Raw genomic sequence first — 57,422 nt, 5'->3', positions numbered from 1 at the left:
AAAAAATGAAAAGAAAATTAGGGTGTTGTTTTAATTGGTGTTTTGGCAAAGTGCTATAGACGTTTGATAGGTGGAAGTAGGGCATAAAAAATAACAATGGGTTAAGCAATGACTATCTATTTTCACAAGGGTTAGCGTCACTGAGATATGTTTGGACTAATATTTGCTATGGAAGGTGAACCGCTCATTGCACTTCCTGCTAATAAAAAGTGCATGATGGGCGGTGTGGGGGCTGGAGGTTAGAGACCTCCGGCTACCCGATTAGTTGTTTTTTGCCAACATGGTGATAGCATTTGAGAAATCATCCCCAAAGCCAACCCTTGATATTTCAATTCGTTCATTTAATCCTGTATCGCTTGTGAAGTTTAGGTCTTCATATAAGGCTATTGGCAATTCACGATTGTCTTTGAAACGTTTATCGGGGCCGCCTCGCTTATTGACATACTTCCAAGTTTTATCAACAACCTTTGCATCTCTTGGAACGCTTCCATTTTCAATGAATCTTGTGCTTTCCACTGATATTCTAAGATTCGGATAGCTCACAGCACCAACACCATTTTTTTCAAAGATAAAAACCTTATCAGGAAAGAAATATAGAGTTTGCTTTCCAACTGGAATGGAAGGAACTGTAACATTAGTTTTTACATACGGGGGATTTCCTATGCCCAGCGATATTAAGGTTCGTTTGATTACACTTGTGGCACCGGCATTACGCTTTCGGTCTTTGACAGCACCTTCAGCCTCTACATGCCATTTGCTCGAGGATGACGAAAGCTGTCCGAATGAGTCATGTAATTTCTGGTAGAGGGCTTCTATTTCTGGGTCTAGTTCGAAAAACAGAACTGTTGTTTTCCTTAAGCCATCCTTTATGGATGCAAGAACAGCGAGGGCGACAGTAAGGACTGCTATAACAAGTGCAATGGTTGGTGTTTCAGAGTTCTTAAAAGCGATGAACGTTAAAATAGCTCCAAGCACTGCAATAAATGGCCATATTCTGAACTTTTTCCTTTTGTCATTCATTTCAGTGACAAGATCAGCTGATGATGAATCAACCATCCACGTGATATGGGCGCTTTCTATTTCTTTTAATGGCTCGTGTTCAATCTCGGTGTTGCTTTGCTGAAATTCAGGACTATTTGGTGCCTGACTTCTCCCACCGGTACCAGAGGGTAAAGTTTTCCTGTAATACAAACCTCCCCTTCCCATGTGGACGTAATTACCTCGCGGCCCTGTACCAAAACGAAGCCCTTTAACTCCTGCGGATACGCCTACGACGGATTTAGATAAATTGAACCTGAACGGTCCAACCCTAATGGCTTTGCGAATGTAAAACCCCATCTATGGAACTCCCCTTTTTTGCATCTAACATTTTATAGTGTGCGAAGGGCGGAGCTTTCTACTCCGACCATACTCATATTTATACTTTACACAGTTTTAACAAATTGCCTAAGATATTACTATCACAAAGTTTTCTAATATCTTCAAGTAGAGCTAAATTGGACAATATACGCGCGTCGCTCATATCCTTGAATATGTGAGCACACAACAGTTTGACTAAGCGATTAACTATTATATTTAGCCAATCTCAATGACTATAATTCGATCAAATAACTTAGTTAGCAGAAAGCTAAATAACTTAGGTGTGTATGAGGTTAAGTACTATATTTATCTGCGAGCTTACAGGCACAACTTATCTTTTTATTCACCACAGAGAACACAAAGGCGCTTAGCGCTGCACAGAGTAAAAATTTTTGGACTTTTATTTACTTCTCGGTGAACTCGGTGTGCTCTGTGGTTAATTTCTTTAGTAACTAGCAACCTAACAAACCGCGTTTCAATAATGTAGTCAGGATAGTCAAAATGATGCCAACATGAGATTAAATTAGGTATTTGTCTGGCTCTAACTAGCACAACTTATCTTTTTATTCACCACAGAGAACACCGAGGCGCTTGCGCTGCACAGAGTAAGAATCTTTGAACTCTTATTCACTTCTCGGTGAACTCTGTGGTTAAACTTTTATAGCACCTAGCACCTAGCACCTAGCACCTAGCACCTTGAACCTAGCACCTTGAACCTAGCACCTAGCACCTTGAACCTAGCACCTCAGTCGCGATGTAAAATCGCTGCTACGATTTCTTCAATATCTTGTCTTTAAAGTCGAGTACTTTACCAATACCTGAGCCTAGCTTCATTAAGCTTTGTAGCTGTTCAGGGCTTAAGCGCTGTAGTTCTGAAGACCACTTGGTGACGGTTTCGAGTAGATCATGAATTTCATGCATTTGTTGCTGGGCAAACTTTTCATCATCGTTGGTTGCAGGCTCTAGCAAATTATCTCTGAGTAAACTGAGAGTAGGGTCAATCTCACGCTTTTTACGCTCTTCAAATACGCGGTTTGCCATATCCCAAATACTGCCAGCGGGTGCGTAGTATTCTTTTCTGTCACCTGGAATATGCTGCACTTTAATTAAGCGCCAAGATTGTAATTCTTTGATACCCATACTGACATTACCGCGAGATATACTCAGGGCGTCGGCGATTTCGTTCGCTGTCATTGGCTCTTTGGTTATGATCAATAAACCACACATTTGGCCAATGGTGCGATTAAAACCCCAACGACTGCCCATTTCGCCACAGTGCATTACAAAGGCAAAGTTCTTATCTGATAACGTCATTGCTTCTCAAGTTTCAATAAATAATGAAATTAATGCTAGCACGCTGAATATGTTTAGCAAGATTTACTGAGCAATACGCTGAATTTTCCTTGGCTGAATCAAGCATAGGGGATGACAGTCGTTCAGAACAAGTTATATCACTAAAGTTTGATTTAGATTAATTTTTGCTCATCTAGAGTCGCGTAAGGTGTACACTAATTTACGACAACTAATTTCTTAACAACTACTCAATAAACAACTTCGCAACAACAAGGAACGAGTAATGAAAGCAGCCGTTAATAGTACTTACAAAGGCAAATTAGAAATTTCAGACTTACCCATTCCAACCGTTGGAGTCAATGATGTGTTAGTTAAAATAGCCGCATGTGGTGTGTGTCATACTGATTTACATGCCTGTCATGGTGATTGGCCAGTCAAGCCTAAAATGCCGTTAGTTCCAGGGCATGAAGGTGTTGGAGTGATCGAACAGCTGGGTAGCAATATTACTCATTTAGAAATTGGTGATCGTGTTGGCATTCCTTGGCTATACAGTGCATGTGGTCATTGTGAATTTTGTTTAGAAGGTAAAGAGAGCTTATGTCTTTCACAGCATAATACGGGTTACTCAGTTGATGGTAGTTACGCTGAATATTGCTTAGCCGATGGAAACTATGTTGTAAAGATCCCTGAAAGCTTAGGTTTTTCAGAAGCTGCGCCATTATTTTGTGCCGGTGTGACAACCTATAAAGCGTTAAAAGTGTCAGGTGCAAAGCCTGGAGAATGGGTCGCTATTGTTGGTGTAGGTGGGCTTGGGCATCTTGCGGTGCAATATGCAAAGGCAATGGGCTTTAATGTAATTGCAGTGGATACTGGTGTTGAAAAACTGGCTTTAGCAAAAGAGTTAGGTGCAGATATCACCTTGGACTTTAAAGAATGTGTGCCTAGTGAGGCTATATTTGAGCAGGTAAGGGGCGCACATGCTGTGGTATGTACCGCTGTATCCAAGCCGGGCTTTGAGCAAGCTTATAAGAGTGTTCGCCGTGGTGGAAAATGCGTGTTAGTTGGTCTGCCTCCTGAGGAGATGCCGTTGCCTATTTTTGACACTGTACTCAATGGTGTTTCTGTTGTTGGCTCAATTGTTGGCACACGTAGAGATTTACAAGAATGTTTAGAGTTTGCTGCACAGGGCAAAGTTAAAGCAATTATTGAAGAAAAACGTCTTGAAGATATCAATGACATATTTGACGATATGCTCAAAGGTGAAATTAATGGCCGTATAGTCGTTACTATGTAAAGGTAAAAAAGCGCACAAGCATTTTGTGCGCTTTTACAGCTTATAACTTAAAGCTTATAGCTCAAAGTTAGTTTCGCATTGCGTTCTTCGCCTGGCATACCACCTAAAAACATTGCCTTTGAATAATACACTTTATTAAACAGGTTGTTTAAGTTTAGCTGTAAGCCCCATTTATCAGTGTTATAACTCAGCGCAGCATCATAAATAGTATAGCTTGGTACATAACCATCAGGAATGCCAAATGATGATGCATTGGTACTACGGTCATCCACGTACTTAACACCTGCACTTAGTTTTAGTGGCTGGGCTAGTTCAAACCACTGAGCACTGTATGTTAACCATGTGCTTGCTGTTACATAAGGCACACCTTTTTGACGCGCAGCAAATGTGCTCACATTAGGGTTTTTCTGTTCACGCGCATCTTGATAAACACCATTGATATTCACTTTCCATTGCTCATTTAAATAGGCATTTAAATCAAGCTCAACACCACGGGTTTTTTCTTCACCATCAAAGTAATTTTTTGGGACCGATGGATCTGGCTTTGTATCATCATAGGCAGGGTTTGCATATTCTAAGTTAGTACGTGCGGTATCAAATACCACGAATGAGGCGAGTACCTGATCATCAAAAGCTTTTACTCTTATACCTAAATCAGTACTAAGAGACTGCGCATCATCACGGTCAGCTTCATTGCCTGCAACAGAGCCTAAAACGCTATACGCAGTGCGACCCTTCGAATGGTTTATAAATATAGACAGGTCATCAGTCGGTTTGTATGTCGCACCTAAATTATAGGTTAAACCATTATCAGAGGTACTTGCTTCTGGCGTCGCAGCAGCGGCACTGGCGCGGTAACGTGCATCAACACCTAAATGTTCATATTTTTGAGTAATTTCGTTGTATGCAACACCAATACGGGTTGTGAAGCTGTCATTGATATAAGCAACATGTTGCAGTCCTAAGCCCCATGCTTGCACTTTTTTACTATAATTACTGGTTTTTAGCGGATCATAGTCGCTAAATTGCCCGTCTGACCAAACCGGTGTACGAATATCTAGAATATAGGGTAAAGAGCCTTGATAGGTTATATCGCCATTTTTATCTTTGAGAATATAGTCTTTATCCCAAATAGAATACTGCGTGAAGCGTATATCGCGGTCTTCATAATTTGCATTGACTAAAAATTCGTTTTCTATATCACCTAAACTAAAGTCATAGCGTAAGTCTGCAAAGTATTGCCATGACTTTTCATCGGCTTGTACTTGACGGTATTGTTGACGACGTGCAGCAAATGGGTAGAGCACATCATCTATAACGAGTGGAGCACGAGGGTCTGCATTAATTACTCCTTTACGGTTCCAATATACATAGTTATAGGCACCCGTTTGACGAGAGAAGCTTGACTCATAGTTACGGTATTGTAACTGTTGATTTAAAAATAAATCATCAGTTATGTAGTAATTATGAGTGAGTTTAAAACGCAGTTCTTCACCTTCATTATCTTTTGCCATGGGTGAGATAATACCGCGATGACCAAATTTATACGGGGTTAAACCATCAGACTCCGCAAGTGAATTCGCTAATTGTTGGCGCTGTGCATCAGATAATTGCAGCCCAGCAGTAGTTGGATCATTGACTAAATCATTCGCAGTCACTTGGCCGGCGGTTTTGCCATTTACCGACTGCGCATTATAAATACGGATAGGGTGGCCAACGGAGTCAACAGCAATGGCATCTTTAATATAAGCGGCTGAGATCATAATATTTTGGCGGTCATTAAACACATATTTTAATGCGCCGTAGATTTCATCGCGGTCATCTTTTAAATCACGGTAGCCATCACTACGTGCTGTTTTTGCATTAACTCTGTATGCTAGATTTTCGGTAATTGCATTGGTGCTATCAAAAGAGAGTGAATAGGTGTTCCACTGCCCAACTTCGGCTTGCACTGAGTTTAGAGCTTCAAACTGCGGTTTTTTTTCAATTAAATTTATAACACCGCCAGCGCTGCCCATGCCATATAAACCTGTAGCAGGACCTTTAAGCACTTCAACAGCTTCAACATTGGTTAGCGAGCGTGTAGGGTTAAAGGTATTGCCTAAGCCCGCACCGCCATACATACCATCATAAGTATAATTTGCACCTAATCCACGCACTACTAAATTGTCGCCAATTCCGTAGTTATTACCCGCTTGAGTTACGCCACTAATATTACGCGCTAAATCTTGTAAGTTATCAACGCCTTGCGAGTTGATAAGCTCTTGATCGACGATAACGATAGGGGCCGGAGTTTCCATTAACGACATGTCAGACTTGGTGGCAAGGCCTGAGTTTAATACCACATGGTTTTGTTTTTGATATACCGTTATATGCTCAAGATCCGACTCTTGTGCAGAAACTGCATTAAACGATGCTATGCAGGCGAGCGTAATTAAAGAAAGTTTATGTGATGTCATAAGTTGCTATCATTGAAAATTTTCGCAATGATAATGTGTTGCATTTGTATTTCAAGTGTTAATTACCTAAAAAGAGCAATTATCTAAACTTTATACCTTTGATTTACCCCTTGCTTCCAATGCGTTAGCATCGGCAATATTTTGTTTTCAACTAGCTAGTTGAACCCTTACTTAATAGCGGAGTTCGCGTATCGTATTTTCTTTATTTAGCTATTTGAAATCTGCATACTTGTGCTTACTACTTATACTCAGGGATCATTATGAAAAAATTTAAGTTAACCTTGCTTGTCGCGGGTGTACTCAGCGCTTTGTCGGCGTGTTCAAATACGGCTAATAATAATTTAAACAAGCCACAATCAGCATTAACAAATGAAACTGCCAGCGTAACAACACAACAATTAAATAGCTTGGTTGAGCAGTACTTTGTGGATTCGTTGCAATTTAGCCCTCTTGATGCCACTTACATTGGCTATAACCAATACAACAACCAATTTACAGCACCGATTACCGAGCAAAACCGAGCTCAGCAGCTTGCTTTTTATAAAGATTATCAGCAACGTTTAGCGGCGATTGACCAGCAGCAGTTAACTGGTCAAGCCTTATTAAGTTATGAAATACTGGCACGGGATTTAGCATTAACAATCGAAGGTTTTCAATTCCCGAGTTACTTATTACCAATTGACCAAATGTCTGGCGCTCACAATACGTTTGCAGGCTTTGGATCGGCGCAAAGTGCGCAGCCATTTGCAAGCTATCAAGATTATGAAAATTTCGTCGCGCGTGCTGAAGGTTTTGTAACTTGGTTAAGCAGTGTGCAAGATGCTATGCAGCAAGGGGTAAATGAAGGCATTGTGTTACCAAAGCCATTAGCTGAAAAGTTATTACCGCAATTTCAAGCGCATATAGTTACCAGTGCAGAACAATCTTTATTTTATAGTCCGATAAAACAGCTTCCAGAGCAATTCACAGCAGCGCAAAAGCAACAACTCACTGACCAATATAGTGCACTTATTATGGATAAGTTGGTCCCAGCGTATACAAAAATGAGCGAGTTTTTAGCGACCACTTATATACCAAATAGCCGTGCAACAGTAGGGTATAGCGATTTACCAAATGGTAAAGCATGGTATGAATACCAAATAAAGAAAAACACCACCTTGAGTTTATCTGCAGATGAAATTCATGAAATTGGTTTAAAAGAAGTATCGCGTATCCTTAATGAGATGAAAACAGTAAAGGAAACCGTTGGTTTTAAAGGCAGTTTAAGTGAGTTTTTTACTCATTTACGAGATTCTGAAGAGTTTTATTTTGATACGCCAGAGCAATTAATTGCGGCCTATGAAGCCGTAAAGTTAAAAATTGACGCGCGTGTACCTAAATTATTTAACATTACCCCCAAAGCTGATTACGTTGTAAAAGCGGTTGAGGATTTTCGTGCTGAGTCTGCTGCGGGAGCATCTTATCAATCACCAGCACCGGATGGCTCTCGTCCAGGAATTTTTTATATTAATACCTTTAATTTAAAAGCGCAGCCTAAGTTTCTACTCGAAACATTGTCAATCCATGAAGCAGCCCCAGGACACCATTTTCAAATCGCCTTACAGCAAGAAGTTCAGTCATTACCTGAGTTTCGAAAATTTGGTGGTTACACAGTGTTCGCCGAAGGTTGGGCATTATATGCTGAAAGCCTAGGTAAAGAATTGGGTTTATTTATCGACCCATATATGTGGTATGGCCGTTTATCTGATGAGCAATTACGCGCTATGCGATTAGTGCTCGATACAGGTTTTCATGCTAAAGGCTGGACTCGTCAACAAGGTATTGATTACATGCTGGCTAATTCCTCAATGGCTTTGAGTGATGTTACCGCAGAAGTTGAGCGCTATATAGCTTGGCCAGGACAAGCATTGTCGTATAAATTAGGTCAATTTAAAATTCAAGAACTGCGAGATTATTGTAAACAAGCATTAGGTGATAAATTTGATATTAAAGAGTTTCATACGCAAATTTTAATTGATGGTGCTTTGCCGATGCCAATACTAGAAGCGAAAATTAAACGTTGGGTTGATACGCAGCGCTAACTTTTAAACTGAAATAGCGCAAAGCTGAATGTGGCTTTGCGCGCGGTGCTCAATTAAGCTAAAATGCGCGTTATTAGGGGCACCGAGTTATACCATGTTTGAAAACCAATTTTGGCTTGAGAAATCACTTGAGCAAATGTCACAAAATGAGTGGGAAGCCATTTGCGATGGCTGTGGAAAATGCTGTTTAAATACTTTTATAGACAGCGAAGATGAAGATGAGTTTACCGCCACAGATCAACTTCGCGATGGGGAAGAGCTCATTTTTACTAATATTGTTTGCCAATACTTAGATAATAATACGTGTGGTTGTAGTGAGTATGAAAATCGACAAACATTAGTCCCGTCATGTGTAAAATTAACCAAAGAAAACCTCGACAGCATTTTTTTCATGCCGCAAAGTTGTAGTTACCGTCGTTTGCACGAAGGCCGTGGTTTAGCGTCTTGGCATCCATTAAATAACGGTGGCAGCAAAGAACTAATGCATACCTTGGGTATTTCGGTAAAAGACAAAACAGTAAAAGATTGTGATGTAGCATTAGATGACTTTGATCTGTATGAAGCAGATTGGCCAACGAGGGATTGTGATTAATGGCTGCGAAGATTGGTTTGATCAATCCTAAAAGTCCCTCTAACGTTGGCGCAGTGTTAAGAGCTGCGGGTTGCTATGGGGCTGAACAAGTATTTTTTACTGGCACGCGTTATTTAAATGCTAAAAAGTTTCATACCGACACAAAAAATGTTGTTGAACGCATCCCACTGACTTGCGTTGACGATTTAGCAACAGCAAAGCCCGTAGGTGCGACTGTGGTGGTGATTGAACTAATAGAAGGTGCAACCCCATTGCCTGAGTTTGTTCATCCTGAAAACGCACTTTATATTTTTGGCCCTGAAGATGGCTCAATTAGCAAAGATGTACTGAACTGGTGCGATGAAGTGGTGTATATCCCCACAATCGGTTGTATGAATTTAGCAGCTACCTGTAATGTGGTTCTTTACGATCGACAAGCTAAACTTGGTGGAGTAGAAAGCTCTGATCAAACGATTATTCAAAGCCGCGACACCAATAATAAAATGATATGGCATAAATAGTAAAAACTGAATTGAATAATTGACAAAGGGGCAATTAATGCCCCTTTTTTGTTTATTTCTAAATCTAAAAAAGTTATTACTTTTTAGTAATTTTGATCTCTGAATTAATAGCAATCCCTTCATCTTTTATATCTGTCGCAAAATACACAGACATTGTTTGATTTTTTAATTGTTCAAGTTCTTCTGGGATCACTTGTCCTGTCATTTTAAATACTTCGATGACAGGAGTCATTAATGAGCTGAGGTCAACTGCGGTAGTTAAAAACCCATTCTTTTCAATCACTTGTTCTGATAATTGATTTGCAATAGCCGCTGACTTTTCACCCGTGAATAAAACAATATGCTTTCCTTTTTTTGCTAATCTTATATCAAGGCCAGCAGGTAAAGGATAAGGAATTGCGGCATTGACACTAATTGCATCGCCGTTTTCTGGTATTTCAAGCTCCGCTAATGCGGGTAAAAATCCTTTAGCAGTAAAAAGTAAATTATCAGGATCTGTCGCAGAAAGTGTGACTAGTGCATCTAAAGCTTTTAATTGTGGCATTTGATTAGCATCGGGTTCTAAAACAAGATCTTGAATACTTACACTGACACCTTGAATACCATTAGCCATAGCGGTCATCATTGATAGTGCAGTGAAATCTGCCTCTTGAGTTTGTTGCTGTAATTCAACAAGTGGGGCACACTCAAATTCAGCCTTTTTAAATGTACTAGAAAGTATATTTAAAAGTGGCGGAATTTTTGAAATATCCGCGCCATAAGCAAAGCTTAGCATTTGCCCGTCAAGTTTAGTCGTATGTTCAGGAACAAAACCACGCACAGATTTTAATGTGTTAATAATATCTGTAGCAGTGCTTTGGAAAATAGCATCTGCTTTAAAGTGAGCATCAGAGTTTGTTACTTCTATGTATGTACTACCAGTTACTAATGCAGGCCAATAACTAACAAGATTGGTGATGTCATTTTGGCACTGTGGTGTTCTAGCTACATTAAAAGCATTTGGATCACCCAATTCTTTTAATAGTTCATCAAGCATTTCACCTAGGCGTGATGGTGTTTTGGCGGTAATAGCATTAGCAATCTCAACATGGTCTACATACGCAATAGAGTGGCCATCAAATGAATAATTGGTAATATAGTTTTCAAGTTTAGCGGTTTGCGTTAATGATTTTGTTGGTTTATCAATTGCTAAAGCAAGACGTAAATCTTTAATTGTATTAAGTTTTGTATCAAACGTGATGGTAGCCCAGTTATCTTTTACAGACACAATTAGGTTTAATGTAATATCATTTTCAAGTACCAAAGGATACGTGTTGTAGTCAACACCTTCGATAGTTTGTGTTGTGAAGTTAATTCCCGCTTTATCAGCTGAGCGATTAATTGTATTAAATAAAGCTGTTTCATCTTCCAGTTGATAGCGTAATACTGGCATTAGACCAATTGTATAGGCTAGAGCTTTATAATCATCGGCGAGTCCCCAAGTTACTTTTAGTGCTTCATAAGATGCCAATGATGTTTGATATTGATCTAATAGAGACGCTAAAAACTGTGCATTGTTATCGTTACTTGTCGCTAAACTTTCGATCAATGGCGTAAAATCATCTGCACCTTTCATTTGATCTGGAATCAAATTGAAATATTTACTATAGGGAAATGGTTTTAGCTGGCCATAAAATAAAGCAGTATCAGCAGGGACGTAATCAAGTTGAGCAAGTTCTAATGAAGCCGATGAACTGTCAGTTTGTGTATAGATTATTGCACCCGCAGCAACAGCAATTGCGCAACCAGCAAGTAGTTTGATGTTCATTTGGAAATTCCTTTTTTGTACCAAGCAGTACGTTCTGAGTATGTTTTATAAATAACGATATCATAAATGTGCGTATCCTAGCTAGGAGAAACTCTATGAGTATTGGCTTTAGTGAGGGCGCGGTTTTATATTTAATTATTAACTTTTACTGCGATAAATCAGCAACGTTGGTAAAGATGCAAATGTATAGTTAAATAAAATAGCTGGAACGATCCAGGCATTAGTTTGTGATCTTTTTATTGGAGTGTGTAGAATCACGTTCAACTTGTTAATGGAGTGAAAATTACGTGAGTGAAATAAATACAAATAAAACGTTTGTCACTGAGCTGTCGCAGCAAAATAATAATTACCTGTTACCTTTGACTGCAATGACAGCTCTATTCTTTTTATGGGGCTTTATTACAGTACTAAATGATGTACTGATCCCGCGTTTAAAAGGGGTGTTTGATCTTAGTTATACTGAAGCGATGTTAGTGCAGTTCTGCTTCTTTGGTGCTTACTTTATTGTTTCTTTACCGGCGGGGCTATTGGTTAAGAAATTTGGTTATAAAAATGGTGTGCTTAGCGGTCTTATTGTGGCTTCTATCGGCTGTATGTTATTTTATCCTGCTGTGGTCGTACATGAATATTGGTTATTTTTAACCGCATTATTTGTACTAGCCAGTGGTATTACCATTTTACAAGTATCTGCTAACCCTTACGTTGTGGCACTTGGGCCTGAAAAAACAGCTTCGTCACGATTAAATTTAGCACAAGCGCTTAATTCATTAGGAACGACTATAGGGCCGTATGTTGGTGGCATTTTGTTCTTTGGTGCAGCAGGCACATTGACTGCATCTGCGGCGACAGCAGAGTCAGTAAAAATCCCGTATTTAATGCTTGCTGCTGCACTGCTTACGATTGCTGCCGTGTTTGCATTTTTAAAACTACCAGAAATCAAATCACACAAAGAAGAACTCGATTGCAAAGCAAAAGATCACTCTTTAACGCAAGCTCCTCATTTAGTTATGGGGGTATTAGGTATCTTTTGTTATGTTGGTGGTGAAGTGGCAATAGGCAGCTTTTTAGTTAACTTTTTTGGTGAAGCTCATATTGCGGGGCTCGAAGAGCATGCTGCTGCCGCATTAATTGCCTATTACTGGGGCGGGGCGATGGTAGGGCGTTTTATTGGCTTTGCAGCATTACAAAAAATTGCGGCTTCAAAAGCAATTGCTTTTAACGCATTTGCGGTGATCGCGTTACTTTTAATTACTGTATTTACTGATGGTAACGTTGCTCTGTATGCTGTGCTGTCGATTGGTTTATTTAATTCTATTTTGTTTCCGACAATTTTCTCAGTCGCTATTCAAGGGCTAGGTTCATTAACCAGTAAAGGATCTGGTTGGCTTTGTTTAGCGATTGTTGGTGGTGCATTAGTACCGTTAATTCAAGGCGTTGTTGCTGATGCAATGAATATTCAAGTTAGTTTTATTATCCCAGCACTTTGCTATTGTTTTATCGCTTGGTACGGGTTGAATGTTGTAAAACTTGCGAGCAAGTGGCAACAAAAAATAAACTAATCTAATAGAAAAGCTCTTTATTCAGATAAATGCATTTGCAATACTGTAAATGCATTCACCTCCTTATTATTCCCGCTGAATACGTATTCAATAGACATTGCTTATAAATGTAATTGGAATGTTCCAATTTGAGTTTGTTACTTCTTTGATGCAATTATGAACTTGTTTGTCTTTAAGTTGATATTATTTATAAAGTTGCTGGTCTTGCTGCTGATGAGTTTTTAGCTATATTGCAAAGTGAGCAACTTGAACAGGCAGAGCTAGCGTATGTTCAGCAGTTACCTGTGCAGGGTTTTCCATCGTTAGTTCTTTGTCATATACAGCAGTACTTTGCTATTGCCGTAAACTATACCAACAGAAAATGCTCCGATCAGCACCATTCATCGCATACTTGCTGATTAATTTATTTAATCGCACTTCACTCATCATCAAAGCGTACACGCTTGTTAAATATTAAAAACTATTGCTTTATCTAACGTAAAAAGCTGTATTTATGGCAGTTGTCATAAAAAGGACTTTTTAGCGCAACACCTCTGTCATTTTTCACCTATAGAATCTCGTTCATTGATATTAAGCAACTAGCAAATCCGCTAATTTAACGAGTAAAGGTGTATGCGATGAAAGGCGTTAAACCATTGATATTAGCTAGTATTGTAGCCATGAGTGCAACAGTGCAAGCCAATGATTTAAATAAGGTTATCGATAAAAGCAGTGAAATTAACCAATCAGCTGCGCAATCACAAACAAAAATAGACAAGATTGCAGACTCAATGCAGGGGCGTTTACAACAGTTTAAAACCCTCAATAAAGAAATTGATGGTTTAACGGTTTATAACGCACAACTAAGCAAACAGCTTAGTAACCAAATGAGTGAAATGGAAGCCATTAATTTATCAATGGATCAAGTGTCTATTATTGAACGTCAAATTACCCCATTAATGCTACGCATGATCACCGGCCTTGAGCAATTTGTTGCGCTTGATGTGCCATTTTTAACCGATGAACGTGAAAAGCGTTTAGCGTCATTAAAAGACATGATGAACCGTGCTGACATTAATTCAAGTGAAAAATTCCGCCGTGTTTTAGAAGCGTACCAAGTTGAAGTTGATTACGGCCGTACCATCGAAGCCTATACCGCGTTATTAGATGTTGATGGTCAAGAGCGTGAAGTCGATTTCTTACGCATTGGTCGTTTAGAGCTTATTTACCTTACTCGCGATGGTAAAAAAGCAGGCTCATGGGATACAACAAGCAAACAGTTTGTTGCGCTGGATGACTCAACAATCAGCCAAATTAGTAAAGGTTTACGTATTGCACGTAAGCAACTTGCCCCAGATATGTTAACACTGCCAGTACACGCTGCGGATTAAGAGGTTAAAATGAAACTTTTTACAAAAATGACCAAAATTGCTTTATTTGGTGCCACCCTTGGTTTTGCGGGCAACAGCTTTGCTGCTGAAGCAATGGATTTAGACTCGTTATTAAAAACACTTGAGCAAGGTAAAACACAGCAATCAGCACAAAATAAACAACGCGAGCAAGAATTTGCTGCACGTCAAAATGAACAAGTGCAAATGCTTAAAAACAGCCAAGCAAAACGTAACCAAATGTTGGTTGAGTCTGAGCGTCTTGAAACACAGTTTGAAGAAAATGAAGTAAAACTTGCCAACCTAACCGATACACTATCTAAGCGTATGGGTTCATTGAAAGAACTTTTTGGTGTACTGCAACAAGTGGCTGGCGATTCAAGTAATAAATTTGCAACGTCAGTAGTGTCTGCACAACTGCCTGGTCGTGGTGCTTTTATGGATGAATTGGCTCAAAAAATGGGCTCGACTTCTAAACTTGCATCAATCGAAGACATTGAAAAAGTATGGTTTGAACTGCAACGCGAAATGACTGAGCAAGGTAAGGTGTCACGTTTTACAACAGATGTTATTGTAGAAGGTGGCAACAAAGCTAAGCAAGAAGTTATGCGAGTGGGTGCATTTAACTTAATTTCAGAAGGTAAGTACCTTGATTATAACACCAGCACCAATACGTTAAGCGAGCTTACTCGTCAGCCTGTTGGCCGTTACACCTCAACGGCGAGTGATTTACAACAAGCTAAATCAGGCACTGTACAATTTTCGCTTGACCCAACCGGTGGCTCTATCCTTGGTTTATTAGTACAAGCACCTGATACTTCAGAGCAAGTACATCAAGGTGGTGCGGTAGGTTACGTTATTTTAGGCGTTGGCTTACTGGCTTTAATTATCGCTATTGAACGGTTTGTTTCACTGATGCTAATGGGCAGCAAAATCCGTCGTCAACTTAAAGACTCGGTGCCACGTGATGACAATCCACTTGGTCGTGTAATGAAAGTCAAAGATCAATACCCAGATGTAGCATACGACACCTTAGAGCTTAAATTAAGTGAAGCGATTTTACGTGAAATGCCAAAAATCACCCGCAACTTAACGCTCATTAAGATTATCTCGGTCGTTGCTCCATTGTTAGGTCTACTTGGTACGGTAACCGGTATGATCAATACTTTCCAAGCAATCACCTTGTTTGGAACAGGTGACCCTAAATTAATGGCTGGTGGTATTTCACAAGCGCTTGTTACTACGGTACTTGGCCTGGTTGTGGCAATCCCAACGGTATTTTTATACACCTTATTGAATACCCGCTCTAAAAACTTGCTACTTATTTTGCAAGAACAAAGCGCAGGTATTATCGCTGAGCGTAGCGAAAAGGGAGCATAACCCATGGTGCTATTGATTGACTCAATCAATGCTATCCGTGATTTTCTCGACACTGGTGGCCAAGTTCTATTGGTCATCGGAGTGTTAATCTTCGCGATGTGGTTATTGATACTCGAGCGATTTATTTATTTTTTTAATGGTTTTCGTAGTTACAAACATGTCATTAAAAGTAGTTGGACAGGGCGCGATGAGCGTAATAGCTGGAACGCTGAGCAAATCCGCCAAGCTACTATTTCACGCGCTGGGATGAAGTTAAACAACAACTTAGCGCTGATCAATGTGATGGTTGCCTTGTGTCCGCTGCTGGGGTTACTCGGTACGGTAACAGGTATGATAGAAGTGTTTGATGTGATGGCGATTACCGGAACGGGCAGTGCGCGTTCAATGGCATCAGGTGTGTCGAAAGCGACTATCCCGACAATGGCAGGCATGGTTGGTGCGTTATCTGGTGTATTTGCTTCTACATACTTACAACGCAAAGCAAAGCGCGAAGTCGCCCTACTTGAAGACAGCATGGTTTTAGACCATTAAACAACAATTTTTAGTATGTGGCGAAAGCCACATACAATCAGGAGAATAAAATGAGAGCCCCATTAGGAAGCCTTTTTCAAGAAGATGAAGCAGAAGAAATAAACATGACCCCGATGCTTGATGTTGTGTTCATCATGCTTATTTTCTTCATTGTAACCGCCTCTTTTGTTAAAGAGTCAGGTATCGATGTGAATCGCCCAGAAGCAGCAACAGCCGTTAAGAAAGAGCGTGCAAATATTCTAGTTGCGATTTCAGATCAAGGTGATATTTGGATCAATAAACGCCAAATCGATGTGCGTGCTGTGCAAGCAAACATTGAGCGTTTAAAAGCAGAAAACCCCCAAGGTAGTGTGGTTATTCAAGCGGATAAAAAAGCCACCACAGACACCCTTATTAAAGTGATGGATGCAGCACGCGCCGCAGGTGTATTTGATGTGTCTATCGCGGCACAAGAAGCCTAAGGAAGCCATAATGCGTTATTTAGTAGCATTATTAGTTGCCGGTGTTGTGACTTTTATGTTGTTTTTGGGCATGCAGGCGCTTATCACCGGTGGTGAAGGGGCGATGACTGAGCCAGCTAAAGGGAATGTACTTGATTTTGTAAGGCTTAAAAAAGAAGAAACAGTACAAAAGAAAGAGCGTAAACCACAAAAGCCACCAACACCAAAAGAGCCACCACCGCCAATGGAATCACCGCAAATGCAAAATAGTGATCCAAATGCAGCAGCGTCTAACTTTGACTTTGGTGCCAGTGTGGATGCTGACGTTAGTCTTAGTGGTGGTCTAGCTCTTGACTCTAGTGACGGTGAATATCTACCGATTGTAAAAGTGGCACCTGTTTACCCGCGTCGAGCATTGTCACGGGGCATTGAAGGCTATGTGATTGTTGAGTTTACAGTGACTAAGCAAGGTACCGTTCGTGATGCAAAGGTAGTAAAAGCTGAGCCCGAATCATTGTTTGATCAAGCAGCCATGGATGCCGCACTTAAATTTAAATACAAACCTCGCGTAGTAGACGGCGAAGCTGTTGAAGTTGCGGGTGTACAGAATAAAATTTCTTTCCAAATAAATGGTTAGCACTGAATAAATGGATAGAGAAACGAGGCGATTATGAAATTATTAAAAACAGCATTATTTTGCTCGTTAGCACTTAGTGCTAGTGTTACTTTACCAAGCGTAGTAAGTATGTTGCCAGGTGTTAATTTAGCAACGGCCTATGCAGAGGAAGTAAAAACAAAGCGTGTGCCGGCACTGCGTGAAAAAGTATATAGCCAATTAGCTCGTGCGCAAAAATTAGCTGATGATGGTGATGCAAAAGCTGGCCTTGCTGCACTTGATAATATTAATGAACGTTCATCCAGTATGAACTCGTATGAAAAAGCCATGATGTATAATTTTTATGGTTTTATTTATTACAATGAGAATGACTTAGCAAAAGCGATCGCATCGTTTGAAAAAGTCGTTGCTGAAGAAGAGATCCCTGAGTCATTACGATTAAGCACCAGCTTTAGTTTAGCGCAGCTTGCAATGGCGAATAGCGATTACAACAAAGTGTTAGACTTTTTAGCGCAATGGGATGAAATCAATACTAAGCCTAAAACAGATGCGTATTATGTGCTTAAGTCGCAAGCTTACTATCAGCTAAAAGATTACCAAAATGGTATTGATAACATTAACTTGGCTATCGCGCAAAGTGATAGTGAAGGCAAAGAGCCAAAAGAGAACTGGTTAGTGTTACTGCGTGCTATGTATTATTCACTTAATCAAACTGACAATGTAGTTGCTGTACTTGAACGTATGGTCAAACTTTACAATAAGCCTGAGTATTGGGTGCAACTCGGTGGTATGTATGGCGAAACAGGTAAAGAAAAGCAGCAGTTAGCAATACTCGAAGCCGCTTACCAGCAAGGTTTTTTGACTTCTAAATCAGACTTGCGTCAACTTGCACAAGTTTATTTATACAATGGTTTAGCCTTTAAAGCTGCCGGTGTGATGAGTAAAGCTGTTGCATCTGGTATTGCGGAAAAGTCAGCTAAAAATTACGCATTCATAGCTGAAGCTATGATACAAGCAAAAGAAGATGAAAAATCTGTTAGTTATTTTGCAAAAGCAGCTGATCTTTCTAGCCATGGAAAGTACGAGCAACGGTTAGCCGAAGTGTATGTGAATCTTGAAAAGTATGAAGATGCAGCTGACGCAGCGCGTAAAGCGCTTGATAAAGGTTCACTAGATTTTGAATCAAATGCTTATGTTGCTTTAGGTATGGCACAATATAATTTACAAAACTTTGACGCGTCTATTTTAGCATTCGAACAAGCCGAGAAGCATAAAAAATCGCAGCGACTCGCCGAGCAATGGATCAAATACGTGAAGCGTGAAAAATTGCATGCAGAAACATTACGCACCGCTTTATTATAAGTAAATATGCGTTAAAAACGCCATTTTAACTTCAACGATTTTATTAAAAAACTCGTTTTATAATCGCAACACCAAAACCGCCTCAGGGCGGTTTTTTTCGTTCTAAATATCCCTAACAAATTGTTATTTAAATAAATTATATTGTCACTTTATGTTTATTAAAGTGTAACTGTAATGTCATACAGCTCCCGTATTGTAGTGCTCGTTCTAAAGCTCAAGTGACCTTAAAGCATGGTTTTCGTGTTTTAAAGTGACTTGAGTTTTACTTAATGCGCTAACAAAATAATTAAATACTTTAACGGAGTGAATAATGAAATTATCTGGTTTATTTAAGGTCAGCCTTGTGGCTACTGCAATTACACTCGCTGGCTGTGGCGGTGGTGATATTAATGTTACACCAACAACAGTTGATAACAGTGTAGATAATAGTGTAGACAACTCAGTGACTAACCCAGGTGGTGATGATGGTGGTGATGCATTAAGTTGCGCTACGTACACATTAGATGGAGCTACATTTACAGGTGAAGCTAAAGGGACTAACTGTGTTTACAGTCAAGCATTTGCAAGTAATGCAAAAGAAATTACCAGTTCTTTTGTTATCCCTGCATTAGGCAATGGCGGCGCACATGTATTTGAAGGTGCATTATTTATTGGTGATGATGTAGATACATCAACTGGCGCTACAATTGATGGTAATGGCCCTACACTGTCTATTGAAGCTGGAGCGACAATTGCTTTTACCAAGCCTGAGAGTTTTATTCGTATTGCACGCGGTGCAAATATTGAAGCAATTGGTGAAGTAGATAAGCCAATTATTTTCACAAGCATTAAAGAAGTTGATGGTGATGATTCAACAACTGCTCAAATTGGTGATTGGGGTGGCGTTCAGGTAAATGGTCGAGGTCATTCTATCCGTTGTACAGCTGCGGCTGCTGCACAAGATATGTGTAACCACGCTGCTGAAGGTATTGTATCGTATTACGGTGGTAATGATCCGCAAGATAGCAGCGGTATCCTTAAGCATATAGTTATTAAATATGCGGGTTTTGGTGTTGAAGGTGATGAACTCAATGGTTTAACCCTTAATGCTGTCGGTTCAAGCACAACGATTGATTATGTGCATGTTCATAATGGTTTTGATGATGGTATAGAGCTTTTTGGTGGTAGCGTTAACCTCAAACATATTGTTATCACTGATACAGGTGATGACGGTATTGACTGGGATGAGGGTTGGAAAGGCTATGGACAATATATTCTTGTCCGTTCAAATGAATATGGAAATCATGGCTTTGAAACAGATGGTGCAAAGGTCGATCCATTATCTGCAGACGCACAAGATTTAGTGACAACTGTTTCTAACCCAACAATTGCTAATGCAACCGTTGTTACTACTGGTGACCAAGGTGCTGAAGGGCGTCGTACTGGTGCCGGTATGGAAATGAAAGAATGGGGTAAAGCGCAATTAGCTAATATGTTGTTTGTAAACTCATCATCTGTAGATGGTGCTGGCTGTTTTGATTTATATAATGAAAAAGATAAATCAGGGGATGCAGGTGTGCATGCAAATGCAAATAACGGTGATATCGCATTTATGAGTTCAATATTTGCGTGTGGTAAGAATTTTGAAGACGTAAATACTCCTTTAACAGGCGCGTTAGCAAGTTTTGATATAAATACCTGGTTTACTGGTGGCGAGAATAACCAGTTAATTGGTTTTGCTGATTTTGCAAATGTACTTGGTGCTGATGGTGTTTCAACAGCAGCAACTATTACAGATTCACAAGGTACTGCGGTAGCTACAACAGCTAAAGACATGAGTGAAGTTGACTCTTTCTTTACTAACGCAGGTTATATTGGTGCACTTAAAGAAGGTGAATCAAGTGAATGGGCTGATTTTGTTGCCGCATCTTTACAACGCGCTAGTAATTAATCTAGACCGGCTCTAATTATAAGGCGCTATGGCGCCTTTTTTAAGGGAATTTTAGGTTTAGAGGATATAAATATGAAACATCAAAAGCAGTTTAAAACCAATCTAATAACGTTATCTCTGCTCTCCCTTTTTTCTTCATTTCATTCTTTCGCTGATCAGGCACAAGAAATAATTAATGAAGACGCGATAGAAGAAGTTGTTGCTACTGGTACACGCCTTAAAGGAAGTGCCAGTGCGGTAATTGATGAACGTAAAAATCAGGCATTTGTTGCTGATATAATGGGTTCAGAGCAAATATCTAGAACGGGTGATAGCGATGCCGCTTCAGCACTTCGCCGTGTTACAGGCTTATCATTAGTTAATGATAAGTTTATCTATGTACGCGGTTTAGGTGAGCGTTATTCAAGCGTACGTTTAAATGGCGCGATAGTACCAAGCCCAGATCTAACACGAAATGTAATTCCACTTGATATCTTCCCATCAAGTATTATTGAATCCCTGGCTGTGCAAAAAGCCTATTCACCTAATATGCCAGCGGCTTTTGGTGGTGGTGATGTTAATATCAGAACCAAGAGCATTCCAACTGATACTTTATTTAAAGTTGAAATTGGTGCCAGTTATAAAGATACAAACGACGAAGGCTATACATATAATGGCGGCGGTGATGACTGGTTAGGTAAAGATGATGGTACACGCGCATTATCTGGTTCGGTTAAGGCTGCGCTAAATACCTATATCAATGGCTTGTCTGATATCTCATACAGAAATATAAGAGATGTTGAGTCAAGACGTCAGGGGGCTGATATTGGTCAAGCAGCTGCAATAGACTTAAATAAAAGTTTATCAAAAGCACTACCAAGAGATTTTGGCTTAGAAAAAGAAAGCTTAAACCCTGATGCAGGCATTAAAGCTGTTTATGGCGACCGATTTGATAACTTATTTGGTTTAGATGGCTCTTTTGGTTTCTTAGCATCAGTTGCTTATGAAAATGAATGGTCTAATGCAGAGAAGTTTAGCGCAGTACTTTCTTCTGTTGACGCATCTGAGTCCTCATGTTCACAAGATGACTTTACTTGTTACTCTGCCACAGAGAAAGAAGTATCAACAAAGCATAATATAAAATTAAATAGCTCTCTAAATTTAGGTTATAAAATTGGCGGCCATGATTTAACAGCCACCTATATGATGCTACGAGATACTGAAGATGAAGCTTCTGTTGCGCTTTACCAAGAGCCTTCAAAGTCATTAAGTATTGATGCTGGGCAGTTGCAGCGTAGCCACTTAACCTCTTTTGAGGAACGGGAACTTGAAATACTTCAGCTTCGTGGCATGCACAATTTAGAGTGGGGTTTTCTTGAAGGTGTAGGCGTAGATTGGCAATATACTGACTCAACAGCAACAACAAGTATACCAGGTGAGCTTGAAGTAACGGTTCGTGATGAGTACTTAGATGGCAAATATCAACGTACTTTTTACAATGGTAGCTTAGGTGGTAATCCTTATTTGTATCGATTTGTTGAGCTAGAAGACGATGTCGAAAACTGGGGCGTTAATGTAAACAAAGTTTTTTACTTTGATAACGCAGAAGTAGAAATTGCTGGTGGTGGTTACTTTGTTGAAAAAACACGTGATTACCGCACAGACTTTTTTAACTATCGCTTTAGCCAAACTCAGTCTTTAGATCTAGCACAAAGTGAAGACGATGCACTGTCAATCGGTAGTTTTTTTGCTAACGATGCTGTGATTGATTCAACGGATGTCGAGTTATTGTTCCAAGAGCCAACAGCTGATGATTACTTAGCAGCGCAAATGATTGACGCTTATTACGGCTCTTTTGACGTAACGTTTGCTCAAGATTGGCGTTTAAGTGGTGGTGTGCGTTACGAGGACTTCCGTCAAGTTGCGCTTGCTTTTTCTCGTTCAGCATTCGATCCTGCTTTACTGGCTGATAAATTAAGTGCAGATGCGATAGAACAAGCAAGTGTGATGGAAGATGAGTATTTTACTTCGTTATCTATGACATATAGTCAGCAATCGTATCAAGTTCGTTTTGGTTATGGCAGCACGGTTGTACGTCCAGATTTACGAGAGCTAAGCCCTGTTCAATTCCAAGATCCGCTGACTGGTTATCGAACTCTTGGTAACCCATTCTTAGAATCTAGCTACTTAGATAACTTTGATGCACGTATCGAATTTTATATGGATAATGGCGATAATTACTCAGTTGGCGCATTCTATAAAGATATTGATAAACCAATCGAAGCACTATTAACTGAAAGCGACGGCCGCTTTACTCTGCAATTTGACAATGCGGGTACAGCCTATGTTTACGGTATTGAAGCAGAATGGTTAACTGAACTGCACAGTGATTTATTAGGAGGTGCTTTTTTTACTTCTGGTAACTTAACGCTTAGTGATTCAGAAGTTGAAATTGCAGAAGAACAGCGCGGCGATCTCACTAACCTTAAGCGACGTATGACGGGGCATTCAAAGTATGTTGCCAACTTACAATTGAATTACGATTCACATGATGGCATGCATCAAGCCTCTGTTATCTACAATGTATTTGGTGATCGTATTTTAGCTGCGGGTGTTAATAACTTTGATGATGCTTACGAACAACCTGTAAACTCGTTAGACATGGTTTATAGTTATTACCCAACGTTTAATACCACACTAACTTTTAAAGTGAAAAACATGTTGGGACAAAATTTTGAAGTAGAACAAAATGATGTGCTAATTCGTTCTCAAGAAACGCCTAGAGAATTAAGTGTGAGCTTTAGTTACGAGTTTTAACACTTGGGAATAAATGGCAGTTGCAGTAAGCTATTAAAAAGCCCTACTAAGAGTAGGGCTTTTTATTAACTTGTACTTATAAATTTAATGAAAAATCACCTTTAAAGAGGTTTACAGATGGATTGTTTATCTATCTTTGAAAAACAAGCCAAGCGGGTTTCCTGATTGTTGCTGACGTTGATATAAAACTTGAATGGTCAGTAACAGTGCTAAAAACTCAGCACTTGGGCCTGCTAACCAAATCCCTATTTCGGCAAACAATATTGGCAGTATAAAAATCAATGGCAGGGTGAAAAAGTATATTTTTGCTAGTCGTAAAATAGCCGCTCTTTTAGCATCGCCCATGGCTTGAAATACAACACCAATCATCATTAACGGGCCTAATAAAAATAAGGACGATGACATAATAGGTAAAATACGCGCTACTTCTGCTTTAACATTTATATCGCTAACAAACATCTCCCCTAATTGGTTTTTAAGTAGCAAAACAAACAACTGGAAAAATACACAATAAATAAATGCACTGATGATAGCGATTTTAATAGCGACATTTGATCTTAACCATTTTTCCGCGCCAATGTTATTACCTAAAATAGTTTGAAACGCCATGCTCAAGCCCAATAAAGGAAGAAAAATAAACGTCATGACTCGGGTAATAATACCATAAGCCGCAACAGTCATGCTGTAGTTTTCGCTACTCCAAATTTGTAGGTTATATAAAATAAAAGCGGAAGAAAGTGCGACACCAACATAAGATAAACTTGTCGGTGCGCCTAAGGTTAAAAAGTCTAACCATAACTTACGACTTGCAGTGAAGCGCACAATAGCAATTTTTAGTGTGGTTTGACTGTAATGGCGAAAGAAATATACTGCAAACAAGGATAACGCTTGAGCTAGTAAAGTACCTGAAACGGACCCGTTCACACCCCAACCAAGCATTGCAATAAAAATGTAATTAAACATAATATTCAATAATACTGATAATATAGGAACAACCGCCATAAAAGACATTTGTCCTTCACAACGTAAACTGTCGCTATTAATGGTAAGAATAAACAATAAAGGTGAAAAAAAGATCATTAATGATAAATAATCATAACTCATACTCGACAAGCTTACTGAGCCATTATTAACAAACAGCACCAGTTGTTCGCCGGCCATTAAAAACAGTAAAATTAGCACAGTGCAAACGAATATAGATAGCGTCATCGCTTGATAGTAAGCTGAAATAGCTTCAGCTTTTTTATTGGCCCCCAACAACCTTGCCATCACACTTGAAAAGCCAGTGGAAACCCAACTTGATAAAGCCACTAGTAACATAAAGGCTGGGAATACAGAGGTAACGGCAGCAAGAGCGTGTGCGCCAACATATTCACCAAGAAAGTAAGCATCAACTAAAGAAAACGAACCATTGACCAACATCATTAAAATAATAGGTGCAGCGGTTTTAATGAATACAGACGGTAATGAACCGACAAGAAACATATTATTAGAGTGGGGCATTATTTAATTCCTAATTTATAAAATTACTTTATTGGCAAGTAAATGTCTGTTATTAGCTTATGCTCAGGTACATCATGGATAAAGTTAACATAATCATTTTCAGGTATGTCTGCTTTTATTGCACCGCTTAGATCAAAATGAAAATCTTCTGCTTTTACTATATTTGGATCAGAATAAGGGATCCCATAGGTATTACTGGTTTTGATTGGTGATAACTTGCTTGTTTTACGCCAAGCCATAAATTTCATTGAAGTTTGGTGGTGAAGTTTAGGAGCATCATAATGTGCTAGTGCTGTAACTTTTTGTTCGCTAAAGTTAATAATTTCCACATCCATTTTTTATCCGTTACTTTAGTTAACCGTATGGTTAACGTATCTGTTTTATCATGCCAGTTAAGCCACTTTGGGGACTTTCTGAATTCGGAAGGACTTTGTCCAAACTCGCGCTTAAATGCGCTTGAAAATGCTTCATAACTTTCAAATCTAGCTTCAAAAGCTATATCTATAATTTTTATTTCAGCTTTAAACACTAACCTAAAAGATGCCCGCTTTAGTCGTGACATATGAATAAACTTAATAAGGGTAAGCCCGATATAAGCCGAAAAAACACGATGAAAGTGATATTTAGAAAAACCAGATACTTGACTTAACATAGCTTGCGTTAAGTCATCAAGATTCTGATCAATATAATCACATACCCTAATAATATTTTTTCGTCGTTACTCATTTGATCAGGCTTACCCCGTTGTTTCATTCATTTTCTTTAGCATTTAGTTCACCCCTTTGTAGTTCAGATCAATACTCTGAAGATGATTTTACAGGTTGTAGTAAAAAAATATTGATTGAGGTTGCTAAGTTAGAGTGAAACCTAACTTTTAAACTGTTAAAGCTGACATGAAGCACTACATTTAAGGTAGTTAATAATTACTTACGCTGTATGTTGTTTGCACCTCTTTACACTATGAAAAATATTTAAGTTACAGCTTATTGACTAGTTTTAGTGTGCTGGTGGTGTTAGCTTAGGAGCCTATAAAATTAAATCTCACATAATGATTTTTAATGTATTAGGTATTTCTTATGACTCAAATAATGGAGCAAACAATGAAAAAAGTAGGATTGGTCGGATGGCGGGGCATGGTTGGCTCAGTATTACTGGAGCGAATGCAACAAGAAAATGATTTTGATCATATCGACACCACTTTTTTTACCACCTCGCAAACTGGTCAACTTGGTCCTGACTTAGCAGGCCCTGCAAAACCATTACTTAATGCAATGGATTTTGATTCGCTGGCAAAAATGGATATTATCATTACCTGCCAAGGGGGAGATTATACCAAAGCTGTATATCCGCAATTACGTGAAGCAGGTTGGGACGGCTATTGGATTGATGCGGCATCAGCCCTTCGTATGAGCGACGACAGTATTATTGTACTTGATCCAGTCAATAAAGATGTCATTGAACAAGGTCTTGAACAAGGTGTTAAAACTTATGTGGGTGGCAACTGCACAGTATCACTGATGTTATTAGCGTTGGGTGGTTTATTTGAGCAAGACTTGATTGAATGGGTAAGCCCAATGACTTATCAAGCTGCATCCGGTGCGGGCGCGCGCAATATGAAAGAGTTGATCGCGCAAATGGGCTCTATTCATGCAAGTGTGGCTGATAAATTAGCCGATCCACAAGCCGCTATTTTAGAAATTGATAAACTAGTAACACAACAAATTGCCTCAAGCGATCTACCACAAGAGCAATTTGGCGTGCCGCTAGCGGGTAGCTTAATTCCTTGGATTGATGTGCCAATGCCATCAGGTCAATCTAAAGAAGAGTGGAAAGCACAAGTTGAAGCGAATAAGATTTTAGGATCAAGTAAGCAACCAGTACCTGTTGACGGTTTATGTGTACGCATTGGTGCAATGCGCTGCCACTCACAAGCGATGACCATTAAACTACGTGAAGATATTAGCGTTGAGAAAATAGAACAGATATTAGCGTCACATAATCAGTGGGTTAAAGTTATCCCTAATGAGCGTGATATCACTGCTACGGATTTAACCCCAGTTAAAGTCACAGGTACACTAAGTATTCCTGTAGGGCGTATTCGTAAGTTAGCAATGGGGCCTAAATACATTAGTGCTTTTACCGTTGGCGACCAATTATTATGGGGCGCTGCAGAGCCACTGCGTCGTATGCTACGTATTATTGTTGATAATAAAGATTAATTTACTAGCTACATATAGCTAATTATAGAGGGCTGGCAATGTGCCAGCCTTTTTCTATTGTACTTTTGCATCGCTTCATTAATTTGATCGTTTCTTGCTTTAAAGTATGACAAAGTATTGAAAACTTAGTTTCTGGGTTTTAATAGTGTTTTTAGTTCTGCTATTTGTGCTTTTAGTTCATTGATTTGCCCTTGGGTTGCAGGCAATGAATCTACCTCGGCTTGCTCTTCACGAGCATTGCGATGTTCCTCTGACATAACTTCTAAAATAGCGCCTACCATCATGTTTAAAAACACGAAAGCAGTTAAAAATATAAAAGTAAGGTAGTAAACCCAACTTAATTTATAGACAGTCATGGTTTCGTACATGACGTCGGTCCAATCTTCAAAGGTTGCGATTCTGAACAGAGTCAACATTGAGATTGACACATCTCCCCATAGAAATGGGTTTATATCAGAAAATAACATGCTGCCAGTTGCGGCATAAATATAGAAAATAACAAACATTAACAGCGCAATGTAGCCCATTTGTGGTATGGCTTTTAATAATGAGTTAACCAACAAACGTAGTTCTGGTACCATTGAGATTAAACGTAGTACACGGAATATTCGTAGTAAACGGGCTATAAAAATGGTCGAACCTGCAGCTGGATATAAACTGCCAATGACGATTATAAAGTCAAAGATATTCCATCCTTTACTAAAAAAGTCTTTTAAGCCTTTACTTGCAATATAGCGGATAATTAGTTCTATTAAGAAAAACACCGTGATCCCCACATCCATCCAATGTAAAGCAAATTCAACAGTGGGGTGTAACGAATAGGTGTGTGCACCAACGGTGAGCGCTGATACAACAATAACGGCGATAACAAATGATTGAAATAGTTTACTTTTATCGATACGCTGGAACAGCTCTTGTAACTGCGACAACATCATAATTAGCCCTTAACGGTTAGTAATAGAAAACGTTTGCAATATACAGCAAAATCGTCAGGGATAAATTACTTTTCCAGTTTAAAATGTAAGGAATTTTTAATGTTTTCCAATAGCCTTAAATGGGTTGTAAGTGCCTTAGCGGTACTGTTTTTAACCGGCTGTAGCACTGCTGCACGCTATCATGAAGTTCAAGCTGCACGTTTAAGTGAATGCAGCCATATGGCTGATAAAGAATATCATGAATGTATAAAGCGCCAAGAAAACGGTTATAAAGAATTTAAAAACCAGCAAGACATAGTTCTAGAGAACGATTCAAGCCAAGAGCACACCACTAAAAATGACTAAAACGCAAAAACAGATCGATAAATTATTACGCACAACCTTAACAGGCGCATGCGAGCATATCAAAGATCATCTAACAGGCTTTAGTTGGTTAACTCATTATATAGATTTAAAAAAACCGACTTTATCACTCAAAGTCAGGTGTTATTTTATTGATGCTGTTGCTCTTGAACAGGCAAAACAACAGCAACATCTAGCGTTAGTCGAAAGTATTATAGTGGCAGAGCTGGCTGTTATTAACTTAATCCCTCAAGAGATTCTGTTTTTAGCCGATTAAATTTATGGAAAACTAATGTGTCTAATGTAATCAAAAGCCTGACTGTTCACTTATCAATCACCTTAAACGCAGGTGAACTATATCAGCACATGTAAAGATAGCGATTACAGTGCTTTAGTTTGGTATCACAGTGACATACAGCTATAATCTAAAAAAATAGTAAAAGAGATCCATTATGGCAGTACCTACTCGTTCACAAATCACCCCTGGCACCGAAGTTAATATCGTCTTAAAACAAGATCAGCGTAGCGGCACATTAACGCAAGGTATTGTTGAGCGCCTTTTGACTAAATCACCCAATCATCCGCATGGTATTAAAGTGCGCTTAGAGAATGGTCAAGTAGGGCGAGTGAAAGAGATTTTGTCATGAGTGCACTTACTTTAAGCGAATTCTGGCAATTAGTTACCGTTGCAGATAGAACCGCTGAGCCAGAATCAGTTAGTGAACGTTTAAAAGTGCTACTTACAGATTTAAGCGATGCACAGCTCATTGAATTTGATAAGCAATTTAGCATTTGTATGCGCCAAAGTTATACTTGGGAGCTATTCGGTGCTGCGTTTGTAATGGCCGGTTGCAATGATGAATACGGTTTCTCAGAATTTCGTTGTTGGTTAATCTCTCGTGGCGAAGCAGCTTTTAATGCTGCGCTTGAAAATGCTGATTCTTTGGCTGATTGCACACCTGTTTATCATTTAAACGAGCAGCCTTATCCTTACTTAGATGAGTATGACTTGATCGCTGGTTTATTATATGAACAGCGTAATGAAGACGAATTACCCTTTGCTCCTTCAGGCCTTGATCAACCCAAAGGTAAGCGCTTTAAAGATAAGCCTAAATTTTTAAAGTTGGCATATCCGCAACTATTTGCTAAATATTGGCAGTAACATAATATTAAAAACCAACCATGACTCAGTATACTGGCTGGTTTTTATTTTAATCACCGTAGCTATGCTATGCTGAGTATATAAATCAATAAATGTCAGGTATTTAATGCGCTATCGTAAAGTATTACTGTGTTTAGTGTCGGTTTGTTTAACTACAGTTGTCAGTGCTAAAACTGAGCTGCCAAGTAATAAAAGTCAGTTTATTAATTTATTCAATACTAAGGTTGGTAGTTATCAATTGGTATCAGGTGAGGCTAAAATGTGTGCTGGTGGACAGTTAGCATGGCTTGATGCAAATGAGCCTGATCTTGGCTTTAAGCTCGGTGATGAAATTATTTTTAATAACTTACACCATGGCACACAAACGAATAAAGTCGCTAACTTTTGTTTGGTCACTACTAAGTATAAATACACCACGCAAAGCATTACCATGTCACTACGCCATACTCGCTGTGAAAACGAGACAGATAATTTAGACACGAGCCAAACGCTGCGTTTTATTTCGCCTACAACGCTTGCGTACAGTGTAGAGAGCAGTAATGTTCGTTGTCAGTTTGAACTACAACTTTAAATTTAACGATAATGTGAGTTTTTTATAAATCACAACTTATTTTCGGTAAATGCTGCCAACGCGTTGTGTACTGAGGCGATAAAAATGCACGCTTCATATGCCATGCTTGGCTTTGTTGTTGACTTGCCAGAGTTAGCGTATCGCAGCCGTATCGCTTATTAATTGAATCTAAACACTCCATTAGTTTTATGTTGTCTTGGCTAGAAGCAAATAGGTCGGGTTGTTGAAACTGTTGTGAACTAAGCTCGAGTGCACCCACACCACATTTATAAAAACGGACGTTGTGTTGATATAGCTGCGTAAATATTTCGCTAATTGCTTTAGCAAATACACGGCTATCTGCGCTAGATACGGGTAACTCATACACTAATGATTTTTTATAGTAATGTGACTCATGGGGCGAGCTTGCCACAAATAGTAACAGGCGTTTAGTTAAGGAGCGTTGCTGACGTAGCTTGCGAGCGACAATAATACTGTGATTGATCAACGCTGTTTTTAATGCAACCGGATCAGTTAAACGTTCACCAAAACTACGGGTCGAAAAAATTTCACGCTTATTTTGGCGTACATCATCCCAATTTAAACACACACTGCCATTTAGCTCATTAACTGTACGCTCAAGCACTACGCTAAATAAACGTTTCATACGTTGTGGTGTTTGTTTGGCTAAATCAAGCGCGCTGTTAATGTTAAGTAGTTTGAGTTTTTTAGCTAAACGTTTGCCAACGCCCCAGACATCAGCCACATCCATCGCGGCTAAAATGTGTTGCCGTGTTTGTTCGCTATCAATCACTGCAACCCCATTAAAACCGTTGAGCTTTTTAGCAGCATGATTAGCTGCTTTAGCAAGGGTTGGTGTAGGGCCAAAGCCAACTCCAACAGGGAGTTTTGTTTCGCGCCAAACTGTGCGACGAATTAACTGGCCATACTGATGCCAGTCATTAATGAGTGGGGTAAAGCCGTTAAACTGCAAAAATGCTTCATCAATCGAATATACGCGTTGGGTGTCGCAAAAACGGCTGATCACATTCATCATTTTATCGCTTAGATCCGCGTACAACTCATAATTAGATGAGCGAATAACCACCTTATGTTTGGCCAGTAAATGTTTAACTTTAAAGTAGGGCTGAAATTTCGGGATATTTAAGCGCCGCGCGATTGGGCATATCGCACAAATGCAGCCATCGTTATTGGTTAATACCACAACAGGTTTTGAGCGGATCGCTGGATCAAATACTTTTTCAGCGCTGGCGTAAAACGCCACTGCATCAACTAAGCAATACATTGGCGAAGCTCAGCACTAGAGCGATGTAATCGAATCGAACGAGTAACCACACCTTCTAATTGAAATTCATCACTATCAGTCAGTTGGACTGGGGGATATAAGTCTGATGCAGAGAGTAGCCGTGCATTCGTTTTATCTAATAATTTACAAACAAATAAACCATTTAAGTTAGCTACAATGACATCACCATTTTTAGCTTCTTCGGCGCGATCAACCAATAATAAATCGCCGTCGAAAATACCGACCTCTTGCATTGAGCAGCCGGATGCCATACCAATAAACGTCGCATCAGGGTGTTTGATCAATAGCTGATCCAGTGATAAACCAAGTTCTTTATACTGAGCAGCAGGTGATTCAAACCCGCATATGCCCGCTTCGATATAAATAGGAATAACAAACATAAATAATTAACCAAACACAAGCACTGTATAAGTGTACAGTATATGTGTTTTAGTTAACTTATGCCAAGTAATGAAGTTGCGATCACTGCATATTTTTAATCATTTTTTGAGCAGTATCTAAAAAGTCATTGATTTGTTGAGAGTTTAAGTTTTTGCACATTTGCTCATTAACATGCTGTTCGGCGTTTAATAGTTTGTCATAAAGAGCATGACCTTCAGAGGTAAACGATAAGATAAAGCAACGCTTATCGTGCTCACTGGCATCTTTGTCAATCAGATTTAATGTAATTAATTCTTTAACTAAGCGTGCAATTTGCGCTTTATCGCGCTGGGTTTGATTCACAATATCGTTAGCAGTGCAGTGAGTTGTCGCTGCAATAATATGTAGACAACGCACATGCATTGCGTTTAACCCAAGCTCACCTGCATTAATGGCTTCGCGTATGGTAACGCGATAACTTTGCATTAAAGCAAATAATGTATTGGCCAATGAAGAGTTCATAATAAATCCATAATGGTTGACAATGTCAATTAAATTGCTATAGTTGATTTTATCAACCAATGGGGCGTTGTGCAATTAAACACGTAAATAAATCTTCTGAGGAGATCAAAATGAGTAGAAAAGTACGTCGTGCAACCGTAATAAGCACAACAGCGATAGCTCCGCATTTAAAGCGTCTGGTTGTTGGCTCAGATGAGTTTCATGATTTTCCTGCGGATCAACAAGGTGCGTACGTAAAAGTACTATTACCACATGCTGGACAAGATGAGGTTGAAATTGACCTCAAAGCCGCTAACCCTGCACCTAAGCGCTCATATACAATCAGAGCGATTGATACTATTAACCATACAATTACGCTTGATTTTGTCGTCAATCAGCATCGTGGTATCGCAACTGATTGGGCTAAACAAGCAAAGCTTGGTGATAAACTCGCAATTGCAGGCCCTGGCCCTAAAAAGCTTGATGACTTTAGTCACTCGCAGTATTTGATGATTGCTGATTTAACCTCAGTTAATGCTATTAACGGGTATTTACAGCAACTACCTGCAACAGCTGATGTTGATGTGATCATACACGTTACAGACTCGCAAGATATCATCAAATTAGATACGATAGAGGCGCATACTAAACATCGTATTAAGTGGTTGGTTACGACTGAGCCACAAATAGAGTTAGTAGAGCAGGTCACGCACTGTTTAAATCAATACATGGGCACACCATTAATTTTTATGGGGCTTGAAGGCTCACTTGTGCGCACAATTCAAAACCTTGCAAAAGAGCAGTTTGCGATCCCCAGTGCGAAAATAGTGTGTTCAGCGTATTGGAAGCGTGGCATCGATGCTGATGGTAAACCGACGCTTTAGTGGGTGTAATAGTCAGCTAATTTTGTAGAGATTATATAGCCCTGATGCATTGCATATTAAACTTATGTAACAAGCTGTGTTGGGTGTCTGCTCTGAGCTAGTTATGAATGGTTGTCATTTATTGCGCGTTCGTCACTAGATGATGCCGCTACTCTTTATTTAGCGAAACGCGAATCGGTCAAAAAAGGCACTAAGAAGTACAAATTAAATACTTTTAACCTTTTAATTACAGGGACCTAATACGAGCAGGCTGCATACTTTCAGCCATAACATAAAACTCATACTTCTGGATATACATTTGCCTACCACATTAATTCTGCTTTAATTAAATTTGTGCCTGCCTTTCATTATCTTCATTTAGTTCCATGATTTAACTTATAAATATACCATCACTGACAATTGGTGGTATATTTATAATGACAACAATAATTTTATAACGAGCTAAACTAATTTTTTAAAACAACAAAGTGCAAAGGTAATGGGAAAATTAATAGCAGCAATATTTATCATGATGAGTTTTTCAAGTATGTCAGAAACCGCTAAAGTTCAGCTTTTTATGGCAGGGGATTCAACCATGTCAATTAAAGAAGTGAAGGATTACCCTGAAACAGGCTGGGGTATGCCGTTTAGTATATTTTTTAATGACAGCATCGAGGTTAAAAATCGTGCTAAAAATGGTCATAGTACACGCACCTTCATCAGTGAAGGTACGTGGGCGAGCATTATAAATGAACTTAATAAAGATGATTGGGTGATCATTCAATTTGGTCATAATGATCAGTCAAAACAGAAAGTGGACCGCTACACCACACCTGAGCAATATAAACAAAACTTGGTTAATTTTATTGCCGAAGTAAGAGCAAAGCAGGCACAGCCATTATTGATGACTCCGGTAATACGACGCAACTTTAATGAAAAAGGTCAAATCAAAGACACCCATCCTATTTATGCTGATATAGTCAGAGATGTAGCCCAGCAAACAAGGGTCGATTTTATTGACATGGAACGAGTAACCCAACTGTATTTTCAAAAGCTAGGTGGCATCAACTCACGCTTGCGCTTTATGCATATAGCACCTAACTTGCACCCAAATTACCCAATGGGCGTAGAAGACAATACTCATTTCAATGAACTCGGGGCTAGAGAAGTTGCTCAATTAGTATTAACAGAAATGAAAAGAATAAATCACCCACTCGTTAAACAATTACGCATACCTGATGAAAAACACTTAAAATAAAAGCAATACTTGGCTTACCAACTGGCGTAGATGAGTATCCACAGTTTTTAGTCATAATCTCAAAACAGCGTATCTTAGCGTTACTACGTGGTAACCCCTTATGATTAAAAGCATAATCACAGTAAATTAAGCGAAGGTACACTTAACCCCCGTTACACTACAGAAGTTAGCTAATACAGAATGTTTGCTAGTTTCTGAACTCTCCTTATAAGTGCAAATACAGCACTGATATTACTTAAGCTGGTATTCTGTTTTTCTAATCAATTCGATTTATATAATCAATTTTAACGTTTAAGTTAAACACATTAAAATGAAGCTATAAACCAATAAAGTAATTACAAAGGAAGGCATATTTTGAAACCTCAAGATCCTAAAATCACAAATTCTTTCGATAAAACAGCATTGATCGCGGAAGGAGGTGGGCAACGAGGGATCTTTACCGCAGGTGTCCTAGATGCATGGCTTGAACATGAATATGACCCATTTGATTTATTTATTGGTACTTCTGCAGGTTCACAAAACCTAACTAGTTATTTAGCTCGCCAAAAAGGGTATGCCAAACGCTTAATAAGAGGGCTTTCGCGCCATAAGCGGTTTTTTCAATTAGGCCGTGGTTTGGTGGGTAAACATATAGTCGACTTAGACTGGTATTTTGATAAAACTACCGAAGTAAACAGAGCACTTGATTTTAAAACGGCAAAAGCAAGTTTGGGTGAACGAGAGCTACTCATCACCGCAACCAATGCGCGTGATCGTAAACCTTATTTTTTATCACCAACTGGTGAAGGGCAACAATGGCGAGATCTATTAAAAGCATCAAGTGCGCTGCCATTTTTATATAAACAAGGTGTAAGGTTAACGCCGTGGTTAAACGCATTAGCTGCTAATGAAATAGATAAAACTGATGACCTACACGCTGAGTCAGACTTTTACTTAGATGGTGGCCTTGCAGCGCCACTACCAGTACGCGAAGCCTATAATCGTGGTGCACGTAAAATAGTGGTAATACGCACTGCTGATCAAGATTTCCAAGCGCAATCGGCATGGGTAAACAAATTAAAAGCGTTTGTTTGTGCATCAGGGTACTGCCCAAAAACATTAGATTACTTATTACAACACGAACAAGCGTATGAAGATGAGTTAGCATTTATTGCCAACCCTCCGAAAGATGTAGAAATAATACAAATTTTTGCAAACCAAAAGCTTTCGAGCAAATTACTTGGTAGTTCAACCAGTGATCTACGTCGTGATTACAAATTAGGTTTATTGGCAGGTAATAACTATTTTACTGAACAATATCCAGTAAACAATGTGCACACTGTTGCTATAGCCAACTAACTACTGATGTTGATAGATTCATGACACTGATCCTGACGCCAATTAAGTAAACTTACTAACTGCTACTGACAAACATGGACGGTATTGTAGAAGGGGGTGCATAACTTTTTATTGGTTTAACACTCTCAGTACTTGCTAATTTATATCAGCAAGATAAAGTATTGCCAACTAAATATTCTCAAATCTAGCATATCTATGCCATTTTAGGTTGGGAAATAATAACAAGGGCAAATATGTTTGATTTAATCGTAGGCAGTATAAATAACCTGCTTTGGGGCGAAGGACAAATACTGATCTACATTTTACTGTTTACAGGGATTTGGTTTTCGGTACGTTTAAAAGCAATTCAACTTGTTAAATTTAAGCATATGTTTAGCCTGTTAAAAGGCAGTAGTAAGTGTAATAAAAACGATATTTCATCATTTCAAGCGCTTTGTACTGGGCTGTGTGCTCGAGTAGGGACAGGTAATTTAGCTGGTGTGGCAGTTGCTATATCACTCGGTGGTAGCGGCGCCATATTTTGGATGTGGGTCATTGCTATACTGGGCATGGCAACCGGATTTGCAGAAAGTATTTTAGGCCAGGTATATAAAATTCGCGACAGCAATGGCGAGTTTAGAGGTGGCCCTGCGTATTATATTCAACAAGGCTTAGGCAGTCGCAGCTTTGCCATTATTTTCGCTTTATGCTTGTTTTTAGGTTACGGCTTTACCTTTAGCGCCATGCAAACCAACACCATTACTGATGCATTAAATTACGCATTTGAAATACCCACTTTTTACTCAGGTGTTGTGATCACACTTTTAGCAGGCTCTATTATTTTAGGGGGCTTTAAAGCCATTGCCCGATTCGCCGAGCGAGTAGTACCTGTTATGGGTATCGTGTTTGTGCTTGTTGCTGTAGTAATTACATTGATTAACTTCACCCAAGTACCTGCCATGCTTAAAGATATATTTTTATCAGCGTTTGGCTTGCAAGAAGCTGGTGCAGGCGCCATGGGTGCAGCCATTAAAAATGGTATACAACGCGGTTTATATTCTAATGAGGCTGGCGCGGGAAGTGTGCCGCATGCATCGGCAAGTGCCAGTCCAATGCCAAACCACCCAGCTACACAAGGCTACATACAAATGTTAGGGGTCTTTTTCGATACCATCGTATTGTGCAGTTGTACCGCGGTTATTATTTTATTGGCCGATGTAGATATAAGCGGCGAAATGGAAGGCATACGCTTAACGCAAAGCGCTATGACCTCACATTTAGCACAAGGTGGGGTGTATTTTGTAGCCGCTGCCATTACTTTATTTGCTTTTACCTCGGTGGTTGCTAACTACGCCTACGCCGAAAGTAACCTCCACTTATTTAAGCTCGATAACAAAGTAGGGCGCGGTATTTATACTTTGCTTTATTTATCAATGATGTTGTGGGGCGCATCAGCCACCTTAAAACAAGTATGGGATTTAGCTGATATTGCTCTAGGGTTAATGACAGTAGTAAACGTAATCGCTATTATACTACTCACACCGACTATTTTGTCTGTTACTAACGACTACCACGCACAAAGAGACAAAGGCATAGAGCCTGAGTTTAAGGTAAAAAACGTAAAAGTGCAGGGTAAATGTGAAGACGGAATTTGGGATTAAGATTAAAGTTTAAACGTGTTGTTATTGCATAAATATTCATTTTTAAATTTGGCTTTAACAACATTAAACTGCGACTCTACAGGTAGTATTTTTAGATGATCGACATTTATGCGGGTAAAACTGCAGCAAAAATAATAAACGAACAAGGTTTTAAACCCGAGCTTTTTACCTCGTTTTTAGGGGCAAGTGGTGGCCCTAAATGGTTTACCTTATTTGGTTTAGACAAATATATATTTGGCGAATTTTTTAAACATCGCACCCAACCGCTTAATTTAATTGGCTCATCGGCAGGGGCTTTTCGTTCAGCCTGTTTTGCACAAAACGATCCAGTTGCAGCCATTAAGCGGTTAGCGAAATCGTATTCGCAAACCCGATATTCTAGTAATAAACCAACGCCCGCTGAAATTACACTAAAAGCCCGCGCATTATTAGATGATGTATTTGGTGATGATGGCGTTACTGAAATTATAAATAATCCCGTTTTTAAAGCGCATTTTATTGTCGCAAAATCTAACGGGTTTATTGCCAGCGAACATAAATTAATACAGCTTTTGGGTTTATCAAAAAGTTATATGCTTAACCGAGTTAATCGAAAATTATTAGGTAGGCAATATGAGCGTTTTATTTTTGGCGCGGCCAATAGTAATTTAAGTATTACCGACAGCTACAATTTTAAAACCAAAAATATCGCACTCACACAAACAAATTTAAAAGATGCCTTACTTGCATCGGGCTCTATACCACTAGTAATGCAAGGTATAAAAAATATTGCCGGTTCGCCACCAGGAATTTACCGCGATGGCGGCATTATTGATTACCACTTTGATTTAAAAATTAATAACCCTGGCTTAATTTTGTATCCGCATTTTAATTCAGATCCAAAAGCAGGGTGGTTCGATAAAAATTTAAAACGAAAAGTGTCACCACAAAATTACGACAACGTGGTGATGATCACCCCATCAAAAGAATTTGTAGCCAACTTACCTTACGGAAAAATCCCAGACAGAAACGACTTTACTGATCTTGATGCCGACACGCGTATTAAATATTGGAACACCGTATTTAGAGAAACAGAAAAACTGGCTGAAGCGTTTGATAAAAAATTAAATAATTTCATTGATGTTCCAAATAATAAAATGTAGTTTTCAATAGTTTGACTATTGTTCAACGGTTTATAATTAATAAAATAGTTGTAAAGCTATTTAACCTGAGATCTGCTTAAGCGATAACTAATGCGTTAAGCTCTACGTCAGTTAAATTAAGGTGTGGCTTATTTTCTTTAAAGCAATAAGCCACCAATCCAGCCACTAAATTCAACATAAAGCCGTTCATACTCCGATGTCTCGAATGTTCAATGAAGGATATATTCTTGAGTTGGTCATTAATTGTTTCGATTATAAAACGCTTTGAAAGCATCGCTCTATCCCATAATGACATCGCTTTTGCCTTCATATTTTTGCGAACCGTCGTGATCAGCTTTACCCCTTTATCGAGCAAATCCGCTTCTAAAGCCTTACTTAAATATCCTTTATCACCGTATAATTTATCCGTCAGGCAGCTCGCTAATTCGCGGACTGGTTGAGTATCATGTACATTTCCTGTTGTCACTTTCGCAGCAACAATTTCACCATGATGATTAACGATTAAATGCAGCTTGAAACCATAAAACCATCCCATCGTTCCTTTACCTCGCTGGGCTATTCCATCAAAGGTCTTGTGTCTTGGAATACGAATGTTATGGCAGACCTTAATAGATGTAGAATCAATGAATTCAACGCCTGTGGGTTTACCTTTAAGTGAAGTGAAATAAGCACACATTGGCACAATTACTCTCGGCATAACGGCTAGAAATCGTGTGTAACTGAGTAAGTTAGGAAATTCACTTTTGTACATAAGTGATACATAACCAAGGTAGTAGTTTTTGAAATCACGATGATGTGACATGTGAAAACTAATAACAATAGTCATAATTTCACTGGTCGTCATACGGCCTGCTCGCTGACGTTTTTGGGTGCCATCTTCGAGTAATTGTTTTTTCCATTGGGGTATAAATACTTTGCAAAAATCATCGACATCGCAAAACAATTCAACTAATTTAATCATGCCTGTTCCTTGTTTATCCAATCGTTCTTGGTCGAAAGATCGGATCTCGGAACAGGCATTTAGTTCAATTTCTTAAACGAGATTCAGGTTATTTAGCTATTTCTGCAATATACTCTTGGAGTTTAGCTTCAGCATTATCTTTACCAAATAAAATTTGGCAAACCTCTTGTAAACCGGGATCAGAGAGAATATCTTCACTTTTTACAACCAGTGAAATTTTAGAACGTCGACGTAAAAAGTCACTGAGTTTAGTTATCATTTCTCGTTCAGCTGCGTGCTCAATTTCTACACGTAAGTACTCGGAATTTTTAATCAGAAGTTCGCCTTTTTCAGGAGATTCGCGAATTTTTTCGAGCATATTAATTGCATTTCTACCGTAACGTCTCCAAAACCGCTTAGTAAGTGCCTCAGTTGATGTTTTTGGTGTTAAGCCGTCTAAATTCATCAATTTTGCACGGTGCATAAACTCATTTTTGACGGTATCATCAGCTTCGCCATACCATTTGTAATCTTTGTAAGGCAGTTTCACACCTAAGTTAGTAACTAAATTAGCGACCTCATCGCCGACATTAATACAATCAGTTAGCTTGCCGCCAAAAATAGAAAGGTATTTTTGGTCACTATTGGTATCAATTGCGTGTTTACGCGATAACTGTACCCAGTCAGCCTTGCCATTTCCATCTTTTTTAATTGCTAATGGCCTGACTCCACAACGCTCAGCTATAATGTCGTCTTTTGTGAGCGGTTTTTCTAGTTTTAATAATTTATTTACATTATCAAGCACAAAGTTTCTATCTTCATTAGTCACTTGTGAGTGAGGATCATGAACTTGTGTATCAGTTGTGCCAATGCAAGTTTTAGGTCCCATCGGGATCACAAAAAACAGTCGCCCATCGTCTGCAAAAAACGTCAGTACTTTCTTACTATTAGTGATTTTATCAACAATAAGGTGAATACCTTTTGAAAATACATGATGATGCGCTGTATTCTGACTATTTATGTTATTGATCGGATCAACGAACGGGCCCGCCGCGTTAATAATAACTTTAGAACGTATAGAAAATGTTTTTTTAGATATCTCATCTATTGCATTTGTGGTCCAAATTTCATTAGAACGAGTTGACCCGGTCGAACTGACATAGTTAGCGGCAATACAACCATGACTCATACTCGAGCGAATAAAGTTGAAAACAAAGCGAGCATCGTTATCTAATAAAAAGCTGTCTGAATATTCAAATCCAGCCTCAACATTGTTTGTATTGATGACAGGTTCTAATGATTTTATTTTTTTTGCACTAAGGTATTGAGGCGATTTTGTAAAAAAACGTCCCATAAACCAATAGAGAATAGTCCCTAAATAAACAAAGAATGCAGGGAACCGAAAGCCTTTTTGAATACTTGTAAAAAAACGAATTTCTTTGACTGTAGAAGGATAGCTACGCATTAAATGATTTCTACTTTTACAAAGTTTATTCACCAAATTGTATTCATGACTTTCTAAATATTTTATGCCACCCCAAGCTAAGTTTGATGAGTTTGAACTAGTGAAACCAGCGAAGTCGCCTTTATCTATTAAGGCAACTTTAGCACCCTTAGCGGCTAAAGAAGCCGCCGATACAGCACCATTAATACCTCCTCCAATAATTAAAACATCATAGATATCTAGAGGAAGCTTTCTAATATTATTGTCTCTAAGTTGACTCATTTGTTAAATTTCCTATTTTAAATATCAAGCCATTTAAATCAGCTTAATTAAATTATATCTACCTAAGGTAGGCTATACAAAGCGCATATTGAGTTTAACCATTTATACAAAGTTATATGTTGCGTATTAAAACGTAATAAATGGCATTTATAGTCTTATTGAATTGACACAAGTGAATTTTTCAAAAATTAAAACCTCATTAGCTCTATTAACAAAGAAAAATTTGCAAATTTAAGGTTACGCATGTTTTTTAATTTTCTTTTCAATAAAGATAATAGTCATACCGAACATTTACAAACATTAAACTACATAAAAGAAAATAGATCCACTTGTTTTGAAGGTTCAAAGAAGTTGGAAAGATAAGGGGGGGCTCGAATGGTTTTACTTCAACCATTTAAAACAGTATAGACTATTGAATTGTCAGTATTATTGAGTTTTATTAGATAAAATAAGTCTACTGATGGTTAATTACACTCTGTTGATAAAACCAAGATAAAGGATTTGCATTAACTAGGCTGGGTACAGCTAATGTAAATAAAAGTACATAAGACTGTTATGATATCCCTTTAATTAGCTATATGAAGTTTGACATTATGCTCATCAAGTAAACTAAGAATACTTTTAGGTGGTGTAGAATCTGTAATAAAATCATCAGCTTGAGAGATATTGCCTAATCTTACCATCGCGTAGCGACCAAATTTAGAATGGTCTGCAGCAAGTAAGACTTTGCGTGAGTTTTCAATGATTGCTTGCGCTACGCGAACTTCTCGGTAGTCGAAATCAAGTAAAGCCCCGTTTTCTTCTATACCACTGATACCTATAATGCCAAAATCCATCCGAAATTGGTTAATGAAATCTTCTGTTGCTTCACCAATAATCCCACCATCTCGGTGTCTAACTTCTCCACCTGCGATAAGCACCGAAAAATCTTTTTTAACACCTAATATAGCCGCAACATTAAGGTTGTTCGTTACCACTTTCAAATTTTCATGGCCGAGAAGTGCTTTAGCTATTGTTTCTGTTGTAGTGCCTATGTTTATAAATAAGGAAGAGCCATTAGGTATCATGCTCACTAAGTGCTGTGCTATTTTTTGTTTAGCTTCTAGATCCATAATTTTCCGAGTTTTATACGCTGTATTCTGAATACTTGAAATAGCACTCGCACCACCATGATGACGCCTTAATTTATTGAAATTAGAAAGATAATTTAGATCTCGCCTTATTGTTTGAGGTGTAACTTTATAGTGACTTACTAATTCTTCAATAGAAATTGAATCTCTTTCTTTTAATAATTTTAATATAGATTCGTGTCTCTGGTCTTGAGTCATTTTTTTCGCAATTTTAGATCTAGTTAATGGTAAATTATAAATTAAAAAGTAACGAATGCATATCACATAAATAGTTATATATTAAAACTGTATTTTTGTTGTTTTTTTGTTGCATTTAGCAATTAATCCATGTAATAGTACAAAAACGAAAATAACCGAAAGTAAAATGAAAAAATGAATAATTATATCCTTTCAATTGATCAAGGTACGACTAGCTCGCGAAGTGTATTATTCGATTTAGATGGCAATATTGCATACCTAGAACAACAAGAGTTTGAACAACACTTTCCTAAAGATGGTTATGTAGAACATAAACCAGAAGATATTTGGGCTTCTGTACAACAGACAATAACCGCTGTAATGAAACACTTAGATCCTCAACGTGATAAAGTTATTGCTATTGGTATTACTAACCAACGTGAAACGACAATTGTGTGGGATAAAATTACTGGTGAACCCATTTATAACGCGATAGTTTGGCAAGATAGACGTACATCAGAGCTATGTAATCGTTTAAGAGTTGCCGAAAAAGAAGATTTAATTATAAAAAAGACGGGTCTACTAATAGACCCATATTTTTCTGCAACTAAAATAAATTGGATTTTAGAAAACTGCCCTAACGCAAGAGAAAAAGCAGAAAAAGGCGATTTAATTTTTGGTACTGTCGATACTTATTTATTGTGGAAATTGACAAGCGGAAAAGAACATCGTACAGACGCAACTAATGCTTCACGCACTATGTTATTTAATATTCATACACAAGAGTGGGATAGTGAATTACTTGAGCTACTAGATGTGCCAGTAAAGATGTTACCAGAAGTAATGGATACATCAGATGATTTTGGTATCGCAGATGAGCGTTATTTAGGTTACGAAGTTCCTATTTTAGCTATGGCAGGGGACCAACAAGCCGCGCTATTTGGGCAAACATGTTTTCAATCAGGAATGGCCAAAAGTACCTATGGAACAGGGTGCTTTATGATGGTTAACACAGGCGATAAAGTTCTTGAATCTAAAAATAGACTTCTCAGTACGGTGGCTTATAGATTAAATGGAAAACCAACATATGCGCTAGAGGGAAGTATTTTTATTGCAGGTGCAGCAATTCAATGGCTTAGAGATGGCTTACAATTAATCCAAAAAGCTGACGAAACAGAATTACTTGCAAATAATACTTCGCTAGATCACGGTATTTATATGGTTCCTGCTTTTACAGGCTTAGGTGCTCCTTATTGGGATTCCGATGCGCGAGGTGCCATTTTCGGCTTAACCCGAGATACTGGTATAAAAGAGATCGTAACAGCAGGGCTACAGTCAGTTTGTTTCCAGACAAAGGATCTTCAAAAGGCGATGGAAGCAGATGGCGTAAGGCCGCAGGTACTAAAGGTTGATGGTGGCATGGTAATAAATAGTTGGCTTATGCAGTTTTTGTCTGATGTTTTAGGTGCGGAAGTTGACCGTTCAACCATAAGTGAAACAACTGCCTTAGGTGTAGCATATTTAGCTGGTCTTAAAGCTGGTGTTTTCCCATCGCTTGAGTCATTAGCAGCGAGCTGGAATTGCGATAGACGATTTGTACCTAATATGACTAAGTTAAAGCGTGATGAGCTATATGCTGGCTGGTGTAATTCAGTTAAAAAAGTGCAAAGCGGCGGCGAATAATTTGGATTAGCTATAAAACCATACCAACTTAGTTAGGGTTTATTACTGTAGGTTATTTTTCTATAACACGACTATAAACTCTAAGCGTAAAAATAATAATATTTATACAAATTTTTGGTTATTTGAAACATGTAGAATAGTTTCAAAATATTCATTGCTTACAGTTATGTAATAAATATTATTAAGGTTGGTTTTATTTTTATTAGTAATAAGGAATATAAAAATGACACCTTTCTTAGCAGAAATATTAGGAACTGCACTGCTTATTTTAGTTGGAGGCGGGGTTGTTGCGAATGACATACTAAAAAAAACATTAGGCAACGGCGGCGGTTGGATGACGATTACTACAGCTTGGGCACTTGGGGTATTTATCGGTGTGGTTGTTGCTGGCCCCTATAGTGGCGCGCATCTGAACCCTGCAGTAACAATAGGCTTAGCTGTAGCTGGATCATTTCCATGGGCTGAAGTTCCAAGTTATATTCTTGCAGAATTTATTGGCGCAATGATTGGTGCTTCGTTAGTTTATGCAATTTATAAGGATCACTTCGATGCTACTGAAGATCCTACGCTAAAACGAGCTGTTTTTTGTACAGAACCGGCTATACCAAACACGTTTAGAAATATACTCAGTGAGGTAATAGGGACTTTTGTTTTATTAATTTGTGTATTTTGCTTCTCTTCAGCTGAAATTGATGATGGCTCAGGAGTAAAAATAGGTTTAGGTTCAATAGGTGCAATTCCAGTAGCTTTTGTTGTTTGGGGTATAGGGCTTTCTTTGGGTGGAACTACAGGATATGCAATAAATCCAGCTCGAGATTTAGGCCCCCGTATTGTGCACTTTTTATTACCAATAAAAGGAAAAATTGATAGTAATTGGAGTTACTCATGGATCCCAGTGCTTGGTCCAGTGGTAGGTGGTGTTTTAGCTGCTTTATTTTATATTTCTATTAAATAAAAGTTTATTATAAAACAACAGCAATTAGTATGGTTATTATAAAAAGGGCGCACAGCCCTTTTTTACTAGTATATTTATAATTAAAGCCTATAATTTATATTATGTTAAATTGGTTCTTGCTTGTTAAAGTGGGCGTAGTTGCACGAACTAGTCCACTTTTAGAAGGGTTTTAAGGTCTTAATTTAGCTCAGAATCTACCCAGAATTTAGTGCCTTTCAGTACGGCCTGTAATGCTAGGCCATTTTCGGTTAATGAATAAACAGTTACTTGATCTGCAATGGCTTCGGCAACAAGCGCACCGCCTTTATCTTGGTATTTTGCTGCTGCATCTGCATTGCCACCGAAGGCCCAACCATGTTCAATAAAACGATTTAACGCAGTTTGGTTATGAAAAACCATTACAACATTAAAGTCTTTAACACCTAAACCAAGTCCTAAACCGGCTTCACCCATGTTCATATAAGTTGATTTACCCGTTAAATTATTTTTAACTACACCATAGCCGCCACCAAAGCTGGCTAAAATAACATTGACATTAGCATTATCAAATACTGCATAACCAGCGGCATTTTTAATTTGCTCTTTAACAACATCTGGTTTTTCTTTGTATAATTTACTGAGTGTATCTGCACGCATATTTTGCACTAAATTACGCTTTTCAGTTGGAGAAGCACTACCTGTTGTAGCACAACCAGACAGGACTAATGTAAGTGCAACTAAACTTAAAACTACTATTAACTTTTTCATATGCCTTCCTTAAATCAGCAACATTGCTTTGGTATTATCTGATTAGCTTAATAATATAATCATTCGCTAAGTCCAATACTAGACAGTATCGGACTTTAAAGCTAAACTGTAACTACTTTATTTTATTAGAAATAACTATATTATGCTTGTTGCTTTGGTCGATACATTAAAACAATTACGGTATCAAATTGCCCATCTTGAAGATGATACAATGCAATCAGAATACCCTGAACTTGCCACCTTTATACAGCAAGTTGGCTTGATTGTCGCTGAATCTAAGCAAGAATTAGTCTTTTTGTATCAATTTTTATATGTTTATGGTCGAAAATCAGAAGCGACCTATAATCGTTTTCGTAACGAACTTGAACGCTTTTACCTATGGTCTTGGTTAGTCGCAGAAAAATCAGTATTTGAATTAAAACGTGAAGACATAGAAGCCTATGTCGATTTTATGGTCGAACCCGATAAAAGTTGGGCCATGACTTCAGTGCAATGGCGCTATAAAGATGAGCAAGGGATCCGTAGATTAAACGAAAATTGGCGCCCTTTTATGCTCAAAGAATCTATTGCTAGCCAACAAACATTAGCGGCTATGTTTACTGCTTTAAATGTATTTTACAAGTTTGCTATTTTAGAAGAAAAAACCTTTGCTAACTTTGTACCGGTTGTAAAAAAGAATAGCCCTTATTTAGTTGTGCAATCACAAATAAAAATTCCTGATACCTTGAGTGATATTCAATGGGAATATGTATTTGGTGTCACACGTGATAAGTGTGAGCAACAACCTGATCTTGAAAGAAATTTATTTACCTTAGCGTGTTTAAAAGGTCTTTATTTACGGATCTCTGAACTATCAGAGCGACCACAATGGTCGCCTGTTATGTCTCATTTTTGGCAAGATAATGATGGCTTTTGGTTTTTAAGAATTATGGGTAAAGGAAATAAATTACGCGATGTCACACTCAGTGAAGATTTTGTAACTTATTTAAAACGTTATAGGTTATACAGAGGTTTACCGGCCCTGCCCCGCGTTGATGAATCTGATCCATTGGTGCATAAAATTCGTGGCCAAGGCGGAATGACCGTTAGACAAATTCGTCGTTTAGTTCAACAAAGTTTTGATTTAGCTAAAAAATCTTTACTTGATGACGGCTTTACTGATGATGCCGAACAACTAGAATCGGCAACTGCGCATTGGCTAAGACATACTGGTGCTACGCATGATGCACAAACGCGTCCTTTAAAACATTTATCGGAAGATTTAGGACATGCAAAAATTGCCACCACCGATCAAATATATATTCAGACAAATATCAAAGAACGAGCAAAATCAGGATTTAAAAGGAAAATATAAATGGAATATGTTGTATTAGCCGCTGTGGGTTTAGCCTTTTTAATGTATTCATTATCTATGCATCAATTAGAGCGAGCAGAAATTACCGGACCTATGTTTTTTGTTATAATCGGTGCGTTGATCGGGTTCATGCTACCAAATAAAACGGCTTATTTAACCAGAGACTTAGACCACTTATTACCTTTAATAGAATTAACACTGAGCATATTTTTATTTACTGATGCGGCAAAAACCAAACTAACAGTTTTAAAACATAGTTTTCAATACCCTAGCCTATTACTTTTTGTTGCTTTACCACTTACCTTGTTTGCTGGAATTATTATTGCGAGTTTAATGTTTACCCAGCTCACACTGATCCAAGCAGCACTAGTTGCAATAATATTAACGCCGACAGATGCAGCGCTTAGTAAAGGATTATTAAATAGCAGTGCGGTGCCTGAAAAAATTCGGGAAGGGATCAATACTGAAAGTGGTTTAAACGATGGTTTATGTGTGCCAATATTTTTAGTCTTGATGTTGTTAGCAAAAGAGCCTGCATCTACATTTTCGGTTTTTGATACGGTCATTGTTTTTGCGCGTGAATTAGGTGTGGCTATTCTGGTTGCAGTTGCTGCAATGGGATTGATCATTCCCGCGATTAAGTTTGTCATGCAACGTCATTATTTTTCAAATAATAGTAGCCCATTTTTAGTGGTTGGTATGGCAATGGCCATTTTTTCAATCGCACAAAGTTTGCATAGCAGTGGTTTTATTGCGGTGTTTGTTGCTGGATTAATTTTTGATAGATTTACCGATCAGGATTTACGCTTAAAACTCGTTGAAGATAGTGAACACATCGCTGACTTTACTGGTTTGTTGATCTGGTGTTTATTTGGTTTTGTGTGCAGCTATTTAGTTTTGCCAGAATTATCATGGGCACTTGCTGTATTTGCACTACTGAGTACAACGCTTATTCGAATTATCCCTGTGATGTTGTCATTACAATTTACTAAATTAAAAATGAAAGAACGTTTTACTTTTGCTTGGTTTGGCCCGAGAGGCTTAGCATCTATTGTATTTACTTTAATGGTGATCGATAGCGGCATCGAAAATAAATACTTTATAGCTACGATTGCTATGACAACTATTTTATTTAGTGTTTTTATTCATGGTATGAGCACCAAGCCTATTGCTGATAGTTATTTAAAATAAAAATCACGATATAAAAAATGCCGCATTCCTTTTTAAAAAGCGTGCGGCATTTTTATATTAAATGTTATTGCTTAGCTTATCTGCTAGTAGTTCTATTGGGTGTTTTGGTTTGAATTTTTCATAGCGTTTAACTTGGCTACGACAAGAAAAACCGGTTGCTAATAATTGCTCAGGTTTATTTTTCTCTACAACACCTTGCCAACTCATTTCATATAATGCTCGAGAGTTTTTCTGGTTTTGCGCTTCATGGCCATATGTCCCCGCCATACCGCAACACCCTGTTGCTGTTGTATGAAGTTTTAGGCCTAAGTCAGTAAAAATTGTTTGCCAAACATTTGCTGCTTTTGGTAATGCGGTTGTTTCAGTACAATGACTTAATAACGTAAAAGTTATATCGCTATCAACTTTGTTAGCTAATGATTTAAAAGATTGTGTTGCTAACCATTCATGAGCAAGGAGCACTTCAAACTCACCACGTTCATCCGCTAAAATAGAATTATATTCATCCCGATAACACATTACTAATGATGCATCTAAACCTACAAGTGGTGCATTTATTTCAGATAATGAATTTAAAAATGTCGCTGCATTTTTTGCTGTGATCTTAAATTCATTTAAAAAACCTTTAACGTGTTGCGGTTTTCCATTTGGCTTAAACGGTAACAGTATTGGCTTCTTGCCTAGTGCGGAAATTATTTTTATAAAACTTTCTACCAGCTCAGCTTCATAAAAACTGGTAAACGGATCTTGCACAATTAGTACATACTCACTTTGTTGCTCGGGAGTTAAGCCTGAAAGTTGTGCAAAATTAAATTCGTGTGTTTTAGTAATCCGTTTTGTTAAACGTGGTGAACTAAGCACGGGTGTATCAACATAGCCAACAGATTTTTTTATTAATGAGCTGACTAATTTAGTTTTTACAATTGGGTTTATTACATTTGAAAATTTGGCCATTAATGGTGCACTGGCTTCAATATTACCGACTAGATAATCTTTAAGTGGGCGCGCGTAGTAACTGTGATAATAATTTAAAAAACGTGATCTAAAAGTCGGCACATCAACTTTTATTGGGCACGCTGTGGTACATGCTTTACACGCTAAACACTCATCCATTGAGGCTTTAACTTCATGAGAAAAATCATATACGCCTTTCTTTTTATCGCGGCTATGTTGAAAACGTTCCCACCAGGTGATCACTTCACCTTTATTAAGTTCTTTTTCAACCTCAATTAAATCAATCTCTTTTGCTTCTTGTAAACGCAGCCATTCGCGCATTAAACTTGCGCGACCTTTAGGTGAATTACGACGATCACCGGTTACTTTATATGATGGGCACATAGGAGAGTTTTCATCATAGTTAAAGCAAATACCATTGCCATTGCATGTCATTGCATTATTAAAACTAGTTTTAACATCAACCGAAATTTGTCTGTCGAACCACGCACGCTTTTGATCATCAACGCTAACGAGTGAGTCCTTACTTTCAATTGGAGTACATATTTTACCGGGATTAATCCTATTGTTAGGATCAAAAGCTGATTTTATAAGTCGTAATTGCTTAAATAAATGCTCACCAAAAAACTCAGGGCCATATTCACTTCTATACCCCTTACCGTGCTCGCCCCACATTAAACCACCGTATTTAGCGGTGAGTTTAACAACTTCATCAGAGATCACTCGCAGTAATTTTTCTTGTTTGGGATCACACATATCAAGTGCCGGTCTAACATGTAATACACCGGCATCAACATGACCAAACATACCATATTGTAAATTATGGCTATCGAGCAAAGCTCTAAATTCAACAATATAATCTGCAAGATTCTCAGGTGGTACGGCGGTGTCTTCAGCAAACGCTAAAGGTTTTTGTGCGCCTTTAACATTACCCAACAAGCCAACTGATTTTTTACGCATGGCATAAATTTTTAAAATATCAGCCTTACTGCTGGTAAGTTGATAACCAATTACGCCATTTTTTTGTTGTGCAACGCAATCATCGAGTAATGCACATAGTGACTCAACTTTGTCTTTTATGTCATCAGGCGATACAGCATTAAACTCAACCATGTTAAGCCCTTGCATATCTTTATTTGGCACATCGGTTATTAAGTCCGATACTGAATGCCAAATAATATCTTCACGTGCAAGATTTAAAACTTTGCTGTCAACGGTTTCAACTGAGGTAGCACGGGCATCGACCAAGAATGGTGAATGACGCAGGGCCGAGTCAAAGCTATCATACTTGATGTTGATTAAGGTTTTGAATTCAGCAATAGGTGTGATGTTTAATTTAGCTTCAGTAACAATACCAAGCGAACCTTCTGAGCCAGTTATCAGCCTACTCATATCAAAAGTTTGTAAGTCATCACTTAGCACATGCTCTAGGTCATATCCGGTTAAAAAGCGATTTAAACGTGGAAACTTGGCTAAAATTGCATCCCGCTCAGACAAACAAATATCAATCACTGTGGCGTACAATTTACCGATTGTTGTGTTTTGTTCGGCAATTAGTTTGGCTTTATCAATGTCTATTGGTGTCGTTGACATTTGTGTGCCATCGACTAAATAAGTGGTAAGTCCTAAAACATGATCGCTCGTTTTACCATACACCAGTGAGCCTTGCCCTGATGCATCGGTATTAACCATTCCGCCGATTGTTGCGCGATTACTCGTTGATAAATCAGGTGCAAAGAAAAATCCATAAGGGCGTAAAAAATCATTTAGTTGATCTTTAATCACGCCCGTTTGCACTCTAACCCAACCTTCTTCAGGATTAATTTCGAGGATTTCTCGCATATAACGTGATAAATCGACTACGATCCCGGGAGTTAATGATTGACCGTTGGTGCCTGTACCACCGCCGCGTGGTCCAAAAGTTAGCGATAGATAAGGGTCTTGTGCAGCAGTTTGCAGAGCAATTTGAATATCTTTTTCAGTTTTAGGAAAAATAACACTTTGCGGTAACTGCTGGTAAATACTGTTATCAGTTGATGCAGTTATACGAGTTGCATAACTTGCATCAGTATCACCAGTAAACCCTTGTTTAATTATAGTTTTTAAGTAACTTGCGACTAAATCGGTCGTGGCATCTTGTTGGCTAATAGTTGCTATCATGACGGTAGTAAATTAAGGCATTTGTTCGATTATATCATGCTAAAGAGCAATAGAAATTGAAGATTTTACAGTTTGTAACACTCTTTTTATCGTTAAAAGGCTGTGATTACTTATACTCGTAGTAGATGCTTTATTGTGAGGGAATTGAAATGAAAAAATGTGTATTAGTTTTAGTCGGCAGTTTATTTATGTTGCTGGGATTATTTTTTGCTGTTGTACCTGGCCCTTCTTTGATCTTTTTTATTGCAGGGCTTATGTGTTTCTCTTTTTATTACCCTAAAGCACGCCATTATTTAGCAATTTGCCAAAAAGCGCTGACAAAATCTTGCGCGTTCTTAGATAAGAAGTTAGCACGATAAAAGTTATAAAAAAGCTATAACATATTGAGTAAACAAAAATGCCAGCAATAACGCTGGCATTTTTTATACTTTAACGATTATTTTGCTAATTTTTTAGCAAGGTATAACCAAGTTTCAAGTACTGTATCTGGGTTTAGTGAAACAGAGTCAATACCCTGCTCTACTAACCATGCAGCAAAGTCTTCATGATCTGAAGGACCTTGACCACAAATACCTACATATTTACCTTTTTCTTTCGCTGTTTTAATAGCCATAGAAAGTAGCTTTTTGATTGCAGGGTCGCGCTCATCAAATAGGTGGGCAATTAAACCTGAATCGCGGTCAAGACCAAGCGTTAACTGAGTTAAATCGTTAGAGCCGATAGAGAAACCATCGAAGTATTCTAAGAATTCTTCAGCCATTAATGCGTTTGACGGAAGCTCACACATCATGATTACTTTAAGACCATTTTCGCCACGTTTAAGGCCGTGTTCTTCAAGTAGTTCAATAACGCGTTTACCTTCTTCAAGGGTACGTACGAATGGGATCATGATTTCGATGTTGGTCATATCCATGCTGTTTCTTACGCGTTTTATTGCTTCACACTCAAGTGCAAAACAATCACGGAAGTCTTCAGAGATATAACGTGCAGCGCCTCGGAAACCAATCATTGGGTTTTCTTCTTCTGGCTCGTATTGCTGGCCGCCTACTAAGTTAGCGTATTCGTTTGATTTAAAATCAGACATACGAACAATTACACGCTCTGGTGCAAACGCACAACCTAGGGTAGAAATACCTTCAACCAGTTTACCGATATAGAATTCAACAGGAGATTCGTAACCGGCAATCATGTCTGTGATTTCTGCTTTTAATGCATCTGTTTGTGCATCAAAATTTAATAACGCTTTAGGGTGGACGCCAATCATGCGGTTGATAATAAACTCAACGCGCGCAAGGCCAACACCTGAATGTGGTAAACGTGCAAAATCGAATGCGCGATCTGGGTTACCTACGTTCATCATCACTTTCATTGGAAGTTCAGGCATTTCGTCCACACGTGAAGTAAGTACTTCAAAGTCTAAAATACCTTCGTAGATGAAACCTGTATCCCCTTCGGCACATGATACAGTAACTTCTTGACCTGCTTTAATTAAGTCTGTTGCATTACCACAACCAACAACGGCTGGAATACCTAACTCACGTGCAATGATTGCAGCATGACATGTACGACCACCACGATTTGTAACAATCGCAGCCGCGCGTTTCATGATAGGTTCCCAATCAGGGTCTGTCATGTCGGTAACTAAAATGTCACCTACTTGTACTTGGTCCATCTCTTTGATTGAATCAAGTACACGTACAACACCACTACCAATTTTATGACCAATTGCACGGCCTTCAACAACAACATTGCTGCTGCCATTTAGTTGGAAGCGTTCCATTACGTTTGTGTCTTCGTTTGAGCGAACAGTTTCTGGACGCGCTTGAACTATATAAAGTTTGCCATCGTTACCATCTTTTGCCCATTCGATGTCCATTGGACGACCATAATGCTTTTCAATGATTACAGCTTGTTTAGCAAGATCTTGCACTTCTTCATCTGTAATCGAAAATTTGTTTGAAAGTGCTGAGTCTACGTCAACAATTTCTACTTGTTTGCCATGAGCTTTGTCTTGAGAGTAAATCATTTGAATGGCTTTAGAGCCAATGTTACGACGTACTACAGCTGGCTTGTTTTTAAGTAGCGTTGGTTTATGAACATAAAATTCATCTGGGTTAACCGCACCCTGTACAACCATTTCACCCAAACCATAACTTGATGTGATAAAGACTACATCTTCAAAGCCCGATTCAGTATCAATACTGAACATAACACCTGATGCTGATTTATCAGAGCGTACCATGCGTTGAATACCCGCTGATAACGCTACACCACGGTGATCGTAGCCTTGGTGAACACGATAAGAAATAGCGCGGTCGTTAAATAACGAAGCGAATACGTGTTTAATAGCAGTCATTACAGAATCAATACCAACAACGTTTAAGAACGTTTCTTGTTGGCCTGCAAACGAGGCGTCTGGCATATCTTCAGCAGTAGCTGATGAACGAACAGCGAATGAAACATCGTCTTCTGCATTGCCGTGGAGTTGGCTGTATGCATCGCGGATTGCTTTATCTAGACTAGGTTGGAATGGGGTATCGATAATCCACTGACGGATATCGGCGCCGACTTTGGCGAGTGTGTTTACATCATCAACATCAAGAGTATCTAAAATGTCGTGAATTTTTGCGTTGAGTCCTGATTGCTCTAAAAACTCGTTAAAAGCGTCTGAGGTAGTAGCAAAACCACCTGGGACTTGCACACCTGCGTTGGCTAAGTTTGAAATCATTTCACCAAGTGAGGCATTTTTACCACCAACTCGAGGAACATCTTGCATACCAAGCTCTTGATACCAGAGAACGTATTCTTGCACGGATCTTTCTCCAAAAAACAAATTGTAGTACTAACTGTGAGAGTTAAGAAAGAAAACCTTTTATAAAGGTCGCCCCCATTCTACACTGGCAAACGTCCTCACGTAAACCGTGATACACTTATTTTAAAATTAAATGTAATAAAAAAGAGGCTTTATGAGAACTGCGTTTTATATTTCAGATGGCACGGCAATCACATCTGAAGTGTTTGGTCATGCGACCTTGTCTTTATTTCCTGTCGAATTTAATCATAAAACTATTCCTTTTGTTGAAACTGAAAAAAAAGCGAACGAAATAAAAGCAATTATCAATGCAACTGCACAGCGTGAAGGTGAAAAACCACTGGTATTTTTTACTTTCGTTAACCATAACTTAAGTGAAATTATTCGTTCATCAAACGCGGTTACTTATGATTTTTTAACTACTTTTAGTGAGAAAATAGAGCAAGAGATCAAAGTTGCACCTGTGCCTAAAATTCATCGTACTCATTCAATGCATGAAAAAAGTTATGATTTTAGAATTGATGCTGTGAACTATGCGCTTACTAATGATGATGGTGCTAATATTAGCAACTATGCTGAAGCTGATATAATTTTAGTCGGCGTAAGTCGCAGTGGTAAAACGCCAACAAGCCTTTATTTAGCTCTGCAATACGGTATTAAAGCGGCTAACTACCCTATTACTGAAGAAGATCTAGATTCGGGTAAATTACCGCAGTGCTTAATTGCCTATAAAGAGAAGTTGTTTGGGCTAACTATTGATCCTGTGAGATTGGCTGATATTCGCCAACGCCGGATGGCTAATTCAAAATATGCTTCGCTTAAGCAATGTCGAATCGAAGTACGTGAAGTTGAAATGTTGTATAAAAAATATAAGTTGGCGTATTTAAATTCGACCCATCATTCTGTAGAAGAAATTTCAGCTAAGATCATTTCAGATACTAACCTTGAGCGACGTAAGTACTAACTTCAATTTAGCAAATTTTGTAATAAAAAGTAATATCGGATATTAAAAAAGCCGCATGTGCGGCTTTTAATTTTTTGGACTAACTTTACTTACGTGCGTCTTTTAATAAATCTGCAACCAAGAAGCCAAGTTCTAATACCTGATCAGCATTTAAACGTGGGTCACACTGAGTGCGATAGCGCTGTGCTAAATCGTCATCAGATAATCCATAAGCACCACCAGTACACTCTGTAACATGTTGGCCGGTCATTTCTAAATGAACACCACCTGCATACGAGCCCTCAGCTTTATGAACTGCGAAGAACTGGCTTATCTCACGTAAAATATTGTCAAAGCTTCGGGTTTTATACCCTGATGTCGCTTTTTCAGTATTTCCGTGCATTGGATCAGAACTCCAAATTACTTTACGGCCTTCTTGTTGAACGCGACGCACTAATGCTGGTAACTTTTCAGGAAGTATATCAGCACCCATACGTGTGATTAATGTTAAGCGCCCAGGGATGTTATCTGGATTAAGTGCATCAATTAAACGAATTAAGTCATCAGGATCCATTCCTGGTCCAACTTTTACCCCAATTGGATTTTTAATACCTTTAAAGAATTCGATATGGGCATGATCAAGTTGGCGAGTACGTTCACCAATCCAAACAAAATGTGCGGAGCAGTCATACCATTCGCCTGATAGATGATCTCGGCGAGTAAGCGCTTCTTCATACCCTAGTAATAACGCTTCATGAGAGGTATATAAATCAGTTTCTTTTAGGCTTGGTGCAATTGTTGAGTTAATACCACATACTTCCATAAACTCAAGCGCATCTTGGATCTTATCCGCAAGCTGTTGGTATTTTTCTTTCAGTGGGTTAGCGGCAACAAACCCCATGTTCCAACGATTTACCTGGTGTAAATCAGCAAGTCCACCTTGTGCGAATGCGCGTAATAAATTTAATGTTGCTGCACTGTGATGATAAGCCGTCATTAAGCGCTGTGGATCGGGAATACGCGCTTGTTCAGTAAACTCAAAATTATTTACGATATCACCACGGTATGAAGGTAAAGACACCCCATCAATGGTTTCTAAATCTGCTGAGCGTGGTTTAGCATATTGCCCTGCCATGCGCGCAATCTTAACTACAGGGCATTTACCGCCATAAGTAAGTACAACGGCCATCTGTAAAATTGTTTTAAATGTGTCACGAATATTAGCGGCATTAAAGTCACTAAATGATTCAGCACAATCACCACCTTGAAGTAAGAAGGCACGGCCTTCACAAACGTCTTCTAGTTGTTTAAATAAACTACGGGTCTCTTCTGCAAAGACCAGTGGCGGTGCACTTTTTAATTGGCCTTCGATTGTTTTAAGCGCTTCTTGATCTGGATACTGTGGCTGCTGAAGTATTGGGAGCTCTCTCCAGCTATTTGGGTTCCACGACTGCATATAATTTCCTCATTCCTACATTTACCTGATAGGTGAAATTAACGTATGCAGTGCCCCTGTTCAAGGACTATATTCGCTAATTATCAATTATTTAGTTATGAGATAAATATTATCGATGAATTGCACAGTTCTATCACACTTCCCCTTTTTTAAATATCAATTAAGTAACGTTTAACTTATTAATATAAAACATAAAATTAATTAACAGAGTAAGTTCCTAGTTAATTAATCAAAAGAGCTATGGATAACCAGACAAAAGAACACATCATACATAATCTGAAGTAATGCGTAACCTTAGCTTTACAGTCTTCATTCAATTATTTTAAATCAAAATAGCTGATACAAATTACTTTGTTTGAATTGTGCAGGCATATAGCCATAAACCTTCTAATGACTAACTAGAGGTCTTGTGCATAAACGCGGTATTTTTTCGGTTAATTCTCAATAAGCCAGTAATAGGTAATCTTGTATAAGTCAAAAGTCATATCCTTTATTTGCTAGTAGTTAACTGACCTCCGGCAAAGCCGGAGGCTTATTTGATTACGCCCTCAAAGGGCTAAAGAAAACGCCTAAGGTGTACTACACTTGAAACTTTAATTGATCTCGGTGTTCATCATCCTTTTCTTGGTTTCGAATATAATCTAAGCCATATTTTCATCTAAACCAACTGTCGATACAAAATAACCTT

The 57,422-nt window shown here is 38.5% G+C and carries 48 protein-coding genes; 30 read left to right on the top strand and 18 right to left on the bottom strand.

Annotated features, from left to right (window positions below; genetic code table 11):
• Positions 1-261: 261 nt before the first annotated feature.
• Positions 262-1,338, bottom strand: a complete 1,077-nt coding sequence (locus J7338_RS18040; protein ID WP_210798345.1) for a DUF4236 domain-containing protein — start codon at positions 1,336-1,338, stop codon at positions 262-264.
• A gap of 789 nt (positions 1,339-2,127) precedes the next feature.
• A complete protein-coding gene (locus J7338_RS18035; RefSeq protein ID WP_169018523.1) occupies positions 2,128-2,673 on the bottom strand; it encodes a GbsR/MarR family transcriptional regulator in 546 nt (181 codons plus the stop codon).
• 262 nt (positions 2,674-2,935) lie between these two features.
• On the opposite strand from J7338_RS18035, the gene adhP reads away from it, so the two are divergent.
• The gene (gene adhP, locus J7338_RS18030) at positions 2,936-3,946 is read left to right on the top strand and encodes an alcohol dehydrogenase AdhP (protein WP_210798344.1); all 1,011 of its coding nucleotides are present in this window, start codon (positions 2,936-2,938) and stop codon (positions 3,944-3,946) included.
• 47 nt (positions 3,947-3,993) lie between these two features.
• Here adhP and J7338_RS18025 read toward each other — a convergent pair whose 3' ends face one another.
• Complete coding sequence (locus tag J7338_RS18025; protein WP_210798343.1) at positions 3,994-6,405, bottom strand: TonB-dependent receptor; 2,412 nt, start codon at positions 6,403-6,405, stop codon at positions 3,994-3,996.
• 260 nt (positions 6,406-6,665) lie between these two features.
• Here J7338_RS18025 and J7338_RS18020 point away from each other — a divergent pair, with 260 nt between their 5' ends.
• The 3 genes from J7338_RS18020 to J7338_RS18010 all read left to right on the top strand — a co-directional run bounded on the left by J7338_RS18020 (position 6,666) and on the right by J7338_RS18010 (position 9,578).
• Positions 6,666-8,486: a DUF885 domain-containing protein gene (locus J7338_RS18020; protein WP_210798342.1), complete on the top strand. Its 1,821-nt coding sequence runs from the start codon at positions 6,666-6,668 to the stop codon at positions 8,484-8,486.
• A gap of 94 nt (positions 8,487-8,580) precedes the next feature.
• Positions 8,581-9,078 (top strand): YcgN family cysteine cluster protein, encoded by a 498-nt coding sequence (locus J7338_RS18015; RefSeq protein WP_149980241.1) that lies wholly within the window; start codon positions 8,581-8,583, stop codon positions 9,076-9,078.
• Positions 9,078-9,578, top strand: coding sequence for an RNA methyltransferase (locus J7338_RS18010; RefSeq protein WP_210798341.1), 501 nt, complete (start codon positions 9,078-9,080; stop codon positions 9,576-9,578). Before J7338_RS18015 ends, J7338_RS18010 begins: the two co-directional genes overlap by 1 nt.
• 76 nt (positions 9,579-9,654) lie before the next feature.
• Here the strand turns inward: J7338_RS18010 and J7338_RS18005 are convergent, their stop codons facing one another.
• Complete coding sequence (locus J7338_RS18005) at positions 9,655-11,385, bottom strand: hypothetical protein (RefSeq protein WP_210798340.1); 1,731 nt, start codon at positions 11,383-11,385, stop codon at positions 9,655-9,657.
• A 287-nt stretch (positions 11,386-11,672) separates the two neighbouring features.
• Here J7338_RS18005 and J7338_RS18000 point away from each other — a divergent pair, with 287 nt between their 5' ends.
• The 9 genes from J7338_RS18000 to J7338_RS17960 all read left to right on the top strand — a co-directional run bounded on the left by J7338_RS18000 (position 11,673) and on the right by J7338_RS17960 (position 23,366).
• A complete protein-coding gene (locus tag J7338_RS18000; protein ID WP_210798339.1) occupies positions 11,673-12,944 on the top strand; it encodes a sugar MFS transporter in 1,272 nt (423 codons plus the stop codon).
• Positions 12,945-13,561: 617 nt separating this feature from the next.
• Positions 13,562-14,314 carry a DUF3450 domain-containing protein gene (locus tag J7338_RS17995; RefSeq protein ID WP_149980246.1) on the top strand — a complete coding sequence of 251 codons (753 nt, stop codon included), beginning with the start codon at positions 13,562-13,564 and terminating at the stop codon, positions 14,312-14,314.
• 9 nt (positions 14,315-14,323) lie between these two features.
• Positions 14,324-15,691 carry a MotA/TolQ/ExbB proton channel family protein gene (locus tag J7338_RS17990; protein WP_210798338.1) on the top strand — a complete coding sequence of 456 codons (1,368 nt, stop codon included), beginning with the start codon at positions 14,324-14,326 and terminating at the stop codon, positions 15,689-15,691.
• A 3-nt stretch (positions 15,692-15,694) separates the two neighbouring features.
• The gene (locus J7338_RS17985) at positions 15,695-16,222 is read left to right on the top strand and encodes a MotA/TolQ/ExbB proton channel family protein (RefSeq protein WP_210798337.1); all 528 of its coding nucleotides are present in this window, start codon (positions 15,695-15,697) and stop codon (positions 16,220-16,222) included.
• A 50-nt stretch (positions 16,223-16,272) separates the two neighbouring features.
• On the top strand, positions 16,273-16,683 hold the full coding sequence (locus J7338_RS17980; protein ID WP_210798336.1) for an ExbD/TolR family protein: 411 nt from the start codon (positions 16,273-16,275) through the stop codon (positions 16,681-16,683).
• 10 nt (positions 16,684-16,693) lie between these two features.
• Positions 16,694-17,299, top strand: a complete 606-nt coding sequence (locus tag J7338_RS17975; RefSeq protein ID WP_210798335.1) for an energy transducer TonB — start codon at positions 16,694-16,696, stop codon at positions 17,297-17,299.
• Between the two features lie 33 nt (positions 17,300-17,332).
• Positions 17,333-18,640 carry a tetratricopeptide repeat protein gene (locus tag J7338_RS17970; RefSeq protein WP_210798334.1) on the top strand — a complete coding sequence of 436 codons (1,308 nt, stop codon included), beginning with the start codon at positions 17,333-17,335 and terminating at the stop codon, positions 18,638-18,640.
• 310 nt (positions 18,641-18,950) lie between these two features.
• Positions 18,951-20,570, top strand: coding sequence for a hypothetical protein (locus tag J7338_RS17965; RefSeq protein WP_210798333.1), 1,620 nt, complete (start codon positions 18,951-18,953; stop codon positions 20,568-20,570).
• Between the two features lie 72 nt (positions 20,571-20,642).
• Positions 20,643-23,366 carry a TonB-dependent receptor domain-containing protein gene (locus J7338_RS17960; RefSeq protein WP_210798332.1) on the top strand — a complete coding sequence of 908 codons (2,724 nt, stop codon included), beginning with the start codon at positions 20,643-20,645 and terminating at the stop codon, positions 23,364-23,366.
• 126 nt (positions 23,367-23,492) lie between these two features.
• Here J7338_RS17960 and J7338_RS17955 read toward each other — a convergent pair whose 3' ends face one another.
• From J7338_RS17955 to J7338_RS20860, 3 genes are read right to left on the bottom strand one after another with little or no spacing between them, the layout of a single operon-like run.
• A complete protein-coding gene (locus tag J7338_RS17955; RefSeq protein ID WP_210798331.1) occupies positions 23,493-24,869 on the bottom strand; it encodes an MATE family efflux transporter in 1,377 nt (458 codons plus the stop codon).
• A 23-nt stretch (positions 24,870-24,892) separates the two neighbouring features.
• Complete coding sequence (locus tag J7338_RS20865) at positions 24,893-25,204, bottom strand: GyrI-like domain-containing protein (RefSeq protein ID WP_228733029.1); 312 nt, start codon at positions 25,202-25,204, stop codon at positions 24,893-24,895.
• Positions 25,156-25,521 (bottom strand): helix-turn-helix domain-containing protein, encoded by a 366-nt coding sequence (locus tag J7338_RS20860; RefSeq protein ID WP_228733027.1) that lies wholly within the window; start codon positions 25,519-25,521, stop codon positions 25,156-25,158. The genes J7338_RS20865 and J7338_RS20860 overlap by 49 nt, the downstream gene beginning before the upstream one ends.
• A gap of 424 nt (positions 25,522-25,945) precedes the next feature.
• On the opposite strand from J7338_RS20860, the gene asd reads away from it, so the two are divergent.
• A complete protein-coding gene (gene asd, locus J7338_RS17945; protein ID WP_210798330.1) occupies positions 25,946-27,088 on the top strand; it encodes an aspartate-semialdehyde dehydrogenase in 1,143 nt (380 codons plus the stop codon).
• A 125-nt stretch (positions 27,089-27,213) separates the two neighbouring features.
• Here asd and J7338_RS17940 read toward each other — a convergent pair whose 3' ends face one another.
• Complete coding sequence (locus J7338_RS17940; protein WP_210798346.1) at positions 27,214-28,020, bottom strand: ion transporter; 807 nt, start codon at positions 28,018-28,020, stop codon at positions 27,214-27,216.
• A 102-nt stretch (positions 28,021-28,122) separates the two neighbouring features.
• On the opposite strand from J7338_RS17940, the gene J7338_RS17935 reads away from it, so the two are divergent.
• The 5 genes from J7338_RS17935 (at position 28,123) to J7338_RS17915 (ending at position 30,098) form a co-directional block, all read left to right on the top strand.
• A complete protein-coding gene (locus J7338_RS17935) occupies positions 28,123-28,368 on the top strand; it encodes a hypothetical protein (protein ID WP_210798329.1) in 246 nt (81 codons plus the stop codon).
• On the top strand, positions 28,361-28,642 hold the full coding sequence (locus tag J7338_RS17930; RefSeq protein WP_210798328.1) for a hypothetical protein: 282 nt from the start codon (positions 28,361-28,363) through the stop codon (positions 28,640-28,642). Before J7338_RS17935 ends, J7338_RS17930 begins: the two co-directional genes overlap by 8 nt.
• 175 nt (positions 28,643-28,817) lie before the next feature.
• Positions 28,818-29,012 (top strand): YwbE family protein, encoded by a 195-nt coding sequence (locus tag J7338_RS17925; RefSeq protein ID WP_210798327.1) that lies wholly within the window; start codon positions 28,818-28,820, stop codon positions 29,010-29,012.
• Positions 29,009-29,527 (top strand): DUF4240 domain-containing protein, encoded by a 519-nt coding sequence (locus J7338_RS17920; protein ID WP_210798326.1) that lies wholly within the window; start codon positions 29,009-29,011, stop codon positions 29,525-29,527. The genes J7338_RS17925 and J7338_RS17920 overlap by 4 nt, the downstream gene beginning before the upstream one ends.
• 106 nt (positions 29,528-29,633) lie before the next feature.
• On the top strand, positions 29,634-30,098 hold the full coding sequence (locus J7338_RS17915) for a hypothetical protein (RefSeq protein ID WP_145239144.1): 465 nt from the start codon (positions 29,634-29,636) through the stop codon (positions 30,096-30,098).
• Positions 30,099-30,120: 22 nt separating this feature from the next.
• Here the strand turns inward: J7338_RS17915 and J7338_RS17910 are convergent, their stop codons facing one another.
• The 3 genes from J7338_RS17910 to J7338_RS17900 form a co-directional block, all read right to left on the bottom strand.
• A complete protein-coding gene (locus J7338_RS17910) occupies positions 30,121-31,383 on the bottom strand; it encodes a Y-family DNA polymerase (protein WP_210798325.1) in 1,263 nt (420 codons plus the stop codon).
• Positions 31,371-31,784, bottom strand: a complete 414-nt coding sequence (locus tag J7338_RS17905) for a LexA family protein (RefSeq protein ID WP_210798324.1) — start codon at positions 31,782-31,784, stop codon at positions 31,371-31,373. The genes J7338_RS17910 and J7338_RS17905 overlap by 13 nt, the downstream gene beginning before the upstream one ends.
• 82 nt (positions 31,785-31,866) lie before the next feature.
• Positions 31,867-32,286 (bottom strand): MarR family winged helix-turn-helix transcriptional regulator, encoded by a 420-nt coding sequence (locus tag J7338_RS17900; protein WP_210798323.1) that lies wholly within the window; start codon positions 32,284-32,286, stop codon positions 31,867-31,869.
• Positions 32,287-32,396: 110 nt separating this feature from the next.
• On the opposite strand from J7338_RS17900, the gene J7338_RS17895 reads away from it, so the two are divergent.
• From J7338_RS17895 to J7338_RS17875, 5 genes are all read left to right on the top strand, one after another.
• Positions 32,397-33,149, top strand: a complete 753-nt coding sequence (locus J7338_RS17895) for a siderophore-interacting protein (protein ID WP_210798322.1) — start codon at positions 32,397-32,399, stop codon at positions 33,147-33,149.
• Between the two features lie 478 nt (positions 33,150-33,627).
• Positions 33,628-34,386 (top strand): rhamnogalacturonan acetylesterase, encoded by a 759-nt coding sequence (locus tag J7338_RS17890; protein WP_210798321.1) that lies wholly within the window; start codon positions 33,628-33,630, stop codon positions 34,384-34,386.
• Positions 34,387-34,740: 354 nt separating this feature from the next.
• Positions 34,741-35,724 carry a patatin-like phospholipase family protein gene (locus J7338_RS17885; RefSeq protein WP_210798320.1) on the top strand — a complete coding sequence of 328 codons (984 nt, stop codon included), beginning with the start codon at positions 34,741-34,743 and terminating at the stop codon, positions 35,722-35,724.
• Between the two features lie 233 nt (positions 35,725-35,957).
• Entirely contained in the window at positions 35,958-37,364 is a 1,407-nt protein-coding gene (locus J7338_RS17880) for an alanine/glycine:cation symporter family protein (protein WP_210798319.1), read from the top strand.
• A gap of 95 nt (positions 37,365-37,459) precedes the next feature.
• On the top strand, positions 37,460-38,506 hold the full coding sequence (locus tag J7338_RS17875) for a patatin-like phospholipase family protein (protein ID WP_210798318.1): 1,047 nt from the start codon (positions 37,460-37,462) through the stop codon (positions 38,504-38,506).
• A gap of 76 nt (positions 38,507-38,582) precedes the next feature.
• Here the strand turns inward: J7338_RS17875 and J7338_RS17870 are convergent, their stop codons facing one another.
• The 3 genes from J7338_RS17870 to J7338_RS17860 all read right to left on the bottom strand — a co-directional run bounded on the left by J7338_RS17870 (position 38,583) and on the right by J7338_RS17860 (position 42,500).
• Positions 38,583-39,467, bottom strand: a complete 885-nt coding sequence (locus tag J7338_RS17870; protein ID WP_210798317.1) for an IS982 family transposase — start codon at positions 39,465-39,467, stop codon at positions 38,583-38,585.
• An 88-nt stretch (positions 39,468-39,555) separates the two neighbouring features.
• A complete protein-coding gene (locus J7338_RS17865; protein ID WP_210798316.1) occupies positions 39,556-41,172 on the bottom strand; it encodes a glycerol-3-phosphate dehydrogenase/oxidase in 1,617 nt (538 codons plus the stop codon).
• 566 nt (positions 41,173-41,738) lie between these two features.
• The gene (locus tag J7338_RS17860; protein WP_210798315.1) at positions 41,739-42,500 is read right to left on the bottom strand and encodes a DeoR/GlpR family transcriptional regulator; all 762 of its coding nucleotides are present in this window, start codon (positions 42,498-42,500) and stop codon (positions 41,739-41,741) included.
• A 174-nt stretch (positions 42,501-42,674) separates the two neighbouring features.
• Between J7338_RS17860 and glpK the strand changes: the two genes are divergently transcribed.
• Both glpK and J7338_RS17850 read left to right on the top strand, forming a co-directional pair.
• Positions 42,675-44,162 carry a glycerol kinase GlpK gene (gene glpK / locus J7338_RS17855; protein WP_210798314.1) on the top strand — a complete coding sequence of 496 codons (1,488 nt, stop codon included), beginning with the start codon at positions 42,675-42,677 and terminating at the stop codon, positions 44,160-44,162.
• Positions 44,163-44,385: 223 nt separating this feature from the next.
• Positions 44,386-45,117, top strand: a complete 732-nt coding sequence (locus tag J7338_RS17850; RefSeq protein ID WP_210798313.1) for an MIP/aquaporin family protein — start codon at positions 44,386-44,388, stop codon at positions 45,115-45,117.
• Between the two features lie 177 nt (positions 45,118-45,294).
• Here J7338_RS17850 and J7338_RS17845 read toward each other — a convergent pair whose 3' ends face one another.
• A complete protein-coding gene (locus J7338_RS17845; RefSeq protein ID WP_210798312.1) occupies positions 45,295-45,864 on the bottom strand; it encodes a lipid-binding SYLF domain-containing protein in 570 nt (189 codons plus the stop codon).
• A gap of 142 nt (positions 45,865-46,006) precedes the next feature.
• On the opposite strand from J7338_RS17845, the gene J7338_RS17840 reads away from it, so the two are divergent.
• A complete protein-coding gene (locus tag J7338_RS17840) occupies positions 46,007-47,218 on the top strand; it encodes a tyrosine-type recombinase/integrase (protein ID WP_210798311.1) in 1,212 nt (403 codons plus the stop codon).
• Positions 47,219-48,409 (top strand): cation:proton antiporter, encoded by a 1,191-nt coding sequence (locus tag J7338_RS17835; protein ID WP_210798310.1) that lies wholly within the window; start codon positions 47,219-47,221, stop codon positions 48,407-48,409.
• A 57-nt stretch (positions 48,410-48,466) separates the two neighbouring features.
• Here J7338_RS17835 and ydiJ read toward each other — a convergent pair whose 3' ends face one another.
• Positions 48,467-51,523, bottom strand: coding sequence for a D-2-hydroxyglutarate dehydrogenase YdiJ (gene ydiJ / locus J7338_RS17830; protein ID WP_210798309.1), 3,057 nt, complete (start codon positions 51,521-51,523; stop codon positions 48,467-48,469).
• A gap of 149 nt (positions 51,524-51,672) precedes the next feature.
• Here ydiJ and J7338_RS17825 point away from each other — a divergent pair, with 149 nt between their 5' ends.
• A complete protein-coding gene (locus J7338_RS17825) occupies positions 51,673-51,882 on the top strand; it encodes a PGPGW domain-containing protein (RefSeq protein ID WP_210798308.1) in 210 nt (69 codons plus the stop codon).
• 77 nt (positions 51,883-51,959) lie between these two features.
• Here J7338_RS17825 and ppsA read toward each other — a convergent pair whose 3' ends face one another.
• Positions 51,960-54,335, bottom strand: a complete 2,376-nt coding sequence (ppsA, locus tag J7338_RS17820; protein WP_210798307.1) for a phosphoenolpyruvate synthase — start codon at positions 54,333-54,335, stop codon at positions 51,960-51,962.
• 154 nt (positions 54,336-54,489) lie between these two features.
• On the opposite strand from ppsA, the gene ppsR reads away from it, so the two are divergent.
• Complete coding sequence (ppsR, locus tag J7338_RS17815; protein ID WP_210798306.1) at positions 54,490-55,299, top strand: posphoenolpyruvate synthetase regulatory kinase/phosphorylase PpsR; 810 nt, start codon at positions 54,490-54,492, stop codon at positions 55,297-55,299.
• Positions 55,300-55,384: 85 nt separating this feature from the next.
• Here the strand turns inward: ppsR and J7338_RS17810 are convergent, their stop codons facing one another.
• Positions 55,385-56,734, bottom strand: a complete 1,350-nt coding sequence (locus J7338_RS17810) for a class II 3-deoxy-7-phosphoheptulonate synthase (protein WP_210798305.1) — start codon at positions 56,732-56,734, stop codon at positions 55,385-55,387.
• Between the last annotated feature and the right edge of the window lie 688 nt (positions 56,735-57,422).

It is taken from the genome of Pseudoalteromonas ostreae (assembly GCF_018069805.1).
In the GTDB taxonomy this organism is placed as follows: Bacteria; Pseudomonadota; Gammaproteobacteria; order Enterobacterales; family Alteromonadaceae; genus Pseudoalteromonas; species Pseudoalteromonas ostreae.
This window is presented reverse-complemented; position numbering and strand designations above follow the sequence as displayed.

Coding starts and splice junctions, on each gene's coding strand:
- J7338_RS17900 (WP_210798323.1), bottom strand. CDS start 32,286: ATGAACTCTTCATTGGCCAATACATTATTTGCTTTAATGCAAAGTTAT.
- J7338_RS17935 (WP_210798329.1), top strand. CDS start 28,123: ATGTTTTCCAATAGCCTTAAATGGGTTGTAAGTGCCTTAGCGGTACTG.
- J7338_RS17880 (WP_210798319.1), top strand. CDS start 35,958: ATGTTTGATTTAATCGTAGGCAGTATAAATAACCTGCTTTGGGGCGAA.
- J7338_RS17860 (WP_210798315.1), bottom strand. CDS start 42,500: ATGACTCAAGACCAGAGACACGAATCTATATTAAAATTATTAAAAGAA.
- adhP (WP_210798344.1), top strand. CDS start 2,936: ATGAAAGCAGCCGTTAATAGTACTTACAAAGGCAAATTAGAAATTTCA.
- J7338_RS17920 (WP_210798326.1), top strand. CDS start 29,009: ATGAGTGCACTTACTTTAAGCGAATTCTGGCAATTAGTTACCGTTGCA.
- J7338_RS18020 (WP_210798342.1), top strand. CDS start 6,666: ATGAAAAAATTTAAGTTAACCTTGCTTGTCGCGGGTGTACTCAGCGCT.
- J7338_RS20860 (WP_228733027.1), bottom strand. CDS start 25,521: ATGTTAAGTCAAGTATCTGGTTTTTCTAAATATCACTTTCATCGTGTT.
- J7338_RS17960 (WP_210798332.1), top strand. CDS start 20,643: ATGAAACATCAAAAGCAGTTTAAAACCAATCTAATAACGTTATCTCTG.
- J7338_RS18035 (WP_169018523.1), bottom strand. CDS start 2,673: ATGACGTTATCAGATAAGAACTTTGCCTTTGTAATGCACTGTGGCGAA.
- J7338_RS17875 (WP_210798318.1), top strand. CDS start 37,460: ATGATCGACATTTATGCGGGTAAAACTGCAGCAAAAATAATAAACGAA.
- J7338_RS18040 (WP_210798345.1), bottom strand. CDS start 1,338: ATGGGGTTTTACATTCGCAAAGCCATTAGGGTTGGACCGTTCAGGTTC.
- J7338_RS18005 (WP_210798340.1), bottom strand. CDS start 11,385: ATGAACATCAAACTACTTGCTGGTTGCGCAATTGCTGTTGCTGCGGGT.
- J7338_RS17955 (WP_210798331.1), bottom strand. CDS start 24,869: ATGCCCCACTCTAATAATATGTTTCTTGTCGGTTCATTACCGTCTGTA.
- J7338_RS17890 (WP_210798321.1), top strand. CDS start 33,628: ATGGGAAAATTAATAGCAGCAATATTTATCATGATGAGTTTTTCAAGT.
- J7338_RS17895 (WP_210798322.1), top strand. CDS start 32,397: ATGAGTAGAAAAGTACGTCGTGCAACCGTAATAAGCACAACAGCGATA.
- J7338_RS17840 (WP_210798311.1), top strand. CDS start 46,007: ATGCTTGTTGCTTTGGTCGATACATTAAAACAATTACGGTATCAAATT.
- asd (WP_210798330.1), top strand. CDS start 25,946: ATGACTCAAATAATGGAGCAAACAATGAAAAAAGTAGGATTGGTCGGA.
- J7338_RS17850 (WP_210798313.1), top strand. CDS start 44,386: ATGACACCTTTCTTAGCAGAAATATTAGGAACTGCACTGCTTATTTTA.
- ppsR (WP_210798306.1), top strand. CDS start 54,490: ATGAGAACTGCGTTTTATATTTCAGATGGCACGGCAATCACATCTGAA.
- J7338_RS17910 (WP_210798325.1), bottom strand. CDS start 31,383: ATGTATTGCTTAGTTGATGCAGTGGCGTTTTACGCCAGCGCTGAAAAA.
- J7338_RS17980 (WP_210798336.1), top strand. CDS start 16,273: ATGAGAGCCCCATTAGGAAGCCTTTTTCAAGAAGATGAAGCAGAAGAA.
- J7338_RS17905 (WP_210798324.1), bottom strand. CDS start 31,784: ATGTTTGTTATTCCTATTTATATCGAAGCGGGCATATGCGGGTTTGAA.
- J7338_RS17990 (WP_210798338.1), top strand. CDS start 14,324: ATGAAACTTTTTACAAAAATGACCAAAATTGCTTTATTTGGTGCCACC.
- J7338_RS18010 (WP_210798341.1), top strand. CDS start 9,078: ATGGCTGCGAAGATTGGTTTGATCAATCCTAAAAGTCCCTCTAACGTT.
- glpK (WP_210798314.1), top strand. CDS start 42,675: ATGAATAATTATATCCTTTCAATTGATCAAGGTACGACTAGCTCGCGA.
- J7338_RS17975 (WP_210798335.1), top strand. CDS start 16,694: ATGCGTTATTTAGTAGCATTATTAGTTGCCGGTGTTGTGACTTTTATG.
- J7338_RS17965 (WP_210798333.1), top strand. CDS start 18,951: ATGAAATTATCTGGTTTATTTAAGGTCAGCCTTGTGGCTACTGCAATT.
- ydiJ (WP_210798309.1), bottom strand. CDS start 51,523: ATGATAGCAACTATTAGCCAACAAGATGCCACGACCGATTTAGTCGCA.
- J7338_RS17970 (WP_210798334.1), top strand. CDS start 17,333: ATGAAATTATTAAAAACAGCATTATTTTGCTCGTTAGCACTTAGTGCT.
- J7338_RS17940 (WP_210798346.1), bottom strand. CDS start 28,020: ATGTTGTCGCAGTTACAAGAGCTGTTCCAGCGTATCGATAAAAGTAAA.
- J7338_RS20865 (WP_228733029.1), bottom strand. CDS start 25,204: ATGGATGTGGAAATTATTAACTTTAGCGAACAAAAAGTTACAGCACTA.
- J7338_RS18025 (WP_210798343.1), bottom strand. CDS start 6,405: ATGACATCACATAAACTTTCTTTAATTACGCTCGCCTGCATAGCATCG.
- J7338_RS17825 (WP_210798308.1), top strand. CDS start 51,673: ATGAAAAAATGTGTATTAGTTTTAGTCGGCAGTTTATTTATGTTGCTG.
- J7338_RS17835 (WP_210798310.1), top strand. CDS start 47,219: ATGGAATATGTTGTATTAGCCGCTGTGGGTTTAGCCTTTTTAATGTAT.
- J7338_RS17995 (WP_149980246.1), top strand. CDS start 13,562: ATGAAAGGCGTTAAACCATTGATATTAGCTAGTATTGTAGCCATGAGT.
- J7338_RS17810 (WP_210798305.1), bottom strand. CDS start 56,734: ATGCAGTCGTGGAACCCAAATAGCTGGAGAGAGCTCCCAATACTTCAG.
- J7338_RS17915 (WP_145239144.1), top strand. CDS start 29,634: ATGCGCTATCGTAAAGTATTACTGTGTTTAGTGTCGGTTTGTTTAACT.
- J7338_RS17865 (WP_210798316.1), bottom strand. CDS start 41,172: ATGAGTCAACTTAGAGACAATAATATTAGAAAGCTTCCTCTAGATATC.
- J7338_RS18015 (WP_149980241.1), top strand. CDS start 8,581: ATGTTTGAAAACCAATTTTGGCTTGAGAAATCACTTGAGCAAATGTCA.
- J7338_RS17925 (WP_210798327.1), top strand. CDS start 28,818: ATGGCAGTACCTACTCGTTCACAAATCACCCCTGGCACCGAAGTTAAT.
- J7338_RS17845 (WP_210798312.1), bottom strand. CDS start 45,864: ATGAAAAAGTTAATAGTAGTTTTAAGTTTAGTTGCACTTACATTAGTC.
- J7338_RS17870 (WP_210798317.1), bottom strand. CDS start 39,467: ATGATTAAATTAGTTGAATTGTTTTGCGATGTCGATGATTTTTGCAAA.
- J7338_RS17985 (WP_210798337.1), top strand. CDS start 15,695: ATGGTGCTATTGATTGACTCAATCAATGCTATCCGTGATTTTCTCGAC.
- J7338_RS17930 (WP_210798328.1), top strand. CDS start 28,361: ATGACTAAAACGCAAAAACAGATCGATAAATTATTACGCACAACCTTA.